Origin of the sequence: Pseudomonas brassicacearum (genome assembly GCF_000585995.1) — a bacterium.
GTDB classification, from domain to species: domain Bacteria; phylum Pseudomonadota; class Gammaproteobacteria; order Pseudomonadales; family Pseudomonadaceae; genus Aquipseudomonas; species Aquipseudomonas brassicacearum_A.
Genome location: NZ_CP007410.1, coordinates 3081544 through 3139214 on the forward strand (window position 1 = coordinate 3081544; position 57671 = coordinate 3139214).

A 57671-nucleotide genomic window follows, 5' to 3' on the forward strand; every position below is an offset into this window, starting at 1 on the left:
GCCGCTTCGCGACCCAGCGGGAGCAAGCTCCCTCGCCACAAAAGCTTTCACATCGCCACATGTCGGTGTAGCCGTACTGGCCCCTTGCTCATTTGAATGTCGTCAAACTTCTTTTATTTCAGAAAGTTGAGCGACAAACCTATGCGAATTTCTATGTGGGTCGTAGCGACGTTTCTCCTGGCCGCCGTCTCGCTTGAGGCCCAGGCCAAAGCACTGACGCAAAACCAGCAGTCGGTGTGCCGCTGGGGCGCGGACATCGCGGCGGGAGCACAGGCCGCGAAGCTCTCCGGGATGACCCTGTACGGCGCCCGCAAGCGATTGCAAGTTCGCAAGTTCCCCCGGCCCTGGATGCGCATGACCGCCATGGGCATCACCGAGCAAACCTACAACAGCGCCTCGCGCCTCAAGCCCGCAGCCGTCAAGCAGACCTACTACGAGCAATGCGTGCGTCACGAGTTGGCGCGCAGATAGCGCTCAACGTCACGCCGGGCGCCGGCCCGGCATCTCGATGCCATGCTGGTGCACCCGTCGATACAGGGTCGCCCGGGAAATACCCAGGGCCCGGGCCGCGGCGGTGGGCTTCCAGCGATGGCGCACCAGGGCGTCGAGCAGTGCCTGGCGCTCCGGGCTGGCGCTCGGTTCCGGCGAGTGAGCAGCGTCGGTGCTGTGCAATGACTCGGGCAGATGGCTGAGCTGGATCACGCTTGCCTCACACACCGCGCAGGCGTAGCGCAGCACATGACGCAATTGACGGACATTGCCTGGCCAGTGATAGCCGAGCAGGCATTCCAGGGCCACGCTGCTCAGCTGCACCACATCCCCGCACAGTGTCGACTCCTCGGCGAGAATACCGTTGATCAGCGCCAACCGGTCAGTGCGCTCACGCAGCGGCGGCAACTGGAAGCGGGCGCCGCCCAGGCGAAAATACAAATCCTCGCGAAACTCGCCAGCGCTCACCAGGGTCTCCAGGTCGCGGTGGGTGGCGCAGATCACCTGGATGTCCACGGCCTTGCGGCGCGATGCACCCAAGGGCGCCACTTCACCTTCGGCTAATACCCTCAGCAAGCGAGTCTGCAAGGCCAACGGCATGTCACCGATTTCATCCAAAAACAATGTCCCGCCATCGGCCTGCTGCAACAGGCCCTGCATGCCCTTGGCCGAGGCGCCGGTGAAGGCCCCGGCGACGTAGCCGAACAGTTCGCTTTCGATCAGGCTTTCAGGGATTGCCGCGCAGTTCAACGCCACAAAAGGCCGCTCACGACGCTGGCTGGCCTGGTGCAGTTGACGGGCGAAGACTTCCTTGCCGGAGCCGGTTTCACCCTGGATCAGCACCGGCAGGTTACGGTCCTTGACCCGCACCGCCAGGCGCAGGCTGTCGGCCAGGCGCGGATCGATGTCGGACGGGCTCATTGCAGCCCGGGCGCGCGGAGTGGCCCGATGGCGAGGCGCGCTCAAGCGGCCATGCAAGGCGTGATCGAGCGGGTAGAGGCTTTCGTCACGGGCGCGGTGCAGTTGTTGCTGGTCGAAGACCTGGCTGATGTGTTGCGGTAGCTGCCCGTAATGCTGCAGCAGGTATTGGCGAGCGGCGGGGTTCAGGGCTTGTAGGCAGCCATCGTCGTCCCAGGCGAACAGGAAGTCGGGCTGGCTGTCGACGTAGCCGGCGTTGCGGTGAGCCCGCAGGACCCAGTAGCCCTGGGCGCTGCTCATGAAGAACGCCTGTTCGATTTCCCGGGCGCTCTGCACCACCATTTGCCGGATCAGGTGCTGCGAGCGCCGATCATCCGGCGAGCGCACCGCCGACACATCCAGCACGCCGAGCAATTCACCTTGCGGGTCGAAGACCGGCGCGGCGGAGCAGGTCAGGCCGATGAAGGCGGCCCGGAAGTGATCACGCTTGTGCACCGTCACCGGGGCCTTGGCCGTGAGCACCGCCGCCACGCCGCACGTGCCTTCTTCGCCCTCCGACCAACAGGTGCCCAGATACAGCCCGGCCTTGCGGCAGTCATTACGGATCGCGGTTTCCACCCGGTAGTCGATGGTCTGGCCCTGGGCGTCGGTCAGCAGCACACAGTAATCGGCGTCGCGCACCCGGCCATGCAGGCGTGCCACTTCTTCGCTGGCGATATTGAGGAACAGCTCGGAGCGCTCGCGGCATTGCTTGAGCACGTCCTCGGAGAGGATGCGCGGGCCCTGCAATGAGCCGGGGTCCAGGTGATGTTGCTCCATGGAGCGACGCCAGGAGTCGAGGATCAGGTCCGGGACGGGCAGTTGTGGCAGTCGGCCCGCGTTTTTCACCACGCGGCTGACGCAATCCACGTGCGCCCGGGAGTGTGCGGAAAGCATAGGGCCTCCGGTTCAGCTTCTTATCGTTGTGCGCACATTAAGCGCCGTTCGCCGAGCGCAGACAAGCTTGGCGGTGTGGATGGCCGGCGTGAGACGCCACGTCTCAATGTCTCGCGTCCACCTCGTGCAGGTTGACATGCCACGTCTCACAGCGGTCCGGTCCGCGTCGTCGAATAGGGCGCTGCGAACGCTCTGGACCGGGCATTTCGTGGGGTTTTTCGACAACTGGCACCGGCCTTGCTCTATCCCATGAAGCCGCCTGGCGGTTCATCCAATAATAAAAACGAGGTACCTATGTCTTTTTGCCGAGGGTCTTGCCGCCCAAGTTATAGGCCTGTCTCGCCCCCGGTGGCGCCATGAGCCGCCGACCATTGACCGTGGGCATCATCGCCAACCCCGCGTCGGGCCGTGACGTGCGGCGCCTGACCGCCAATGCCGGGTTGTTTTCCAGCACCGACAAGGTCTCGGTGATCCAACGGCTGCTGGCCGCCTTCGGTGCCACCGGCATCGAACAGGTGCTGATGCCCACGGACATGATTGGCATGGCCGCCGCCGTGTTGAAGAACAGCCACAGTCGCCAGGCCCGCAGCAGCCACTGGCCGGCCCTGGAGTTTCTCGACCTGACCCTGCGCCAGACCGTCGAAGACACCCGCCGGGCCGCCCGGCTGATGGCCGAGCGCGAGGTGGCGTTGATCGCCGTGCTCGGCGGCGATGGCACGCACAAGGCCGTGGCCGCGGAAGTGGGCGACATCCCGTTGCTGACCCTGTCCACCGGCACCAACAACGCCTTCCCCGAACTGCGCGAGGCCACCAGTGCCGGGCTGGCCGGCGGGTTGTACGCCAGCGGCCGGATACCGGCGCAGATCGGCCTGCGTCGCAACAAGCGTTTGTTGGTCTGCGATGCTGCGCGTGGCCTGCGGGAGGTTGCCCTGGTGGATGTCGCCGTGTCACCACTGCGCTTTGTCGGCGCCCGGGCCATCAGTCGAGCGGCGGACCTGGCCGAAGTCTTCGTGACCTTCGCCGAACCGCAATCCATTGGCCTGTCGGCGCTATGCGGCCTGTGGTTCCCGGTGTCACGCCAGGCGCCCGGCGGGGCCTGGATGCGCCTGGACCCACAATCGCCCGAAGCGCTGCTGGTGCCGCTGGCCCCCGGTCTGCTGCAAGGCTGCGGCGTGCTTGCCGCCGGGCCGCTGGAGCCGGGCATCGCCCATAGCCTGTCGCTGTCCAGCGGCACCCTGGCCCTGGATGGCGAACGGGAAATCGAATTCAACCCGCAGGACCGGCCCACGGTCACCCTCGATGCCAACGGCCCGCTGACCATCGATGTCAACGCGGTGCTGGCCTACACCGCGCAACACCGTTTGCTGGCCATCGGCCGCGAACATCCGCAACACCCCCTGAACCTTCAAGACAGCCTTCAAGACACCCCTGGAGAATAAAAATGTCGACACCGCTCACCCACGATCAACTGCTGCACGCCTACCAGGTGATGCGCACCATCCGCGCCTTCGAAGAGCGCCTGCACGTGGAATTCGCCACCGGCGAGATTCCCGGTTTCGTCCACCTGTATGCCGGCGAAGAAGCCTCGGCCGCCGGGGTCATGGCTCACTTGGGCGATAACGACTGCATCGCCTCCAACCACCGTGGCCATGGCCATTGCATCGCCAAGGGCGTGGATGTCTACGGGATGATGGCCGAGATCTACGGCAAGAAAACCGGCGTCTGCCAAGGCAAGGGCGGCTCGATGCACATCGCCGACTTCGAGAAAGGTATGCTCGGCGCCAACGGCATCGTCGGTGCCGGCGCCCCCCTGGTGGTGGGGGCCGCGCTGGCGGCCCGAATGAAAGGCACCGACAGCGTCGCCGTGGTGTTCTTCGGCGACGGTGGCTCCAACGAAGGGGCGGTCTTCGAAGCCATGAACATGGCCTCGGTGTGGAACCTGCCGTGTCTGTTCGTCGCTGAAAACAATGGCTACGCCGAAGCCACCGCGTCCAATTGGTCGGTGGCCTGCGATCACATCGCCGACCGCGCCGCCGGGTTCGGCATGCCGGGGGTGACGGTGGATGGCTTTGACTTCTTTGCCGTCCATGAAGCGGCCGGGGCCGCCGTCGAGCGCGCCCGGGCCGGGGAGGGGCCGTCGCTGATCGAGGTCAAGCTGACCCGCTATTACGGCCACTTCGAGGGCGACGCCCAAACCTACCGGGCGCCGGACGAGGTCAAGCACTTTCGCGAGAACCAGGACTGCCTGATGCAGTTCCGCGAACGCACCACCCGGGCCGGGCTGCTGTCGGCCGAGCAGCTGGACCAGATCGACAAGGAAGTGGAGCTGCTGATTGACAACGCCGTGTTCAAGGCCAAGTCCGATCCCAAGCCCACGGCGGCGGACCTGCTCACCGACGTCTACGTCTCCTACCCCTGAACGCCGCTTGCTCGAACAAGCCTCTAAAACAAAAACAGAGAATCCCATCATGGCGAGAAAAATCAGCTATCAGCAGGCAATCAACGAGGCGTTGGCCCAGGAAATGCGCCGCGACTCCAGCGTCTTCATCATGGGCGAGGACGTGGCCGGCGGTGCCGGCGCCCCCGGTGAGAACGACGCCTGGGGCGGTGTGCTCGGCGTCACCAAAGGGCTTTACGACCAATTCCCGGGGCGCGTGCTGGATACGCCGCTGTCGGAGATCGGTTACGTCGGCGCCGCCGTCGGGGCCGCCACCTGCGGCGTGCGCCCGGTGTGCGAACTGATGTTCGTCGATTTCGCCGGTTGCTGCCTGGACCAGATCCTCAACCAGGCGGCGAAGTTTCGCTACATGTTCGGCGGCAAGGCCGCCACGCCCTTGGTGATCCGCACCATGGTCGGCGCCGGCCTGCGTGCCGCCGCCCAGCATTCACAGATGCTCACCTCCCTGTGGACCCACATTCCGGGGCTGAAGGTGGTGTGCCCGTCATCGCCCTATGACGCCAAGGGCCTGCTGATCCAGGCGATCCGCGACAACGACCCGGTGATCTTCTGTGAGCACAAGTTGCTCTACAGCATGCAAGGCGAAGTGCCGGAAGAGCTCTATACCATCCCCTTCGGCGAGGCCAACTTCCTGCGCGACGGCAAGGACGTGACCCTGGTGTCGTACGGGCGCATGGTCAACACCGCGATGGACGCCGCGCGCAGCCTGGCCGGGCGCGGTATCGACTGCGAAGTCATCGACCTGCGCACCACCAGCCCGATGGACGAGGACAGCATCCTCGAAAGCGTGGAGAAGACCGGGCGCCTGGTGGTCATCGACGAGGCCAACCCACGCTGTTCCATGGCCACCGACATTTCCGCGCTGGTGGCGCAAAAGGCCTTCGGCGCGCTCAAGGCGCCGATTGAAATGGTCACCGCGCCGCACACCCCGGTGCCGTTCTCCGATGCCCTGGAAGACCTGTACATCCCTGACGCGGCGAAAATCGAGCAAGCCGTGCTCAACGTGATCGAGTGGAGCAAGCGCTGATGAGCCAGATTCATACCCTGACCATGCCCAAGTGGGGCCTGTCGATGACCGAGGGGCGAGTCGATGCCTGGCTCAAGGAGGAGGGCCAGGCCATCACCAAGGGCGATGAAGTGATGGACGTGGAGACCGACAAAATCTCCAGCAGCGTCGAGGCACCGTTCTCCGGGATCTTGCGTCGGCAGATCGCACGCCAGGACGAAACCCTGGCGGTCGGTGCCTTGCTGGGCATCGTCGTGGAGGGCGAGGCCAGCGACGCCGAGATCGAGGCGGTGATCGAGCAGTTCCAGGCCAGCTTCGTGCCGGGCGATGCTGCGACCGAAGACAGCGGGCCGAAACCGCAGAAAGTCGAGTTGGACGGCCGGGTGATCCGCTATTTCGAGCGCGGCGAGGGCGATACGCCGCTGTTGCTGGTGCACGGTTTCGGTGGCGACTTGAACAACTGGCTGTTCAACCACGAGGCACTGGCGGCCGGGCGCCGGGTGGTTGCCCTGGATCTGCCGGGCCATGGTGAGTCCGGCAAGGTCTTGCAACGGGGCGATTTGGATGAGTTGAGCGGCGTGGTGCTGGCCTTGCTCGATCACCTGGACATCAACGCTGTGCACCTCGTCGGGCATTCCATGGGCGGCGCCGTGTCGCTGAACACGGCACGGCTGGCGCCCCAGCGGGTGCGTTCCCTGACCTTGATCGGCAGCGCCGGCCTGGGCCCGGAGATCAACGGCAGCTACTTGCAGGGCTTCGTCGAAGCGGCCAATCGCAACGCCCTCAAGCCGCAGTTGGTGCAGCTGTTTTCCAATGCCGAGTTGGTCAACAGGCAAATGCTCGACGACATGCTCAAGTACAAGCGCCTGGAGGGCGTGGACGCCGCGTTGCAACAGCTGTCTGCGAGCTTGTTCGCCGATGGCCGCCAGCAAACCGACCTGCGCGAAGTGGTACAGGCCGGCCATGTGCCGACCCTGGTGGTCTGGGGCAGCGACGACGCCATCATTCCAGTGACCCACAGCGAAGGATTGAGCGCACAGGTCGAAGTGCTGCCCGGTCAAGGCCACATGGTGCAGATGGAAGCGGCCGAACAGGTCAACCGACTGATCCTCGGGTTCATTCAGCAGCACTGACCAAGCGGGCGGCGAGGTGATTCGTCGCCCCTACAAAATTCTGGAGGTAACGTCATGAACGTTTCAATCAAGCCTACCCGCAGCATGCGCGCCGCCGTCTGGCATGGCCGCAACGACATCCGCGTCGAAGACGTGCCACTGCCCATATCGCCGCCGGCCGGTTGGGTGCAGATTCGCGTGCAATGGTGCGGTATTTGCGGTTCCGACCTGCATGAGTACGTGGCCGGGCCGGTGTTCATCCCGGTGGACGCACCGCACCCGCTGACCGGGATCAAGGGCCAGTGCATCCTCGGCCATGAGTTCTGCGGCGAGATCGTCGAACTGGGCGCCGGCGTGGAGGGCTTCAGCGTCGGCGAGCCGGTGGCGGCCGATGCCTGCCAGCACTGCGGCACCTGCTATTACTGCACCCACGGGTTGTACAACATCTGCGAAAACCTGGCGTTCACCGGGCTAATGAACAACGGTGCGTTCGCCGAGCTGGTCAACGTACCGGCCAATCTTCTCTACAAATTGCCCGCCGATTTCCCTGCCGAGGCCGGCGCCTTGATCGAGCCGTTGGCGGTGGGCATGCATGCGGTGAAAAAGGCCGGCAGTCTGTTGGGCCAGAACGTCGTGGTAGTGGGGGCCGGGACGATCGGCCTGTGCACAATCATGTGCGCCAAGGCCGCTGGCGCGGCCCAGGTGATCGCCCTGGAAATGTCTGGCGCACGCAAGACCAAGGCCCTGGAAGTTGGCGCCAACCATGTGATCGATCCGAACGAATGCGACGCCCTGGCCGAAGTACGGCGCCTGACCGGCGGCCTGGGCGCCGATGTCAGCTTCGAGTGCATCGGCAACAAACACACCGCCAAGCTGGCCATCGACCTGATCCGCAAGGCCGGCAAGTGCGTGTTGGTGGGGATCTTCGAGGAGCCGAGTTCATTCAACTTCTTTGAACTGGTCTCCACCGAAAAGCAGGTGCTCGGGGCGCTGGCCTACAACGGCGAGTTCGCCGACGTGATCGCCTTTATCGCCGATGGTCGTTTGGACATCTCGCCACTGGTGACCGGGCGCATCCAGCTTGAGCAGATCGTTGGGCAGGGCTTCGAGGAACTGGTCAACAACAAGGAGCACAACGTGAAAATCATCGTGTCACCCGCACGGATCTGAGGGCGCCTGAGGTGGGCGATTGGCGATGGCCGGCAGCGGCCATCGCATTTTTTGGCAGTGGGTGTTCAATCCGGCCGATAGTCTCGCCAGACAGTCCCTTCGTTGAGTTGCAGTTGTTGCTCCTCTTTTTGCCGGAACGTACGGTCGCAATCGAGGAAGAACTCATCGAGTTGCGGTGGCTGGATACCGGTGCCACTGAGCATCGAATGCACCTGGCCGCGGTGGTGGATCTGATGTTCGAACAGGTGCAGTAACAACCGGTCGATTCGTTCATGCACCACACCGTCGACCCGCACCAGTTCTACGCAGCGGGCGAGGTCTTTATCTCGCAGTGATTCGCAGAAGGCCACAAGACGCTGGTCGGTTTTGGCCTGGTTTTGCGTGAGTTGGGCAAAGGGCAGGATTTCGGAAAAATCCTTTATCTGGCCGTCACGATCGCCTTCGAGGGCGGTGAGGTAGTAACGATCCACTTCCAGGATATGACAGAGCGTGCTTTGTATGGACGGAAAGAAACCCGTGCGTTGAGCCTCATATTCGGTCTCGCTCAGTTGCGCGCAGGCGTTGAGCAACCTGTGATTGGCCCATTGGTTGTTCAGGGCCTGGGCCAGGAAATAATTCATGGGAAGCCTCCCTGTCATGGCCGCCACAAATCCTGTGGGAGCGGGCTTGCTCGCGAAGACGGCGGCACATACAGCATAGTCCTACCAGACAGACCGCTTTCGCGAGCAAGCCCGCTCCCACATAGGCCTTCTTACTTTCCTGGGGGAGGGCCTAAAGCCCCACATCCGGCAACGCCGGCCGATTCGCCATGGCCTTGGCCATGATCTGTTCCACATACACCCGGTCCTCTTCCGGCAGGGCCAGGCGCGGTGGGCGGGTGAGGGCGCTGCCGCGGCCGGCGATGGCTTCGCACAGCTTGATGCATTGCACCAGGTCGGCGCGGGCGTCCAGGTGCAGGATCGGCATCAGCCATTCGTAGATCGGCATCGCCTCGGCAAAGCGTCCGGCACGGGCCAGGCGGAAAATGGTCTCGCCTTCTTTCGGGAACACGTTGGACATGCCCGAGACCCAGCCTTCGGCACCCACGGCGAGGCTTTCCAGCACCACGTCGTCGAGACCGGCGAACAGCACGAAACGGTCGCCGACTTCATTGCGCACGTCGATGAACCGCCGGGTGTCGCCAGAGGAATCCTTGAAGCACACCACGTTGTCGCAATCGGCCAGGGAAATCAGGATGTCCGGGGTCACATCATTCTTGTAGATCGGCGGGTTGTTGTAGACCATCAATGGCACGTCGGCATGGCGGGCCACATAGCGGAAATGCTCGGCGGTCTCGAATGGCTTGGAGCCGTAGACCAGCGCCGGCATCAACATCACCCCGTCGACGCCGACCTTGCGCACCGCGTTGGCAACCTTGGCGGCTTGCACGCTGGTGAATTCGGCGACGCCGCAAATCACCGGCACGCGGCCGCGAGAAGCGTCCACCGCGACTTCGGTCACGGCGATTTTCTCTTCGGCGCTCAGGGAGGTGTTTTCCCCCACCGAACCGCAGACCACCAGGCCGGAAACGCCGTCACGGATGACGTTGGAAATCACTTGGTGGGTTTTTTCCAGGTTGATGGAAAAGTCGTCGTTGAATTGCGTGGTGACGGCGGGGAAAACGCCGCTCCAGTTGATGCGTTTGCTCATGGGTTGTCTCCGGTGGTGAATGGTTTGTGGCGAGGGGATTTATCCCCGTTGGAGCGCGAAGCGGTCCTGATACAGGCAACTTGGTGTGTCAGTGGAGTCCAGGGGGCTGCTTCGCAGCCCAGCGGGGATGAATCCCCTCGCCACAGGGGGACTTGCACAATCGAAAATTCATGCGCCAGGCCAGGTATCTGAAAGCCGATAGCCCTGCGGCCACGGGTCGGCCGGGTCGAGCAACAGTTGATGGGTTCCGGTGATCCACGCCCGTCCGGCAATGCACGGATAAATCGCCGGGCGTCCGGCCACGTCGGTCAGCGAGTCAATACGACAGTGGAACTCGGAACCGATGATCGACCGTCCGATGAACCGCTCGCCCACCTGCATCAGGCCCTTGGCGTGCAATACCGCCATGCGCGCGGAACAACCGGTGCCGGTGGGGGAGCGGTCGATCTTGCCGGGCTGGATCACCACGGCGTTGGCGCCAGTGGCAATGCCGTTCTCCTGGACGATGGGCGCGGCGATCTGGCAGAACGAGATGTGCGACCAATCAGGATTCAACGGGTGTACGAAGCCCAGTTGTTCGTTGGCGGCCCGGGTGATTTTCAAGCCCACCGCCACCAACTCGGCGGCTTCGTCCGGGCGGATGGCAAAGCCCAGGCGCTGGGCGTCGACGATGACAAAACTGTCGCCGCCGTAGGCGGTGTCCACCTGCAACGAGCCCAGGCCCTCGACTTCGATCCAGGCATCGAGGCGGTCGGCGAAGGAGGGTACGTTCTTGATCTCGACCCGTTGTACCTTGCCGTCGCGGCAGTCGGCCACGGCCTCGATCAGGCCGCCCGGTGCTTCCAGCACCAGTCGGGTCTGGGGTTCAGTCATCGGCAGGATGCCGCTGTCCAGCAACACGGTGGCCACGCACAGGGAGTTTGAGCCGGACATCGGCGGTGTGTCGGCCGGTTCCATGATGATCCAGGCCATGTGCGCCCGAGGGTCCTTGGCCGGCACCAGCAGGTTGACGTGACGGAACACACCGCCACGGGGTTCGTTGAGGACGAAGTTGCGCAGGGTCTGGTCCTGGGCGATCCAGCGCGATTGCTCCCACACCGTGGCGCCAGGTGGAGGGGCGACGCCGCCGACGATCACATCGCCGACTTCGCCTTCGGCGTGGCAACTGACTACATGGATGATTTTAGATGAGCGCATTGGCTGCTCCTTGTGTTGTCTTGGCGGGCCTCATCGCGAGCAAGCTCGCTCCCACACTGTTTGGTGTGCACCACAGAATCTGTGGAGTGACCAGCGGATTGGTGTGCACCACCGAACCCTGTGGGAGCGAGCTTGCTCGCGAAGGGGCCATCCGCTACTTCACCGACTTGAGAAACGCCGCCGTCTCCGGCTGCATCGGGTTGCCAATCACCTGGTCCGGCGGCCCGATCTCATGGACCCGCCCGTTGCAAAAGAACGCCACCCGATCGGATACATCCCGGGCAAAGCGAATCTCGTGAGTCACCAGCACCATGGTCATGCCGTCTTCGGCGAGCATGCGCATGGTGTCCAATACTTCGCCCACCAGCTGCGGGTCCAGGGCCGAGGTGGCTTCGTCGAACAACATGTAGTCCGGTGACATCGCCAGGGCCCGGGCGATGGCCATGCGCTGTTGCTGGCCGCCGGACAACTTGCCGGGGAAGGCCTTGAGCTTGTCCCCCAGGCCTACGTGTTCCAGCTGCGTCACCGCCAGGGCCTCGGCGTCCTGCTGGCTCTTGCCCAGTACCTTGCGTGGCGCCAGCATCACGTTTTCCAGCACCGTCAGGTGGGGAAAGGCATTCCATTGCTGGAACACGATGCCAATCTTTTGCCGCAAGCGATTGAGGTCGGTGGCGCGGTCATGAACCTCGACGCCGTCCACGCGAATGCTGCCTTTCTGGATCGGTTCCAGGCCGTTGATGCACATCAGCAGGGTCGACTTGCCAGATCCCGAACCGCCGATGATCGACACCACCTCACCCTTGTCCACGGTCAGGCTCACGCCCTTGACCACTTCCAGGGCGCCGAAGGATTTGTGCACGTTTTCGATCTCAATCATTTTCCTGCCACCTTCTTTCCAGGCGTGCGCCGAGGCGGGCGACCACCAGGCTCATGACGTAGTAAATGAGGCCCGCGATGCACAGCACCAGCAGGGGTTCCTGAATGCGCGTGACGATGGTTTGCGATGCACGCAGCAATTCGACGATGCCGATCCACATCACCAGCGCGGTGTCTTTCATCACGCCCAGCACCAGGTTCAGCCAGCCGGGAAACGCTACCCGGGTGGCAATCGGCAGGACGATGAAGCGCAAGTCCTGCAGGTAGCTCAAGCCCAGGGAACGGCTGGCCCGCCGGGTGCTCAATGGCACTGCGAGCACGCCGCCACGGACGATTTCAGTGAAGTACGCCGCGGCGTAGACCCCGAGCACGATGCAGCCGACCGCGAAGGCGCTGAGGTTCAGGCCGACAATGCTCTTGAGGGAGTTGAACAGCACGAACTGGATCAGCAGCGGCACGCTGCGAAACACGTCCAACACCCAGGCCAGTGGCAGGCTGGCGCGCGGCATCAACGCCCGCAACAGGCCGAACAGCAAGCCGGCCAGGGTCCCCAGCAGGATCGACCACACGGTCAGTTGCAGCGTGACCCAGGCCCCGTCGAGCAAGAACAACAGGTCGTTAACGGTGAGGCTGGTTTCGAACATGACAGGCCCTCAGTAACGGAACACTCAGTAACGGAACAAGCGCCAAGACAACAACCGGGCGAGCCCGACGATCAACTTGGCGATGAGGTAATACAGCACCGCCGCGAGGGCGAAGTATTCGAAGGTGCGGAACGTCTTGACGTTGTATTCCTGGGTGACGCCGGTGAGGTCGTTGTTCAGGCCGACCACCACCCCCAGAGACGTCATCAATACCGCCCAGACCATCTGGTTGGTCAACGGGTAGAACACGATGCGCAACAGCTGCGGGACGATGATCATCCGGTAGGCCTGGAAGGCGCTCATCCCCAGGGAGCGAGCGGCGCGCATCTGCGTATTCGGCACGGCCTTGAGGCCGCCGCGAAAGTTTTCCGCCAGGTAGCCGGCATTGTTGAACGTGATCCCAGCCAACAAGGCCAGCCAGGAGCTGACGTGCAGCCCGAGGGAGCCGAGGCCGAAGTAGAGGATGTAGATCTGGAACAACGACGGCGTGTTGCGGGCGATGGAAACCCAACCATTGCCCACGCCGCGCAGCAATGGATGGCGCGCCTGGCGCATCACCGTCAGCACCAGGGCGATCAACACACCGAAGATCATCGACAGCGCGGCGGTCTCGAAGGTGACCCAGGCCCCGGCGAGCATGTCGGGCAGGGCACGCAGGGCCGGGCGCCATTGGAACGTGTAGTCAAACATGGGTGGGGCTCCCCGTGCGGGCGGTGGATTGCAGCCACATTGGCGGCTGGCCGCTGGCCGTGGCGCTACACGCGGCCTCGACGCATTCGGCGAGGCTGGCAAAGTGCACGCCGCGGCCGACCAGGCCCGGTGCGTAATGGGCGTACTTGCCGGAGTTGGTCATCAAGGTGCTGGCGTGCGGCGGGATTACCGGCTCGCCCAACATGCACCAGCAAGTGTCGGTCACCAGCACCGCGCCGAAGGCCTCGATGGCGCTCAAGTGGCCGGCCTCGCGGGCTTGTTCCAGCACCGCACGGCCGCAGGTGATCGCCAATACCACGTCCGGGTGTTTGATCCGGCCTGCGCAAAGGCTTGCCAGGGCGGCGAATTCGCTGAGGGAAAAGTGCGGGTTACCCAGGGAAACCAGATCCACGTGGTTGTCCCGGGCGTTGTTCAGTTCGCGCCAACTGGCGAGCAGGCCCGTGGTGTCGACGGTTTCCTTCGGTAGGCTGACACCGGCCTCCACGACATCCTCCGGATCGAGGGCTTCCGGCGTCACCCCGGCGATGTGGAACAACGGCGCAGCGCTGGTGGTGGCGAACGCGGCGCCGAAGGCCTTGAGGTCGTCCAGGGTCGGGGCGGCGTGTTCCAGGCCGCGTATCAGTGGGATCCGGCGGCCTGCCAGGCCGCCGATGTGGTAGCCCAGCAGCGGATAGAAACTGTCGTCCACCCGACCCAGCCCCGGCACATCGATGATCAACCCGGCCTTGCGCTGGTCGTCGAGATGACAGCCGGCTAACGGCGCCCGCCCGCACAGCGCAATGCAGATATCCAGGAAGTCCGGGTACTTCTGGGTGCGAGCGCCGAGGACACTGTTGGCGTAGACCACCGCGTTGGATTCGGCCCAGACGATTTGCTCGCCGGCCTTGGGCGCGGTATCCAGCAGGTAGGGCGCGCAGGTGTAACTCAGCTGCGCGCCCATCGCCATATAAGCCTCGCCCAAGGCGCTGGCCGGTTTACCCAGGGCTGGATCGACGCCCAGTTCCCGCCAGCGGCGCTGGTCCACGGAAATGGAATTGAGGGTGGTGGGCACGCGCACCTTGGCGCCCCACTGCACCAGTCGTTCGGCAAAGCGCAGACTGGCCGGGCCGGTATAGATGCAGCCGTCGATGTGGGCCTGGGTCACGTCCAGCAGCTGCGTAGCGCCCTGGAGATCGGCCATGCGCAGGACGATCTGCATCGCGATTTGCGCAGCCTTGCCGTGGCTGCCGTCGAGCAGCGCCCGGTCCTGTTCGGTGAGGCGGATCGTGGATGGCGGGGACGGTTGTAAGGGAACGTTCGCTTCATGCCAGTGATCGTTGGGACGCCGGCCCGACAAGGTCAGACTGTCGCCTTCGAGCCGTACAAAGCCTTGGCCGCGCAGCCTGTCGAACGCCTCGTGCCCCACGCACAACACCGGCAGGGACCGTTGGAAAATCACCTGCGCCACCAGCACGCCCAGGGTCAGGATTTCATCGGCTTCGGCCAGCACCAGGGCGGCGGGCGAGTGACCGTTGCTGATCAGCTCCATCAATACGCTGCTGCCGGTGCAGGAGCCGCGTCCGCTGGGAATCGCCAGCACGCGTCCGGCCAGGCGTTCGCCGCTCAACGGGTGGTGCCGGTCGATGACCTCGCCGCTGGCCGGGTCGACCCCGCCCCAGAAACTCAGGCCCACGTCGGCGAACAACAGGGTGCCCTGGGCGGCACCCTCCACCAGGCTGCGGCCTTTCACACGGACAGGCGTGCTTGGCATTCCCCGATCCTCAGTAATAAACCTGCGGCACGGTCAGGTTGGCGGGTGGGATGTCGGTGCCGACCCATTTGACGAACAGTTCCTTGTACCGGCCTGTACGCACCTGTTGGTTGACGAACAGATTGAGGTAGTTGATCAGGCCATACTCGCTGCGCTTGGCACCGAGGGACACATAGTCGATGACGTAGGGCGCATCACCGGCGATCTTCAGGCCCTTGTACTTGCCCGACTTGATGGTTGCGGCCGCCACGGTGTTGGTCACCACCGTCGCATCGATGTGCCCCTGGGCGACGGCCAGCAGGGTGTCGTTCTGCGACTGGTAGGCGCGGAAGCTGCCGCTGCCCCAACTCTTCTGGTCTTTTTCCAGGGCGATGGCTTCGTAGGTGCTACTGGTGTTACCCAGGGCCTTGCCCTTGAGGTCGGCGTAGCTGTTGATGCCGGTGTTGTCGCGGGTCAGCACGACCATCTGGAAGGCGAAGTAGGGCACGGTCAGGCCGACGGTCTTGGCTCGCTCCAAAGTGTCGGACGTGGAGGCGACGATGACGTCGGCGCGGCTGGACATCAGCGCGGGGATCCGGTCGGAGAAAGGCGTTTCCACCACTTCGGCCTCCACGCCGAGAACCTTCGCCAGGTCGTGGCAGTAGTCCACGTCGAAGCCTACCGGTTTATTGCTTTCGTCACGAAAGCCCATGGGTGGGAAGTCCAGGGTCACGGCACAACGCAGTTTGCCGGAGCTGATGATGTCGTCGAGCTTATCGGCGTGGGCGGTCGCGATGAATAAGGGGGTAAGGACAATGCTGAGGGCTACGGCCAGTGCTGGGTTTTTCATATATGCCTCGCTGTCGAATAAATGCGGTGAAATATCGTATTGAGGATTTCGTATACGATATTAGATAAGCAATCGGCGTGCCTGTTTGATGTTCATTTGAGGAACGGCGGTAGATGGCTGATATAGAGGCTTCTATTCAAGACCGTGACAGGCAGGTCAGCGGGGATACCGGTTCAGGGTGTTACAGATGGGAGCAGCCTCAGGCGCCAACGCCCCATTAGGGAACAAGCGTCAGCGCTGATTCTCGCGATACTGACTGGGGGACAGACTGGTCAAGGCGCGAAACTGACGGCTAAAAGCGCTGTGATCGGTGTAACCGCACCGCAAAGCGATTTCTGTGATGGGCAGCTCCGTGTCCAGTAACAATCGCGAGGCTTCTTCCAGCCGCGCCTTGTGAATCATCTGCCGGGGCGTGAGCTGGAAGATGCGTTTGCAGTGCCGCTCCAACTGGGCCACCGACAACCCGGCGATGGCGGTCAGTTCAGCCAGGCTGATGGGGCGGGCGAAGTGGCTCTTTATATGGGCATCCACCGCCGCCAGTTTTTGAAAGGCCGGGTGGCTGGATTGGGGCAATTGCAAATCGCGGGAAATGCCGGCCAGGCCGACGATCTGGCCGCTCGGTTCGTACAGGGCAAGTTTGTGGGTCAGGCACCACACCGGCTGGTTGCCGTAATACAGGTGCAGCTCGAGTTGGTCGGCCAGTTCCCTGCCGCTGGCCAGCACCCGTCGATCCTGTTCGGTGTACAGCGGGCCAAAGCGCTCGGGGAATACTTGTTCAGCCGTGAGGCCCAGCAGCTCGGCACTGTGCTTGAAGCCACAGCGCCGGGCCAGGGTCTGGTTGACGAAGGCGTAGCGGGCTTGATTGTCCTTGATGAAAAACACCACGTCCGAAAGGGTGTCGAGCAGCGGTGCGATGGGTTGCAGGCTGCACAGCAGGGTGTCCAGGTCGCAGGGGGCGAAGGAGGTGAGCGTGGGGTACATGGTCCAGCATCGCCTTTTTATGGGTGCGAGGGTGTTCGCGATAGTGGAGTGTCAATCGAAGATGAGGTGTCTGTCACGCCGTCATCGCGAGCAAGCTCGCTCCCACAAGTATTCGCGGTGGATGTCGGTTGAGTAGACACCGGAGAAAACAATGTGGGAGCGAGCTTGCTCGCGATGGCGTGGGCACATTCAAAATCGGTGCAAGCTGAGCCACCGCTTTCGCGAGCAAGCCCGCTCCCACAGTAGAGTCTCGGTGCGGTTCAGGTGGGCGGTGTCTCTTCCAGATCCAGCAAGGTCTCGATCCGTGCCGGGCTGAAGGGCGGGCGTGGTGTGGGCGTGGTCCAGCCGAACAGATGTTCCAGCGCGGCACCGCACACTCGGCCCTGGCAGGCGCCCATGCCGCAACGGCTCGCCAGTTTCGCTTCGCGCCAGTTTTCATGGCCGGCTAGTTCGCCATACGGCACGTCTTCGCAGCGGCAGACCAGTGTGTCGGCGCGGGCCAGGGTCTTGAGTCGCGCGTCGAGGGCGAACGCGGTGTTCAAAGCCTGGGCGAAACCTTGCCAGCGTGCGCGGCGGGGCCATAGGCGTTGAGCGGCGGCGGTATGGCCGACCGCGGCGTGGCCGGCGATGGCGCCTTCCACCAGGGCCAGTTCGCTGCCGCCGAAACCGGTGCATTCACCGGCGGCGTAATGTTCACGGCGACTGGTCGCTTGCCAGGCATCAACCGCCAGTGCTCGACCTTCGAGCGCGCAGCCCAAGACCTGGCCGAGCTGGGTATTGGGAATCAACCCGAAGCCACAGGCCAAGCGGTCGCAGGCCAGTTCAATCGTCTTGCCTTGGTGCAGCAAGCGCACGCCCTCGAGGCGCTCCCGGCCCAGGGCCTCCAGCACATGGGTGTCGGCGCGGTAATGGTGGTCGAACAAACTGAACGATTGAAAGAATTTGCCAGGCCAGCGTGGCAATTGCGTGGCGAAACCCATCACGTTGGCCCGACTGGCTTGTTCGGCGATCCGCAATACCTGCGCACCATGATGCTTCGCCGTGGCGGCACTGGCCAGCAACAAGGGCCCGCTACCGGCGATCACCAGCCGTTCGCCGCGTACCGGCAAGCCGCCCTTGATCAGCGCCTGCAAGCCGCCCGCACCGGTCACCCCGGGCAGTGTCCAGCCGGGGAAGGGCAGCAGCAATTCACGGGCACCGGTGCAGAGAATCAAACGGTCATAGGTGATCTGCCAGCCGCGCTCGGCATCTTCCACCAACAGGGTTTTGTCTGTGGCGCAGGCGATAATCCGGGTGCCAGCATGGCAGCGTACGTTGGCGCAGGCATGCAGTCGATCCCGCAGGCGTCGAGCTTCGCCGGGCAGGTTGGCCTGGGGGCCGTCGCGCCAGATTTGTCCGCCGGGCAGCGGGTTGTCGTCCAGCAGCACGATACGCGCGCCGCTGGGTGCCGCAGCCAAGGCGGCGGCCATGCCAGCAGGGCCGGCGCCAATGATCAGCAGGTCGGTGATTTCGTTCATGGTCGGGTTTGCACCTGCATACCGTCGCGGCACACCGTCTGGCAGGCCAGGCGCCGATGGCCGTCGATCATCACTCGACATTCCTGGCAGATGCCCATGCCGCATACGGGCGCGCGGCGCTGGCCGCTGACCGACGTGCGGCTGCTACCGTCCGCGCCCAAGGCCAATGCCGCCGCAACGCTGGTGCCGTTGGCCACTGACAGGGGATGGCCGTCCAAAAAAACTTCAGGCATAGACCGGTTCTCCGAGGAAACGCTGCGGCAGGTAAGCCTGAGGGGCCAGCGGTGAGGTTTCGTTGAACAGTTGCGCGACCAGCAGGTCAGCCGTTGCGGGCGCCGTTGTGACCCCAGGCCCTCGTGACCCACTGCCAGCCACAGGCCCTGGCGTTGCGGGTGCTGCCCCACCAGTGGCAGGCCATCCGGACTGGCGGCGCGAAAGCCGGTCCAGGCGCGGATGCCGTTGAGTTGCGCCAGGCCGGGCATATAGTCCACGGCGCGCTTGAGCATCTTGGCCAGCATCCAGCCTTCCACCTGCGGGTCGAGGGTGCCGAACTGCCGTGAGGCGCCGATGAACAATTGCCCGGTCGGGCGTGGCTGGATATTGCAGGCCACCGACGGGCCGCTGGCGTTGTGGGCGCTGGTGACATAACCCAGCTCCACCAGGGTATGGGTGACCGTGGCGGGGTAGCGATCGGTGATCAACAGGTGACCTTTTTTCGGTTCGATGGGCAGTTCCGGGCACAGCTCGGTGGCCTGGATACCATTGGCGAGCACCACCGCTTCGGCGCTCAACCAGCGACCGTCGTCAAGGCGCACGCGGTGACCATCCACCTCGCTGGCCCGGGCGCGTTGCTGGCGAATGTTGGCCGCGTCCAGCATCCAGCGAGCGGCGGCCGGGGCATACAGGATGCCGTCGCCCTTGATCAGCAACCCGCCTTCCAGGCCTTCGCGCAGTTCGGGTTCACGCTGGCGCAGGGTGGCGTGGCCGATCAGTTCACAGGCTTCGCCATGGGCCAGCAGGTTCAGGTACTTACTGTGGGCCACTGCCATTTCCTCGGCATTGGCCGCCAGCCACAGGGTGCCGTTGTTGCGCCAGGCACAGCTCTCGGGCAGGGCCGGGGCCAGTTCCCGCCAGCGCTGCAAGGAGTATTGACTGAGGGCCAGTTCCGCCGGGTTGTCATCCAGCACCAGCAGATGGCCCATGCCGGCCGCCGTGGCACCATGCCAGCCGGCGTCCAGCACCAATACCTTCAAGCCCCGTTGGGCCAACGCGTGGGCACAGGCCGCGCCAATGATGCCCGCACCAATGACGATCACGTCGGCGACAGGGCCTTGGCTCACGGACGAATGCCCCAGGCGAACGGGTCATCCGCGTCGATGATCAGCGTGGTTTCGGCGCTGATGTAGGCGCGGCCACGGATGGTTGGCACGATGCGCTCGCCCGCGCGTTCATAGGAGCCTTCGAATTCGCTGCCGATGACACTGGCCTGGCGCCAGATCTGCCCGGGTTGCAGTTTGCCGTCGGCGGCCAGGCACGCGAGTTTGGCGCTGGTGCCGGTGCCGCAAGGGGAGCGGTCATAGGCCTTGCCGGGGCAGAGCACGAAGTTGCGGCTGTCGGCGTGAGGGTCATCGGCGAACAGCTCGATGTGGTCGATCAGGCCGCCGTCCTCGCCGCGAAACCCTTGCTGTTCCAGGGCTTGCTGCACGGCATAGGTGTAGGCGGTCAGCGCGTCTAGGTTATCGCCCGCCACGCGCTGGCCATGCTTGGCCATCAGGAAAAACCAATTGCCCCCCCAGGCCACGTCGCCCACCACCGGGCCGATGCCGGGCACCTCCAGGCGCAGCGCCTGGCGATAACGGTAGGCCGGTACGTTGCGCACGCTGACGGAGTGATCGTCATGCAAGGTCGCCTGTACCGTGCCCACCGGGGTTTCGATGCTGTGCACGCCAGGGCCGATCCTGCCCAGGTGGGCCAGTGACGCCACCAGGCCGATGGTGCCGTGGCCGCACATGCCCAAGTAGCCGCTGTTGTTGAAAAAGATCACCCCGGCACAGGCACTCGGGTCGACCGGTTCACAGAGCAATGCCCCCACCAGCACATCGCTGCCCCGAGGTTCCAGCACGCAGGCGGTGCGCCAGGCATCGTGTTGCTCGGCCAGACGCTGCCTGCGCTCGGCCATGCTGCCCTGGCCCAGGTCAGGAAAACCGTCGGTAACCAGACGGGTCGGTTCGCCGCCGGTATGGGAATCGATCACGGTGATGCGTTTCATGGAGGGCCACGTCCGTTCAGGTGAATGACGGTAAGCGTGGCCCGCGCCAGGGGTTGGCGGCTTGATGGATTTATCTGTCGCTCATGACGAAATCGGCACAGGGCCGTTTCAATGGCTGGAAGGCAGGAACTCGAACAGCGTCTTGCAGACCCCGGCGATATGTTCGTCCAGCAGGCCTACCGCGCGCTCGACATCCCCGGCGCGGCAGGCCTTGATGATTTCCCGGTGCTCGTGATCAGCGCGTTCCTTGCCCGCCGAAAGACTCATCTGCATGCGCAGATAACGCTCCAGTTTGTCGTGGACCGAACGGATCAAGCTCACCAGGAAGGGCCGTTGTGCCGGCTCGTACAGACAGGCATGCAGTTGCCAATTGAGTTCAGCCCAGCGACCGACGTCATCTTCGCCGATGAACTCCTGGCAGATGCCTTCGGCCCGGGCGAACGTCTCTTCGGTCATGTTCGGAATTGCCAGGCGCAGGACTTTGTCTTCCAGCAGCATGCGCACTTCGAACATCTGCGCCAGCTCCACCTCGGAAATCCGCGTGACCATCGCCCCACGATTGCGCTGGAACATCACCAGGCCCTCGGCTTCCAGGCGCTTGAGGGCTTCGCGCACGGGAATCTTGCTGACGTTGAACTGCCGGGCAATGTCATCCTGGCGAATCGGCTCATCCTCGGCAAAATGCCCGGCGACGATGGCATCGCGCAGATGGCGGGTGATGATTTCCGAAGTGGAGGGGGTGTTGCCCAGGTCAGGCAGGTTGAACTTGGATAGAGTCACGGCGGCGGGTCGTTCGGCTGAGATGGGGATATGGTATACGACTTTGCCTGGATGGTCGTTGCGGCTATGAGTTGTCAAGTCGACCGCACTTGTGGCGAGGGAGCTTGCTCCCGCTGGGTTGCGCAGCAGCCCCCGGATTGGCCTGACACACCGCGTTGTCAGGTCGTTATCGGGGCCGCTTCGCGCCCCAGCGGGAGCAAGCTCCCTCGCCACGGGGGCGGTGTTGGCCATAGGTTCTGTGTTCAGCCGTGGGACAGATGGGCCGCATAGGCCTGCGTCCGTACGATGATAAACCCGGTGACACACGCCCCGGCAGCCAGCGCCACGCCAAACAATATCAACGCCACATCCGCGCCGAAATAATCGGCCAATAACCCGGTCACCACCACCGGGATGCTGAACCCGACATAGGCGAACAGGAAGAATCCCGCGCTGACCCGGGCCTTTTCCACACCCGCCATGGCCGTGACGGCTGACAATCCGCCCAGGTACAGAAAGCCATAGCACGCACTGCTGGCGCCCAGCGCGCCAAGCAGTACGGCGAGCAGGGAGCCGACACTTGCGCCCCAGGCCAGCAACGCGTAGCTCACCGGCAGGATCAACAGCCCCAAGCCAGTGGCCCGGGCCGGTTGCAGGCGACGAGCCCAGGGTTGAAAGACCAACCCGCAGCTGATCACGGTGAAGCTCGACAGCCCGGACCATTGCTGCAGGTCATGGGTCGCCAGCACCGAAGGCAGTATGGCGATGACCAGGCCCGAGGTCGCCCAGGCCAGCAGCATGGAAAAACTGTAGGGCAGGCTACCGGCGGGGAACAAAGGCAAGCGCAACAACGGTGCGGTTTTGATTTTCAGCGCCGGGTCCGGTAGCCGCCAGACCACGATGATCGCCGTGGTGGCCAACATCAGCTGCAACCAGAAACTTCCAGGCGTGACGCTGTGGTGAGCGGCCAGAAAAAGGCTGGTCAAGGCCGCGCCCAGGCCAAAACCCAAGGAGGTGCTGGCAGTGACGCGGTTGGCTGGCGAGCGGGCGTCGCCGGTTGCCATGAGTTCGGCCATGTAGGCGGTCGACGTGGCCGAAGCCAGCCCCGTACCGACCCCCATCATCAGCCGCGCCATGCCCAGTGCCACCAGGCTCGGCCAGAGCAACGTCACCACCGTGGCCAGCATCGACAGGCCCAGGGCGATCAGGATCAACGGCTTGCGTCCCACCCGGTCGCCCAGCCCGCCGAAGGCCAGCAGCACCGGCAACACCCCCAGCACATAACCGGAAAACGCCACCGCCGTGGCCCCGGCGCCGTAGCCGGACAACTGCGCGTAGGTGGTGTACAGCGGCGCCTGCAGGTTGACCGCCAGGGTGATCAGGCACAGGCCGAAAGCCAGTCCCCAGGAATGTCGATGTTGTGGGTTCAAGGGTGTTCCTTAGCTGGGGTGCTTGAGTGAAGTCCTGGAGGACTATCAGGTGCGGGCCCCGCGCAAACAAGGAACAGACCGAGGCCATTTGTGCTTAACTGTTCGCTCGAAATTCGAGAACACTTAGCCGAGAGTGCGTGCCGTGGACCTGAACATTGATCGCAACGCTGCCGAGCCCGTGATCCGGCAGTTGGTGACGCACGTCATGGGCTGGATACACTCCCATGGCATCCGCCCCGGCGCGCGCATGCCCTCGATCCGTCAATTGGCCCAGGAAAATGGCCTGAGCCTGTCGAGCGTAATCAAGGCCTATGACCAACTGGTGGCCAGCGGAGTCCTGGAGTCCCGCCACGGATCGGGCTTTTTCGTGGCGCAGCCGTTATCCCAGCCGCAGGCGCCGAATATTGAAACGGATACTGCAAGGTGGTCCCTGTTCGACAATGAATCGGCGCAACTCAAGCTGGGCTGCGGCTGGCTGCCGGACGCCTGGCGTGACGACACCGACCTGGGCCAGGCCATCCGCCAGGTCGTACGCAGCGATAACCACGCGTTGTTCAACTACAGCACCCCGTTGGGTTCCCCTCACTTGCGCCTGCACATCCAAAAGCGCCTGGGCCTGATCGACATTCATGCCGACCCGGGGCAAATCATCACCACCCAAGGCGCCAGCCACGGCCTTGATCTGCTGGTGCGAACGCTCCTCAAACCCGGTGACCTGGTGTTGGTGGAAAGCCCCGGTTACTACAACCTGTTCAATCTACTGAAACTGCACGGGGTCAAGACCCTGGCGGTACCCCGAACCGCCCAAGGCCCGGATATCGCCAGCCTGGAACGACTGCTAGGCGAGCACAAACCCGCGTATTTCTTCATCAACAGCATGTACCAGAACCCCACCGGCACCAGCCTGGCGCCGAGCGTGGCTTACCGCTTGCTGCAACTGGCCACGGCCCATGACTTTCGCATCATCGAGGACGACATCTACGCCGACTTTCAGAATGGCCCGACGTCACGCCTGGCGACTCTGGATGCCCTGGACCGGGTGATCTACCTGGCGAGTTTTTCCAAAACGTTGTCCAGTTCGTTGCGCGTCGGTTATGTGGTCGCCCAGCCCGAGATCATCAACCGCCTGGCCGAGGTCAAGATGGTGACTGGCATCGGTTGCTCGCTGCTGGCCGAAAACGTGGTGGCGACGTTGTTGGCCAACGGGTCGTATCGCAAGTTGATCCAACGCTTGCGCCAGCGCCTGAACAAGCAGATGGCGAGTACGCTTCGCCAGTTGGACCCGGCGCATTGGGAGGTATTTGCCGAGCCGACGGGAGGGCTGTTCATCTGGGCCAGGCCTCGACGGCTCGATGCGCTGCGGGTGCAGCAGATTGCCCGGGAACTGCACGTCCAACTGTCCCAGGGCTCGACGTTCCTGCCGCAGGGGGATGTGTGCGATTGGCTGCGGTTGAACGTGGCGTATACCCAGGATGTTCGGGCGCAGAGGTTTTTCCAGCGGGTTGCACAGGAGTCGATTGGGGCGGTATCAGTGTTGTAGCGATGGGCAATTTTTAACTTCGTTTCAACAGCAACAGCAGGAAACCTCCAGTATCCATGTGGCTGAACCATCGCTATCGCGAGCAAGCTCGCTCCCACAGGGGAAACGCGATCCCTATCAAGAACCAGGTCGGCTATCAGGCCGCCTCGCACACACCAATCCACCCAAAAAAACAAGCAAAAACCAGTGTTAATGGGAATCTATGTCAAACGTTAATGAGTTGCTGTATCTTTCACGACACATTCTGTCAGCCTCCAATGTGGAGGCTTTTTTTCATTAGGATTGTGCATCGATGCGTCGGATTCTCGTTTCACTGTGTATGCTCCAGGCTTATTCCGCTTCCACCTGGGCCGAAGAGCCAATCCCTGCCAAGCCGGCATCCCTCGAGCTGCAAGCCACGGATATCGTCGGCACTTCAGACTACGAATCAGCACAGGGACCGGTGAAGGGCTACCACGCCACCCGATCAGCCAGCGCCACCCGTACCGACACGGCGATCCATGAAACCCCACAATCCATTTCCGTGGTATCGCGCGATGTGGTGGAAGACCTCGGCGCCACGCGCCTGCAAGACGCGCTCGATTACGCCGGCGGGGTAGGCCGGGCCAATAACTTCGGTGGCCAGGGCCTGACGACGTTCACCGTGCGCGGCTTCACCACCGGGGAGTTTTACCGCAACGGTTTCCCGATCAACCGTGGCTACCCGAACATGCCCGACGCCAACACCATCGAGCGATTGGAAGTGCTGCGCGGCCCGGCGACCATGCTGTACGGCCGTGGCGACCCGGGCGGTACCTTCAACGTCGTGTCCAAGCAACCATTGACCGAGCGCACGGTGACCCTGGGCAGCCAGGTCAGTGACCAGGGGATGCGTCGCGGTACGCTGGACGCGTCCGGACCACTGGACGAAGAAGGGCGCTTGGCTTATCGCCTGAACGTGATCGGCGAGGGCGGCGACACCTTCCGTGACCACGTCGAGACCGAGCGCTATGGCGTCGCGCCGGTGGTGAGCTGGCAGGTCAACGACACCACGCGCCTGACCTTCGAAGGCGATTTCATGCGCAACAATGCACCGCTGGACCGTGGCTTGACCCATTACGCCGGCCAGCGCGGCACCGCTTCACGCGATACCTTCTTCGGCGAAAAAGACGCCGGCAAGCTGCACAACGACAACAACATGCTGCAGGTGCGTTTCGAACACATGCTCAACGAGGACTGGACTCTGGCCGGCGGCACGCAGTGGCTCGATGGCACGTTGCAGGGCAATGCGGTGGAAGGCAACGGCATCGCTGCCGATGGCCGCACCTTGGGCCGCAATTTCAACTATCGCAAACTGGAATGGACCGACCGCGATACCCAGTTGAACCTCACCGGGCATTTCTCCACCGCAGGATTCGAGCACACGTTGCTGACGGGCATTGAGTATGAAGACTACGACTACCAATCCATCATCCAGCGTTCGGCGGCGGGGGCCGGCGCCTATCCGATTGACATCTTCGATCCGGTGCATGGCCAGCCACGTCCGGCGCTGACCCGTACTCCCACCCACGACCAGGAAAATCTCAAGACGTTTGGTGTGTTCATCCAGGATCAGGTGGCGCTTACCGAGCGGTTGAAGGTGTTGGCGGGAGCGCGCTTCGAGCGGTTTGAGCATAAGTACGAGAATTTCGCTACCCAAAATGGAGACTGGGATGCCAGCCACAACGCAGTCACTCCGCGCCTTGGAGTGATTTACGACCTGACCGACACGGTGGCTGTCTATGCAAACACTGCTCGTTCTTTCAAACCCAACACCGGTCGCAGTAGCCAGGGGGGCGGATTCAAGCCGGAAGAGGGCAAATCTTATGAAATGGGTATCAAGTGGGAAGCGCTGGATCGTCAGTTGAGCGTGGATGCGGCGGTGTACCAGATCGAAAAACGTAACGTACTGACCCCCGATCCCTTGGACCAGGACTTCAAAGTGGCCGCCGGCGAAGTGCGCAGCCGCGGTTTCGACTTGAACGTGGCGGGAAACCTGACGCCGGAATGGCGCATGATCGGTGGATACGCCTATGTGGATGCCGAAGTGACCAAGGACAACAGCATCCCGTCCGGCACCCGCTTGCTCAACGTGCCCAGGAACTCCTTCAGCCTGTTGAACGTCTACGAGTTCCAAGACGGTGGCCTCAAGGGCCTCGGCCTTGGCGTAGGTGCCAAGTACGTCGACGATCGGGCAGGCAATACCGCGGCCAGCACGTTCACCATGGACAGCTACACCACCGTCGACCTGCTCGGTTACTACAAGGTCAACGAGCGGATTCGCCTCAACCTGGACCTGAAAAACCTGTTCGACGCCGATTATGAGGAAGGCGCGTTTGGCGGCGTCTACGCCTACCCAGGTGCACCGCGAACCGTGCAGGCCGGTATTTCCTACACGCTCTGAGCCCAATGCCTCATGAAAACCCCGAAGGATCTGCCTCCGGGGTTTTTCTGTGGGAGCGAGCTTGCTCGCGATAGCGGCATGTCAGCCAACTCAAATTGACTGATGCATCGCGATCGCGAGCAAGCTCGCTCCCACAGGTTACCGGTTGACTGATATAAAAAACCCAGTCAGTCGGACCGGGCTCGCAAGGGCAAAACGTTATTCCTTGGGAAGACTTCGATACTCCGTGGTCGTCATCCCCGCATACCCCCAGTTATCCGTGTCGACTTCCTCGATCACGATATGAGTCAAGTGCGGGTCCTTGCCCAGTACGCGCTGGAGGGTTTCGGTGATTTCTGAAATCACCTGGGCTTTCTGCTCGCGGGTAACGCCGTCGCGGGTAATACGCACATTGACGAAAGGCATGTTGCACTCCTGCTGCTGGGAAATGGGCGCAGGAAGATTCCCACGCTACCGAGGACCATTGTATTTATACGGTACAGACTGCTAAACAGGCATCTGGAATCTTCAGTTGATACGCGGTGTAACGAATCATGAAACGTCATTTCGAAGACCTGCAGCTGGGCAGCATAGAACTGTTTTGCCTGGCGGCAGAGGCGGGCAGTTTCACCGCCGCGGCGCAGTTGGCGGGTGTCACTCCGGCGGCGGTGAGCCGCTCGATATTTCGCCTGGAGGAGCGTCTGGGTGCGCGACTTTTTGTACGGACCACTCGCAGCATCCGCCTGACCGAAGCCGGCAAGACTTATTTCGAGCAATGTCGGCAGGCGTTGACGCAACTGGTCGAGGCGCAACAGGAAATGATGGGGGCCCAATCGGTGCCGTCCGGGCAACTGCGCATCAGCCTGCCCACCACGTATGGTCATCATCGAATCTTGCCATTGCTGCCGGCTTTTCGGGCTTTGTATCCGCAAGTCAGCGTCGACCTCCACTTGAGCAATCGAAACATTGATTTCGTTGCCGAAGGTTATGACTTGGCTATCCGGGTGCGAGCGCAGCCGGACTCTTCGATGATTGCCAGGTTGCTGGAAGACGCGAATCTGGCCGTGGTCGCCTCACCGGACTACCTGCGCAGGGTCGGCACGCCGCAGACCCTTGAAGATCTGGACGATCACGAGTGCATCCAGTTCGAGTTGCCCAGCAGCGGACGGCGGATTTCCTGGTTGTTCAAGGTGGATGGCAAGGAGAAGGAGGTGTTCGGCCAGGGCAGCTATTGCTGTTCGGATGATGTGCTGGGCGGGGTGACGCTGGCCAAGCACGGTGCGGGGTTGTTCCAGACCTATCGATTCATCGTCGAACAGGAACTCGCGGATGGGCGGCTGGTGGAGGTGTTGCAGCCGTTCGGGGGCCGGTCACGGCCTTTCACACTGCTGTATCCCCATGGCCGGTATGTGCCGCAACGGGTGCGTGCCTTCGTGGATTTCCTGCTGCAGCACCGGGAGCAATGGGCGTTGGCCTGACACAAGGTGCCAGGGCTGAAAAGGCATCCCTGTGGCGAGGGAGCTTGCTCCCGCTGGACTGCGCAGCAGTCCCCTGGATGGACCTGACACACCGAGTTGTCAGGTCGTTGTCGGGGCCGCTGCGCGCCCCAGCGGGAGCAAGCTCCCTCGCCACAGAGATTTCCAAGCATCAGATCGCGATCAGAACCGAAACGCCTGGCGACCAATCAGTAACCACTTGCCATTCTTCTGCTTCTGCCAGATCTGGAAGTTCTCGATTTCCGTCGGAACCACTTCGGTGCCCTTGAGCGCCTGGGCCGAGAAGTGGTTACGCACCAGCGCCACATCACCCGACAAGGTGATTTTCTGGTTCTTCATTTCCAGGGTCTTGAACGCGCTCTTGCCCGTTTCGATGTCGGCGATGAAGGCCTTCTTGTCCTGGATGTTCCCGCTGGAATGCCCGTAGGTCAGGTTCTCGGCGGCCAGTGCCTGGAGTTGAGGGATGTCCTTGTGCAGCATGGCTTGAGTCAGGTGGTCGACGGCCTGGGCCACGTCCTGCTCGGCCGATGACGTGGCTGCCGCTGCGTAACCGCTGAACAGGCACAAGAAGCTGACAATCAATGTCGCTTTTTTCATGGAGATTTCCTTGTTGTTGTAGGTATCCGGCATGCATGAACGCTTTGGTTGCGCTCATCGGTCATCGTACAACCTAAGGGCGGTAACGGGAATAGGGTGGGCGTCTGATGACAGGCTTGATGGCCTTTTTAGCCGTGGTGACGCATTCACAACCCCTCGCGCACCGCCCCTCGGATTCCTTCCAGCAACATGGTGAACGCCGGATTGTCGTTGTCCTGGCGCCACACCAGGTGCAACTCGCTCTGCACGCCTTCGCCCAGGTCGATCTCACGAAATACCACCTGCTTGAACACCACGCTGGTGGCACACCGCGGTACCAGCGCCAAACCCATGCCGGCGTTGACCAGTGCCAGGATCGTCAGCGACGACCCCAGCCATTGCACGAATTGCGGTGCGACCCGGGCCGAGCGGAGCATGCCGGTGAGCAGTTCGTTGAAGGGCGGGTAGGCGGAATGGGAGTACATGAGGAACGGTTGGCCATCCAGGTCCTGCACGCCCACGGACTCCGCACTGGCCAGCGGATGCCCGGCCGGGACCGCCAGGACGAAGGGCTCACGCACCAGGCATTCGGTGGCGTAGCCGGTTTCCAGCAGTGGCGAGCGGACGATGCCGAGGTCGATGCGCCGGGCGCGCAAGGCCTCGTGTTGCTGGTAAGTGTTCATCTCCGCCAGGACGATTTTGACCTGGGGTTGTTTCAGTCGCGCTTCGGCAATGACCTTGGGCAAGAACTCGTACACCGCGCTGCCGACGAAACTGATGGTCACCGAACCAATGTCGCCCTGGGCGAAACGCCGGGCGGCGACGGCGGCTTGTTGCGCCTGTTCCAGCAGGTTCTGCGCTTCGATGAAAAACGCCCGGCCGGCGGCGGTGAGCGCCACGCTGCGCGTGCTGCGGGTGAACAACTCGACGCCCAGATGATGTTCCAGCAGTTGGATCTGCCGACTCAATGGCGGTTGGGTCATGTTCAGACGTTCGGCGGCGCGACGGAAATTGAGTTCGGTCGCCACCGTGGTGAAGCAGCGCAGCTGGGCCAGTTCAAACATTGATTCAATCCAGGTATCAATCAAGTGCCAAGTTAGATTAGACGGGAACAATCCCCGGCGTCCATCATCGTCCCGTTCCCCACAAAAACAAGATGATCGGGAGGCACCCCTTGAATAACGTACTGGACTCCACGCCGGCGAGCACCCTCGCGCTTGCGGCGGCCAAGGTCAAACGTCATGTACTGCCGCTGGTGGTGGTGATGTTCATCGTCAACTACATCGACCGGGTCAACATCGGTTTCGTGCGCAGTCACCTGGAAACCGACCTGGGCATCGGCGCGGCTGCCTACGGGCTTGGCGCCGGGCTGTTCTTCGTCGGCTACGCGCTGTTCGAAGTGCCGTCCAACATGCTGCTGCAACGCTACGGCGCCCGGGCCTGGCTGACGCGCATCATGTTCACCTGGGGCGCAGCGGCGATGGCCATGGCCTTTGTGCAAGGTGAAACCAGCTTCTATGTGCTGCGCTTCATTCTCGGCGCGGCGGAGGCGGGCTTCTTCCCCGGCATCATCTACTACTTCACCCAATGGCTGCCCGCCAACGAGCGCGGCAAGGCGATGGCGATCTTCCTGAGCGGTTCGGCCATCGCCTCGGTGATCTCGGGACCGGTGTCTGGTGCATTGCTGCACATCAGTGGAATGGGCCTGCATGGCTGGCAGTGGATGTTCCTGATCGAGGGTTTCGCCTCCATCGTGTTGTGCGGATTTGTCTGGTTCTGGCTGCAATCGCACCCGAGCCAGGCCAAATGGCTGACCGCTGAAGAGAAGACCGTGCTGATCGCCGCCATTGCCGAAGAGCAGCGGGCCCGGGAAGCCGCCCAGGTGGTCAAGCCGTCGATGTTCAAATTGCTCGCCGACCGACAGATCGCGTTGTTCTGCTTCATCTACTTCTCCATCGCCCTGACCATCTACGGCGCCACGTTCTGGCTACCGAGCATGATCAAGAAAATGGGCAGCCTGGGGGACTTCCAGGTTGGCATGCTCAACTCGATTCCGTGGATTATCTCCATCGTCGCGATGTACGGTTTCGCCGCCCTGGCCGGCAAATGGAAATTCCAGCAGGCGTGGGTTGCCGTGACACTGGTGATCGCCGCGTTCGGCATGTTCATGTCCACCACTGGCGGGCCGATCTTTGCCTTTGTCGCGATCTGTTTTGCGGCCATTGGCTTCAAGGCCGCGTCGGCGTTGTTCTGGCCGATTCCCCAGAGTTACCTGGATGCCCGTGTCGCGGCGGCGGTGATCGCCTTGATCAACTCCATCGGCAACCTCGGCGGCTTCGTCGCGCCTACGGCTTTCGGTTTCCTGGAACAGACCACGGGCTCCATCGAGGGCGGCCTGTATGGGTTGGCCGCGACCTCGCTCGTCGCCGCCGTGGTGATCTTTTTCGCCCGCACCGCGCCGAAGCGCGATACCCCGAACTCACTGTCCGGCCGGCCCGAAACCGTTGCCGAAGCCAATCAGCCGGAAAAATCGCAAGCCTTGAAACCTGGCCCATCGGGAGCCGCTGTATGAAGATCAAACGCGTTACCGTCACACCCATCGCTTTTCGCGATCCACCCTTGCTCAACGCCAGCGGCATCCATGAGCCGTTCGCGCTGCGCTCGATCATCGAGATCGAGAGCGACAACGGTTACATCGGCCTGGGCGAGAGCTACGGCGATGCGCCGGCCCTGGCGCTCCAACAGCAACTGCAGAGCCAGTTGATCGGCCTGGACCCGTTCAACCTCAACCAGCTGCGGGCCATCGTCCAGGCCACCGTGGCCGCGCATAAACCGGCCAGTGTTGCCGGTGCCGAACTGGCCCCGGGCTCCCACGCGAGCAAGGCGGTGAGCAATGCCTACTCCGCGTTTGAAGTGGCCTGCCTGGACCTGCAAGCCCATTACCTGAACGTGCCGCTGGTGGACCTTCTGGGTGGCGCGATTCGCGAGGAGATTCCGTTCAGTGCCTACCTGTTTTTCAAGTACGCCGAGCACATCGATTCGCCGTACCCGGCCGACAGTTGGGGCGAGGCGCTCAACGAACAGCAAATCGTCGCCCAAGCCCGGCGGATGATCCAGGACTACGGTTTCAAGAGCATCAAGCTCAAGGCCGGCGCCCTCGATCCGGAACATGAAGTGGCCTGCATCAAGGCACTGAAACAGGCGTTTCCCGGTTATCCGTTGCGCATTGACCCCAACGCCAACTGGTCGCTGGAAACCTCCATTCGCATGGCCGAATTGCTGGGCGACGACCTGCAGTATTACGAAGACCCGACGCCGGGTCTCGAGGGGATGGCTGAGCTGCACAAACGCACCGGCCTGCCGCTGGCGACCAACATGGTGGTCACCGATTTCGATGAGTTCCGTCGCAGTGTGGCGTTGAACAGCGTGCAGATTGTGTTGGCGGACCATCATTATTGGGGCGGCCTGCGGGACACCCAGGCGTTGGCGAAAATGTGCAGCACCTTTGGCCTGGGCGTGTCGATGCACTCCAACTCACACCTGGGCATCAGCCTCATGGCCATGGCCCACGTGGCGGCGGCGGTGCCGAACCTGGATTACGCCTGCGACACCCATTACCCGTGGCAGGAACCGGATGAAGAAGTGATCAAGGGCGGCAAGCTGCCGATTGTCGATGGCTGCGTGAAAATCACCCGGGCGCCTGGTCTTGGCCTGGAGCTGGACCGGGATCAACTGGGCAAGCTGCATGACCAGTTTCTCTCGTGCGGTATTCGCCAGCGCGACGATGTGCGGCAGATGCAGCGTTACCGGCCGGACTGGAAAACCGTCAAGCCGAGGTTTTGAGCTGACGGCCAGGGGCCTGCCGCGCCGGCCAGCGGGAGCAAGCTCTCCATAAAGCGCCTTACCGCTCAAGCACCTTGTGGGAGCGAGTTTGCTCGCGATAGCGATATGTCAGCCAACATCGCCGTTGAATGATCCGCCGCCATCGCGAGCAAGCTCGCTCCCACAGGTATTGGTTAACTGGCAGGACAACCGGCCCACACCCAAAGTACCACGCCCCTCGGCATCGCCGTCTTACACCCAAACTGCCGCGCCGTGCCGGCGCTTCCAAAGCATCCGTCAATCGCCTCCAAGGCAGCGTATGACGTGGCCTGGCGCCTTTCGATAATCGCCTCCGACATCCTGTCTCATGTTGCGGAGCGCGCCATGCACAACAATAAAAATACCTGCCTGCGTTTTTTGCCTGCGGTCATCGCCGGTCTTTCGACCTTGGGCCTGACATCTTGGGCCCAAGCCGAAATCATGTTGTACGACAAGGACCAGACCACCTTTTCCACTGACGGCTACATCAACGCCTTTTACGTCAACAGTGATGTGGACCGGGCAGGGGAGCAGTACGACCGTCGGCAGGCGCGGGTGAAGATGGGTTTTTTACCCAACTACCTGGGCTTCAACATGGGCAAGCAGGTCGATGACCTCAAGCTCGGCGCCCGTGCTTCGTTCTGGGTGACCATCAACGACAGCGAAACCAACGGCACCGACACCGCCATCGATGTGCGACAGTTCTACGGCACCGTCGCCAACCCGGAGTGGGGCGAGGTGCTGATCGGCAAGGACTTCGGTCTGTTCGCCCGTTCCAACATCCTGCTCGATGAACTGCTGGCCGGTTACGGGCAGGTCAGCGACACCCTCGGGCTGGTGGACGGCGGCGGCGTGTCGTTCGGCAACATCGGCAGCGGCTATCCGTATCCGTTCCCAACCTCGCAGATCACCTACCGCACACCGGTGATGGACGGTTTGCGCGTGGCGGTGGGGATCATGGATCCGGTGGACACCAACGACAACAGCGCCACCGGCAAGGCCTATCAGGAAAACCCGCGCACCGAGAGCGAGATCACCTACCAGTTCGACCTGGGCGGGGCAAAGATCTACAGCTGGCTCAACGGCAGCTACCAGACCTCGGACAACACCGACTCAACGGTCGAGTCGGTAACCTCCAAAGGCTTGGGTTATGGCGTGCAGGCGAAGATGGGCGGGCTGTCGCTCACCGGTTCGGGGTTCCAGGCCAAGGGCATCAACCCGTTCTTCACCAACAACGCCGGCGAAGCCACGTTGCGCAATGTCGACAGCAAGGGCTACCTGCTGCAGGGCTCCTACAAGCTGGGCAAGAACCGCCTCGCGCTGTCCTATGGCAAGACCGACGACGACGGCAATGGCGTGGTAGGCAGCGGCGCCGATTACGAAACCCGCGGTATTGCGCTGTTCCATGACATCAACGACAACCTCAAGCTCGTGGCCGAATACAACCAGTTCGAAATCAACGGCCACGACACCAGCGCGCAAAACGAAGACACCGATACCTTCGCGGTGGGGGCTGTATTGACCTGGTAACACAATCCGTCGGATGAAAAGCATATCCCTGTGGCGAGGGGATTTATCCCCGCTGGGCTGCGAAGCAGCCCCCTGGATCTGTCAGGCAGACCGAGTTGTCAGGTTTTAGGGCCGCTTCGCGCCCCAGCGGGGATAAATCCCCTCGCCACAAGGGCATTCCAAACAAAGCCCGATTGTTTTTGTGGTAGCCCCAGCCGTGCGCATCGCGGCCGGGGCCGCCACTGTTCTCCTCCCATGGAAGCGCCCACCCGCTACCCAAGTAGCATTCGTGGACCGGACGTTGCTTCGTACACTCAAGGCTCCTATCACGCACCCGTCGGAGGCGAAGATGCAGCAGGCCCAGAGCGAAGGTGTGGTGAGCGCCATGTCCCAGGCAACAGACGTCCAGCAAGTGGCCCAGGAGCTGGCGCGGCAGTTGTTGCACCCGCACCTGGGGTTCGTGCTGTTTTTTTGTTCCGCCGAATACAACTTGCCGGCCCTTGGCCAAGCGCTTTCCCAAAGTTTCGGCGGGATTCGCCTGGTGGGCTGCACCAGCGCAGGGGAAATCACCGCCCAGGGTTATGGCCGCAACTGCGTGACGGCGGTGGGTTTCGATCACCGGCATTTTTCCATTGCCGCCGAGCTGATCGGTGAAATGGAGCACTTCAGCCTGATCGACGCCCAGCAAATGGTCGAGCGCCTGGCCAGCGGTTGCCGTAGTAATGCCCTGGCGCCGATCAAGGGCCACAGCTTCGCGTTGACCTTGCTCGACGGCCTGTCCAGCCGCGAGGAAATGGTGCTGGCAGCCTTGAGCGCCGCACTCGGCGACATCCCGCATTTCGGCGGTTCGGCTGGCGACGACAACTACCTGACCCACACCCATGTGTACTTCGAAGGCCAGTTCCACAGCGGCGCGGCCGTGGTGCTGCTGATCAACACCTGGCTGGAATTCGAAGTGTTCACCACACACCACATCCTGCCTCGGCAAGAAAAACTGGTGGTCACCGGCGCCGACAGCGCTTCACGACGGGTCTTTGAGCTCAACGCCGAACCCGCCGCCGAAGAATATGCCCGGCATATCGGCGTGCCCGTGAGCGCGCTCGACTACCGGGTCTTCGCCGCCCATCCGCTGGCGGTGCGCATCAATGACCAGTACTACGTGCGGGCCATCCAGCAGGTGCACCCGGACCTGAGCCTGAGTTTCTACTGCGCGGTGGAGAACGGCATCGTCCTCACCGCGATGACCCCCGGTCCCTTGCTGGACAATCTGCAAAGCCTGTTCGACGGCTTGCAGGCACGTCTCGGCGACTTGTTGCTGACCATCGGCTGTGACTGCTTCCTCAGGCGCCTGGAACTGGAGGACCGTGGTGGCCTGGAACAGATCGGCCAGTTCCTGCGCGAGCAACGGGTGATGGGGTTCAACACCTATGGAGAACAGTTCAATGGCATGCACATCAACCAGACCTTCACCGGAGTTGCCATTGCCCGCCATCGCGTCCCTGGCCATCGCTGAGCTGCAAGCGCAGATCGACAGCCTGCAGCACGAAAACCATAAGCTGCGGCGCATCAACGCCGCGCTGATCGAACGGGTGGAGTCCGGCGTCACCCGCGGCAACGACCCGTACGCGGCGTTCCAGCATTCGGTGGTGTTGGCCGAGCAGGTGCGTGAGCGTACCGACGCCCTGAATCAGGCGATGGCCGAACTCAAGGCCGGCAATCACTTGCTGGGTGAGGCGCGGTTGCGGGCGGAAACGGCCCACCGGCACTTGATCGATGCCATTGAGAGCATCTCCGATGCGTTTGTGCTGTTCGACGAACAACAACGCATCGTCCTGTTCAACAGTCGCTTCAAGGCGTTCTGGGCCCACAGTCGGGTGCGCATCATCGCCGGGATGCGTCTTTCACAGGTCAAGCGCTTGATGACCGCCAACGGCTTGTTTAGCGAAGAACCCCGGGGGCAGGCCGACGAGCATGTGTTGTACCGTTTGCAGAACGGTCGCTGGCTGCAAGTCAGCGAGCGGCCGACCCAGGAAGGCGGGCGGGTGATCCTGTTTACCGACATCACCGACGTCAAGCTCAGTGAAACCGTGCGCCGCGAGCAGGCCATCGCGCAGAAATCACACTTGTTGCAGCGCGCGGTGGACAACCTGTCCCAGGGCGTGGCGATGGTCAACGCCCAAGGTGTCCTGGAGCTTTGGAACCGGCGCTTCCTGGAACTCAGCGGCTTGGCGCCAGTGGCCGCTCATCGGTTGTTCAACGAGGTCATCGCCGACAGCGAACTGCACCTGCTGACGCCCGCCAGCCGCGACAGCAACGGTCGGCTGATTCACGAATGCGAGCAGCGCCTGTCGGATGGCCGGGTCTTGGAGATTCGGACCCATCCGCTGCCTACCGGCGGCTACGTCAACACCTTCACCGATATCACCGAACGCTACCAGCACGCCGAGGCCCTGAGCGAAAGCGAGCGCTGGATCCGCCTGATCACCGACCATGTACCGGCGCTGATCGCCTACCTCAATGCCGACCTGGTCTACGAGTTCACCAACAAGGTCTACGAGCAATGGTATTGCTGGCCCCGTGGGGTGATGCTCGGCCAGAGCCTGCGCGAGGCCCACAGCGAGCAGCATTACCAGCGCCTGGAGGCCTACGTGGCCCGGGCGTTGGCGGGCGAGAGCGTGACGTTCGAGTTCGCCGAAACCAACATCAACAATCAGGAGCGCTACATGTTGCGCTCCTATGTGCCCAACCGCTTGGCCAACGGCGAGGTGGTGGGGATCTTCGTGCTGATCCGCGACATCACCGAGCGCCGGCGCACCGCCGAGGCGTTGCACCAGGCCTACCAGAACCTGGAACAACGGGTCCAGGAACGCACCGCCGAGCTGACCACCCTCAACGATCAGTTACTGCGCGAGATCGACGAGCGCAGCCGGGTGGAGTTGCGCCTGCGCGAGGCCAAGCGCGAGGCCGAGCAGGCCAACCTGTCCAAGACCAAATTCCTCGCCGCGGTCAGCCATGACCTGCTGCAACCGCTCAATGCCGCGCGGCTGTTCACCAGCGCTTTGCTCGAGCGTCGTGAGCCGGTGGCGAACGCGCAACTGGTGCGCAATGTCAGTCACTCCTTGGAGGACGTGGAAAACCTGCTGGGCACCCTGGTGGACATCTCCAAGCTCGATGCCGGGGTGATCAAGGCCGATATCGCCCCGTTCGCCCTGAGCGAATTGCTCGAGAACCTGGCCGCCGAATACGCCCAGGTGGCCAGCAGTGAAGGCTTGGCGCTGCACTTTGTGCCGTGTTCAGCCCTGGTACGCAGCGATATCCAGCTGCTGGCGCGGATCCTGCGCAACCTGCTCAGCAATGCCATTCGCTATACCCCCAGTGGACGGGTGGTGCTGGGCTGCCGGCGACATCGTCAGCGACTGACCATCGAAGTCTGGGACAGCGGCATCGGCATTGCCGAAAACCGCCTGGAGGAAATTTTCCAGGAGTTCAAGCGCGGCGACGTGCAGCGTCCGGACCAGGACCGCGGGTTGGGCCTGGGGCTGGCGATCGTCGAGAAGATCGCCGGAATCCTCGGGCACCGGATCCAGGTGCGTTCATGGCCGGGCAAGGGCTCGGTGTTTTCCGTCGAAGTACCCCTGAGCGCCACGGCGCCCAAGCCGTTGCCGTGCCTGGACATGAGCGAGCCGATGCTCGAGCGCCTGCGTGGCGCACGGATCTGGGTGCTGGATAACGACGCGGCGATCTGCGCCGGCATGCGGACCTTGCTGGAGGGCTGGGGGTGTGTGGTGGTCACGGCGCTGTCGGAGCAGGACCTGGCACGGCAGGTGGACAACTACCACGCCGAGGCCGACCTGCTGATTGCCGATTATCACCTGGACAACGAGCAGAACGGCGTCGACGCGGTGGCTCGGATCAACGCCCGCCGGGCCTCACCGATCCCGGCCATGATGATCACCGCCAACTACAGCAACGAACTCAAGCAGCAGATCCGCGAGCGCGGCCACACCCTGATGCACAAACCGGTGCGGCCGATGAAGCTCAAGATTGCGATGAGTCATTTGTTGGGCCAACCCCCGAATCATTGAGTCGGACACCAATGTGGCGAGGGAGCTTGCTCCCGCTGGGTTGCGCAGCAACCCCAAAGAGGCTGAATGCATTCAACCTGACACACCAGGGTGAATGGTTTTGGGGCTACTTCGTAGCCCAGCGGGAGCAAGCTCCCTCGCCACAGGGGCCCCATGGCCTCGGGCCCAGCAGGTAGTTGTGTGGCCTGTTCACCGCCGCAGATAAGCCCCGAAATCAATATCCCCGGCACTGAGAATCGCCTGCACCCGGTTGTGCACATTGAGTTTGCGCAGGATCGCCGAAACGTGGGCCTTGACCGTGGTTTCGGCGATCTCCAGCGTATAGGCGATCTGCTTGTTCGACTCACCTTTGGTCATGCGTTCGAGCACCAGCAGTTGTTTGCGGGTCAGGGCCTGGAGCAGTTCCGGTGGGAAGCTCGGATTTTCGTTCATGCGCCGGCCCATCGGGCTTTTTTGCGTGCGGATGATGTCGGGCGGCAGGTACACGTTGCCATTGAGGATCTGTTCGATGGCGTCGGTCATCTGCGAGCGTGGCGAGGATTTGGTGATGAACCCCACCGCGCCATAAGTGATGGCTTGCAGCACAACCTGCTTGTCCTGCTCGGCGGAGACAATCACCACGGGGATGGTGGGTGCTTCGTTGCGCAGGTTGATCAGGCCGTTGAGCCCGTGCATGCCGGGCATGTTCAGGTCGAGCAGGATCAGGTCGAGGTCGTCGTGCTCGCGGGTCAGCGCCAGGGCGCTGTCCAGGTCGGCGGTTTCCATCACCTCGCTGCCAGGAAACCCGTCGCTGATGACGTTGTGGATGGCTTCGCGAAACAGTGGGTGATCGTCGGCTATCAGGATTTTATACATGGCCATTCACCTCGTTATTGTCATAGGGGCAGGGCAGTTGTGCGCACTTGTAAGGTCAGGGAAAGGGTTCGGGGCGGGCCGCTTGCAAGGGCAGGTTGGCCGCCTCCCAGGCATCGAGGCCATCGCGATACCAATACACATGCTTATAGCCCATGGCAGCGGCGCGTTTTACCGCGTTCCAGCTCAACCAGCAATCAGAGCGGCAATAAAAGACCAGCGGTTGATCCACCCGCCCGGCGGTGGCCTTGCGCAGGTGATAGGTCAAGTAATCCTGCCAAGTGGCGTCCAGGTCACCGTCACCGGTATTGGCCAGCCACAGGCTGCCGGGAAGGTTGGCGTGGGGCTCATTTTCGATGAACTGCCCCTGGACCCAGGGCCGACGGTAGACGTCGATCAGGACCGGAGGCGGCGCTTGCCCGAGCAGGCGTTGCAAGGCCAGGGTGTCCAGGGTCTGCGCGCCGTCAACGGAAGCTGGCGTCGGGCTGCGGTACTGGGCGACACGGTAGCCCTGCGGGGAAAACAGCTGTGTATCGGCCTGGGCGACATTCAGCGCCAGGCCCAGCAAGAGCATCGCCAGTAAACGGGGCATAGGATTGATCCTTTTTGTTATGCGCCCATTACATGCCAGGGTTGAGGTCTTGTGAATGCGACCATAGACAGGAAAACCGGTACTAAAGTAGTAATTTCGGGTAGCGCTGTGCATATGCAGGGGGCATACAAACCCTGTGGGAGCGGGCTTGCTCGCGAAAGCGGTGAGTCAGCTTGCATCCATGTTGAATGTGCCGCCGTCTTCGCGAGCAAGCCCGCTCCCACAAGGGGATTGGCGCTGGCTGGCTCAACCCGCCTTGCGCAACGCCGCATGCTGCGGATTGAACGTCCACACCGCCAGCAGCGCAAACACCAGCGTCAAGCCCACGCACACCGCCATCGCCAACAGGTTGAACTGCTCATACAGCGCAAAACGCACCAGCTCCACGCCATGGGTGAAGGGGCTGAGCGCGCAGAGCCAATACAGCCAGGGACTGGCCTCGAGCATCTTCCACAGCGGGTACAACGCCGAAGACAGGAAGAACATCGGAAAGATCACGAAATTCATCACCCCGGCAAAGTTCTCCAGTTGCCGGATGGCATTGGACAGCAGCAACCCCAGGGCGCTGAGCATCAGGGCCACCAGCAGCAGGGCCGGTAAGGCGAGCAGCAAGCCCATGGTCGGTGGCTGGATGCCGTACAGCCAGGCAATGGCGAGGAAGGCGTAGACCTGCAGCAGCGAAATCAGCGAGGTCGCGAGTAACTTGCTGGCCAGCAGGAAAGCCCGGGGCAGGGGGCTGGTCAGCAGCACGCGCATGCTGCCCATTTCCCGGTCGTAGACCATCGACAACGAACCTTGCATGCCGTTGAACAGCAGGATCATGCAGGCCAACCCGGGCACGATGTACACCTCGTAGGGAATGTAGGTGTCGTAGGGCGCGATGATCGCGATGCCCAGTGCCGCGCGAAAACCGGCGGCGAACACCAGCAGCCACAGCAGCGGCCGCACCAGGGCGCTGAGCAACCGCGTGCGTTGCAGCACGAAGCGCAGCCATTCGCGCATGACGATGCCGCTGAAACAATGCCAGTACGCGTTCATGGCTGGACTCCCGAGGTGGTCAAGTGCGTGAAGGCTGAACCGAGGGTGCCGCCGTGTTCCAGGCTCACGGCGTCGGCACGCCCACTGGCGACCAGGCGGCCTTGATGCACAATCAACAGGTTGTCGCTGGGCCGCACTTCGTCCAGCAGGTGGGTGGTCCAGAGCACGCTGATACCCTGTTCCTCGCACAGTTGCCGAACGTGCAGCCCCAGGGCCAGGCGGCTGGCCGGATCCAGGCCGACGCTGGGTTCGTCCAGCAGTAACAGGCGCGGTTCGTGCAACAGGGTCCGGGCGATTTCCACCCGGCGCCGATGGCCGCCGTTAAGGTCGCGCACGCGCTCGTGGCGTCGCTCTGTCAGTTGCTGGCGGGCCAGTTCGGCATCGATCCGGACGCTGCCCTGACGCCGCGACAAACCATGCAGCGCGATGTGATAACGCAGGTTTTGCTCGACGCTCAGGTCCAGGTCCAGGGTGCTCTGCTGAAACACCACGCCCAACTGGCGCAGGGCCGCTCGCGGTGAGTCCTGCAACGAATGACCGCCGACCAGAATGTCGCCGCGTTGCACGTCGTACAGGCGCGTGAGCAGGGCAATCAGCGTCGACTTGCCGGCCCCGTTGGGCCCCAGCAGCGCTGCGAAGCCGCCGACGGGCAAGTTGAAGCTCACCTGTTTGAGGGCTTCGCGCGAGCCATAGGCAAAGCTCAGCTCACTGACCTGCAGCGCGTTCATGGCGTCACCACCACGCCCCAGGGGTAGCGCCCGACCTTGATCGACTTGAGCACTTTGCGGCTCTCTACATCGATTACCGAGACATCGCCGCTCACACCGTTGGTGGCCAGGAGTTGGCGCTGGTCGGGGGTGAACGCCAGTTGCCAGACCCGGCGACCCACCAACAGGTAATCCAGCACTTCGAAGGTCTTTGCGTCGATCACCGCCACATGATTGGCCGGACCCAGGGCCACGAACGCGAGCTTGCCATCGGCGCTGAGCTTGATGCCCACCGGTTGCACTTTGTCGGGGTGCACGCCTTTGATCTGGAACGTCAGGGTCTTGAGGATTTTGCGCGTGGCCACGTCGAGAATCGTCAGGGTGCCGCCAATTTCCGCCGAGGCCCAGAGCTGCGAACCGTCGCGGTTGAACTCGACGAAACGGGGTCGCTGATCCACCAGGGTGTTGTCGGCCAAGGTCTGGGTGCTGGTATCGATCCAGTGCAGCATGTTCGTGGTTTCACTGGTGTTGACCGCCCACTTGCCATCGGGGCTGACGGCCATGCCTTCGGGTTCGACGCCCACGCCGATCTGGCCCAGCACTTCAGACGTCTGGGTATCGATCACCGTGACCAGGGCATCGTCCTCGTTGGACACATAGAGCCAACGGTCGTTGGGGTGCAGGGCGAATTGCTCCGGATCCTTGCCGGAGGGCAGTTCCTTGATGATCTTGCGGGTGGCGACGTCCATCACCTGGACCCGGTCCGAATCGCTGGCGCAGATGTACAGCAAACTATTGTCATGGGACAGCAACAGGCCTCGGGGGCGTTGGCCCACCGGCAGGGTCTCGATGACTGCCAGGCTCTGCATGTCGATCAGGCTCAGGCTGTTGTCTTTCTCGTTGGAAACCCAGGCAATGCTGGCAGCGGCGGGGCCGGCGACGAGCAGCGCAGCGCCCAGGGCGAAGGCTTTGCACAACAGGGCCTTTTGGCAGAACAGGGCCGGGTGGAGCAGGGGGCGGCGCATGGCGGTTTCCTTATTGTTGTTATCGATCAGGGGTAACGGCAGCTCACTTCAGGCTGGTCGTAGCCCAGGCTGTCCATTTCATTGGTGGGGTGCAGAAAACCTTCCTGGGGTGAGGTGCTGACCAGTGCGCGCGGCTGGACCAGGGGAATCGGTTGGCGCAGTTGGCCGTTCCAGGGCCGGTAGCTGAGCTTGCGGCCCTTGAAACCGTCCAGTGGCAATTGGTCGCTGAGGGCCAGTTGGCGGATGGCGAACGGATCGTCCTGGCGCAGCTTGCTTACCGCGCTGGCGATGCTGCGCACGGCGATCCAGGCGGCGAAGTCGCGGTCGTTCATCCAGCGTCCGGCCAGGGCTTCGAAGCGTTTTTGCAGCTGCGCCGCGCCGTAGGTTTCCACAGTCTTGTGCCAGGCGGTGGGGGTCAGGCCTTGGGTGCCGGCCACCGGGCGTGGGTACCAGGTCTGGTAAGGCACGTATTCGCCGAAGTCGCCGCGCTCGTCGGCGACCAGCACTACGTCGTATTCGGCGGTCTGGGTGAACAACGGCATGTCGGCCTGGGCGCTGCGGCGCTGGTCGTTGTCGAACTGCCAGGCTTTTTCCGCGACGATCTTCATGCCAAAGCGCTTCATGGCTCGGCGCAGGGCGGCGGCATAGGCCTGGTCCTCGGGTGTCTGGCCGACGATCAGCAAGGCCCGTTGCCATTTGCGCACCACGCTGAACTGCACCAGGGCATCGGCGAGCATGGCCCGGTCGGGCAAGCTGTGCAGTACGTTGCCCAGGCAATCGGTGGTGCGCAGGCTGTCGTCGGGGCTGCCGGCGTTGAACAGCAGGCTGTCGGGCAGGGCGGCGCTGAGCTGGCGCAGGCTCGCGGCTGGCGCATTGACCACGAACAGCCGCAGGCCTTGGTCATGTTGGCTGCGGGCGGCCTGGAGCAGTGCTTCGGGGCTGTCGACGTTGGCGCCTTCCAGGCGGTAATCGTGCTTGAGAAAACGCCCGGTGCTGTTGCTGTCGATGATCGCCAGCTCGGCACCACGCAACCCGGCATCGGCAGGTTCGGCAATCACGTTGGACAGCAGCGGCCCCGGGTCGGGACGATAGCCCAGGTAGCCGATGCGCACTTGCAACGGCGCCGCATCGCCCGCCTGGACCATGGCCGGCAGCCAGCCACTGGCCGCAGCCAGCAGAGGGATCAAGGCGTAACTGAGAAGCCTGCGCATACCACCTCCATTGCCGGTAGCGCCAGCATAGGAAGCCTGTGGCCAAGGGGAAATATGCAGAAAGTACCGCCGGGGCAGTACCAAGGTAGTAAACCGCCGCCGGGGTTGGGGTTTTACGATGCAGGCAATCGTCATTCACCAGGAGCGGACAGATGGTGCGGATTCTCAAAGCCCTGCTTCTGCCGGCGTTGTTGGTCCTGAGCCTGATCGGGGTCGATCGGTTGTCTGGCAAGCAAGGGATGTGTGATGGACACAGAACCTGCAAACAACCTGGGCGTCCTGTGGGAGCGGGCTTGCTCGCGAAGACGGCAGTACAGTCGACACCGATGCAAGCTGATCCACCGCTTTCGCGAGCAAGCCCGCTCCCACAGGGGATCTGTGTCCGGCGTTGGGGGTGTGACTTCATCCCGGCCATGGGCCGCTAACCATGTCGGCCCTCTGGCGAATCAACCTCTGGGTAACGGCGTTTTTCGCCCTGGTCACCCTGGCCTGCGCAGCCTTGCTGTTGCATCAGGCCATGGCCGATGTGAAGCGCGAACTGCAATCGGCCGAGTCCGTGGTGCATTACCTGCGCGAAACCGCCGAGCGTGACCCAGCCAGTCTCCAGCCGCGGCTGACCGGCAGCCTGCGGCATGTGCGTGTCCGTTGGTTGGCCCCTGGGGAGTTGCTCCCTGTGGATGCCGACGAGGGGGTGAAAGCCTGGCTCGGTCGTCGGTTACTGGCTGACGGCCCGGCGGCCCAAGTGGTGGATTTGCGTGACGGTCGGCGGGCCTGGATGGCGGTGGATCCTCGAGACGAAATCGAGGAAATCCTCGATTCATTGGTGCAGTTGCTGGGTGTCTGCGCCCTGGCGCTGCTGCTCAGTTTGCTGGTGATTCGTTGGGCGGTGCGCCGGGGCATGCGTTTGCTGGATGAATTGCTGCACGCGCTGCGTCAGGTGTCCGCCGGCAATCTCCAGGTGCGCCTGCCGGCGGAAGGCGTCCCGGAGGCGCAGCAACTGGCAGGGCATTTCAACCGGATGACCGCCGCCCTGGCCCAGTCGCGGATCGATAACACCCGGCTGACCCAAGCGCTGCTGGCCGTGCAGGAACAGGAGCGCACCCAGTTGGCCCAGACCCTGCACGACGACCTCGGCCAATACGTGGCGGGTATTCGCGCCCGGGCCTGTCTGTTGCGCCTGGTGATGGATCAGCCGCAGACGTTGGCGCACACCGTCAGCCAGCTCGAGGATCATTGCGAACATCTGCAGCAGGGTTTCCGCGCGCTGGTGCATGACCTGTATCCGGTGGTGCTACAGCACCTGCCGTTGGGCGAGGCCATCGGCTTGTTGGCCGGACAATGGCAGGCAACCCAGGGCATTGCCTGTCAGCTGCGGATCGACGAAGCGCTGCCGTCGTTGTCGGGGCCGGACAAGACCCATCTGTATCGCTTGTTGCAGGAAGCCCTGACCAACATTGCCCGCCATGCGAGCGCCACTGAGGTGCGGATCCGCCTGCAACACCGCGCCGGGCGCTTGCGCTTGCTGGTGCGTGACAATGGCCGCGGTGCGGCGCAGCCCGCCCGTGCAGGCGTTGGTTTGCACTCGATGTCCGAACGGGCCCGCAGCCTGGGCGGCGAGCTGCGCATCATCAGCCAGCCTGGCGCCGGTTGGGCGCTGGCCTTGAATATTCCCCTGGAGGCGCGATGAACATCTTGTTGGTGGACGACCATGCGGTGGTTCGGCAGGGCTATGCCAGCCTTTTGCGGGCGCTGATGCCGGACTTGCAGGTACGGGAGGCGGCAACGGGCGAAGAGGCGTTGAACCAGGTGCAGGAACAGGTGCCGCACCTGGTGATCATGGACTTCGGCCTACCCGGTATCAGCGGATTGGAAACCACCCGACGGCTGCGCCAGCGCCTGCCGCAACTGCGGGTGTTGTTTTTCAGCATGCACGATGAGCTGCCGTTGGTCCGCCAGGCGCTGGACGCCGGTGCCGCCGGGTACCTGACCAAGAACTCGGCCCCCCAAGTGCTGGTGGAAGCGGTACGGCGAGTGCTGGCCGGGCATGCCTACATCGAGCAGTCCCTGGCCACGCAACTGGCTTGCACCAGCTCCCGGCACAACACCGATCCACGCCTGCAATGCATGACCCAACGTGAGCTGGAGATCTTCGTCATGCTCGCCAAGGGCACCCCCGCGCGCACCATTGCCGAACAGCTGTGCATCAGCGCCAAGACCGTGTCCAACCACCTGACGCTGCTCAAGAGCAAGCTGCAGGTCAGTTCCCATGCCGAGCTGGTGCATTTGGGGATTGATATGGGGGTGGTGCGGGTGGCGGGGTGAAGGGAATGGCGATCCCCTGTGGCGAGGGAGCTTGCTCCCGCTGGGCGGCGAAGCAGCCCCTCCTTACCCGGCCAACTCAATCAAACTGTCCTACGGAGGTGCCTGGTTTTGGGGCTGCTGCGCAGCCCAGCGGGAGCAAGCTCCCTCGCCACGGCGTTGTGTGGCAATCCTTACTGATCCCAAGACATCGGGCACCCCGTGCAGCCTTCCATATTCGCATCCTGGAAGTTCCCATAATGCTGACGTGAGCCGCTCAGGTTGGCCTGTTCCAGGTTGCTTTCGCCGAACTTGGCTTCTTGCAGGTTGGCGTCGCGCAGGTCGGCGCCCTTGAGGTCGGCCTTGCTCAACCAGGCCATTTCCAGGTCGGCGGCCTGCAGGTTGGCATCGTGTAAGCGAGCCCCGGACAGGCGAGCGAACTGAAGGTACGCAGCGCTCAGGTCGGCACGTTGGAACTGCGCACCCTGGGCGAACAGGCCCCAACCCTGGATCGCCTTGAGCGAGGCGCCCGTGAAGTCAGCCAGGCGCAGGTTGCTTTGTTGCAGACTGGCACGGTTCAGGTTGGCGCCCTGCAACCGGGCTCGTTCCAGATTCGCCAGGTCCAGCCGCGCGTGCCGCAGGTCGGCATCGCGCAGATCGGCACCGCTGAGGTTCATTTTGCGCAAATCCTGGTTGGCCAGCCGGGCCCCCCGCAGGTCGGCGCCGGGGCATTGGCTGGATTCGGCGATGATGCAGCCGTTGATGGTCAGCGGTGTTTCGGTCTCGTCGGCGTTGGCATGGACGCCGATGAACAGAAGCAGCAGAGGCAGAAGTCTCATGACAGTAAACTCGGTTGGCTGTGGGAGCCTGCTCGCGATAGCGGTGGGACATTCAACATCACCGCTAACTGGTCCATCGCTTTCGCGAGCAAGCCCGCTCCCACATTTGATCTCGTTGGACACAGATGCTGTGCACGCCATACAACCCCTGTGGGAGCGGGCTTGCTCGCGAAGCCGTCGGCACATTCAACATCACTGCCAACTGAACCACCGCCATCGCGAGCAGGCTCGTTCCCACAAGGTTTATTGGCGGGCCACCTTGTTATCCCAACTCGGAATCTTGAACACCCAGAACGACCCGCCCTGGGCCACCGGCTTGGTCAGCTCAGCCATATCGCCGCCCCACAACGGCACGGCACCGCCATAGCCGACGGTCACGCCGATGTACTGCTCGCCGTCCTGCTCCCAAGTGATGGGCGGGGAGACGATGCCGCTGCCGGTCTGGAATTTCCACAGTTCCTGGCCGGTCTTGGCGTCGAAAGCCTTGAAGAAGCCGTCGCCGGTGCCGGTGAACACCAGGTTGCCCTTGGTCGCCAGCACTCCGGCCCACAGCGGCAATGGCTCCTTGTGCTCCCAGACGACTTTGCCGGTGGTGGGGTTCATCGCCCGCAGGCTGCCGACGTGATCGTCGTACATGCGCTTGATGCGAAAGCCCATGCCCAGGTAGGCCGAGCCTTTCTTGTAGTTCACTTCCTCAGTCCAGTATTCCTCTTTCCACTGGTTGCCTGGGACGTAGAACAGCCCAGTGTCCTGGCTGTAGGCCATGGGGTTCCAGTTTTTGCCGCCGAGGAACGGCGGCGAGACTTCCACCGGTTTGCCCTTGGTTTCACCGGGCAGTGGCTTGGCCGGACGCTGGCCGGGGTTTTCAACCGGACGACCGGTCTTCAGGTCGATGTGGCTGGCCCAGGTGATGTTGTCGACGAAGGGAAAGGCGTTCTGCAGCTTGCCGTTGTTGCGGTCCACCACGTAGAAAAAACCATTGCGGTCAGCGTGGGCGGTGGCCTTGACCACTTTCCCGTCCTTGTCCTTGTAGTCGAACAGCACCAGCTCGTTGTTGCCGGAGAAATCCCAGGCGTCGTTGGGCGTGTGCTGGTAGAACCACTTCACTTCGCCCGTGCTCGGGTCGACGCCGACCTGGCCGGAGGTGTAGAGGCTGTCGTAGTCGTGGGGGTTGCCGTCCTTGGCCGTGCGGGCCCAGGTGTTCCACGGCCCGGGGTTGCCCGCGCCGACGATGATGGTGTTGGTCTCGGGATCGAAACTGGCGCTCTGCCAAGGCGCGCCGCCGCCGTGGCTCCAGGCCTCGACCTTGCCGGTTTCGGTGGTTTTGTCGTCGGGCCAGGACGGTGCCTTGACGTCGCCGGTCGGGGTGCTGTCCTTGCCGTTGAGGCGGCCCATGTGGCCTTCGACGAAGGGCCGCATCCAGACTTCTTCACCGGTGTCCGGGTCGCGGGCGAACAACTGCCCGACCACGCCGAACTCATCGCCGGAACTGCCGTGGATCAACAACACCTTGCCGCTGGTCTTGTCCTTGATCAGCACCGGAGCCCCAGTCATGGTGTAACCGCCGGCGTGGTCGCCGAACTTTTTGTTCCACACCACCTTGCCGGTGTTTTTATCCAGGGCGACCACGCGCGCGTCCAGCGTGCCGAAGTAGATCTTGTCGCCATAAATGGCTGCGCCGCGATTGACCACGTCGCAGCACGGACGAATGTTGTCCGGCAGCCGGTGGTTGTAGGTCCACAGGCGCTTGCCGGTCTTGGCGTCAAGAGCGAACACCCGCGAATAGGAGCCGGTGACGTACACCACGCCGTCGCTGACGATGGCCTGGGATTCCTGGCCGCGCTGTTTTTCATCGCCGAACGAGTAGGACCAGGCCGGCGTGAGCTTGAACACGTTCTTGTCATTGACCTGGGCCAGCGGGCTCCAGCGCTGGGCATTGGTGCCCATGCCATATTGCAGCACGTCCTTGGTGCTCAGGTGGTCGTTGGCGATGTCTTCCCAGGTGACCCCTGGAGTTGTGGCGGCGTTGGCGAGTGGGCTCAACGACAGGCTGCCGGCCAATAGCAAAGCGTGCACGGCAACGGTCAAGGACGAGAGGGCAGGTTGCGTTTTTATTGTCATGGTGCAGTTCCCAGTGAAGGTTTTGGCCTGACTAGGTTGGTTCGCGACGGTCCCGGCCGATACGGAAAAAGTCCCGCCCTTGCCGGGAAGACTTCCCGAACCGCCTGTCTTTGCGACCCGCGTCGGATGACCCGCTACCAAGGGAGTAGAGCGCGGCCACCAAAGCAGCATTCGGCTGGGGCAGGGGGCTTCCTAAGATGACGGCACGGCTTCTTCACAGAGGTCTTGCGTGCAATCCAGAGGGCATAACAATGACAACAAAACGCAACGCCATCATCGCTACCGCATTGCTGATGGGGCTGACCGGCGCAGGCTCCGTATGGGCCCATGGCAACGTAGTGCCCCAGGCAGTGGAAACCAAGGGATTGACCCCGATCAAAGACACCGGAGTGGCCGTGGACGGCGACGGCTGGGCTACGGTAAACCCCTATCGCACTTCGTCCGAGCGTGATCGGGCCCTGGAAATCGGCTCATCGGCCTATAACCAGAACTGCGCCGCGTGCCATGGCCTGGAAGCCAAGTCCGGCGGCATTGCCCCAGACCTGCGGATGCTGGACGCCGCCGAAGCCGGGGACGAATGGTTCGTCGAACGCGTACGTCACGGTGCGGTGCGCGACGGCCGGGTCTACATGCCGAAAATGGCCGACTACCTGAGCCAGGAAGCCCTGTGGGCGGTGCGCACCTATCTCGACAGCGTGCACGTCGAGGAGTGATCGCCATGCGCCTGTTCGCATGGGTAATCTGCAGCCTGCTGCTGTTCAGTCAGGCGGTACAGGCGCAGGTGCGCAGCTACGACGAGATGATCGCCGCCGGTGAGTTGAAGGTGGCGGTCTACAAGGATTTCGCACCTTACAGTTTTGAAGACAACGGCCAACCCAGAGGCGTGGACGTGGAGCTGGCCCAGGCGCTGGCCAAAGCGCTTGGCGTGCGCCTGCAATTGATCTGGGCGCCGCCGGGAGAAAAACTCGATGACGACCTGCGCGATTACATCTGGCGCAGCAGCCCGTTGCACGACCGGCAATTGGCCGACCTGATGATGCGCGTGCCCTATGACCACGACTACGTGCAAAGGCGCAACGACGTCGGCGAGTTGGCCAATGCCCAGGTGGTGATGTTCGGGCCTTATCAGCAGGAATGCTGGCAGGTGGCATACGACCGCCGTCGACTGGACTCGGTGGGCAGCGTCGCGGTGTTCCAACAGCACCCGATTGGCGTGGAAGTCGACAGCGTGCCGTCGTTCTACCTGACGTCGGTGTTCAACGGCATGCTCAGCGGCAAGACACGTCATTACCCCGGTGTCAGCCAGGCCTTCAGCGCCATGCAGGCCGGGGAGATTGATGCCGTCATGGCCATGCGCGGGGAAATCGACTGGCAGGTCCACGAGGCTGCCGATCCGCAACTGGCGCTGGCGGAAAATGCTTACCCGAACATGGGCAAGCAACGTTGGGAAATTGGCATGGCGGTGCATGAAAGCAACCGACAGCTGGCCTATGCGGTGGAAGAAGCGCTGGAAGGTTTGATCCGCGATGGCAGCGTCAAGAGCGTCTATGCCCATTACGGCCTGCGTTACGACGTGCCCGAGATGTATCAATAGGAGCGCAGGGATGAAATGGGTCGTGTGGTGCCTGCTGTGGTGCGGCCTGCCGTTGATCGCGTTGGCGGCGGCCGAACCGGGCAAGGATCCGGTGCCCTCGGTGATGTGGGCCTTCTATCACAAGCAACTGCTCGGCGACGCGCCGTTCGTGTTCGACGACCGGGTCCGATTGCTGGCGCCACCCTTTGCCGAAGATGCGCGCCAGGTGCCCCTGGAAATCGATGCCCGGGCTTTCACCGGTGACGTGGTCCGAGTGCTGGCCTGGGCCGAGTTGAACCCGTTGCCGAAAATCGTCGACTTCCAACCGGGAGAGCGGGTACTGCCCTGGTTGTCGATCCGGATTCGTATCGAACAAGCCACGCCACTGCGCGCCGCGGTACAGACCCGTGATGGTCTGTGGCACGTCGGCTCGACCCTGATCGACGCGGCCGGTGGCGGCTGCACTGCGCCCAGCGTGGTGCGCACCCAACCGGGGTGGGAAGAACACCTGGGCGAAGTGCTCGGAGCCCGTTATCCCCGCGGTGAAACCAGTCGCCTGCGCCTGCAGGTGACCCATCCGATGGATAACGGCCTGGTCAGCGGCATTCCTGAGTTCTTCCTCAACCAGGCCCAACTGCTGGACGCCGACGGCCAGGTGCTCGCGCGCCTTGAGCTGTTCCCGGCGGTCAGCGAAAACCCCAACCTGGGCTTCGACATCCAAGGCCCAGGAAAAACCCGCCTGGTGCTGCGCGACAACGGCGGCAACACGTTCGAGGCGGCGATCCCCTGAACCACAAGGAGCGCGCCATGCGCTGGTTGTTGCTGATTTTCTTGAGCCTGTGCGGGCCAGCCTGGGCCAATACCGACTATGCACTTAAGCCCCGGCAGATCGCCGAGGGCACCTGGCTGCTGGAAGGCAGCACCGAGAACTTTGCCAAGGCCAACGGCGGCAATATCGTCAACACTGCTTTCATCGTCACCGATGCCGGTGTGGTGGTGATCGATACCGGCCCATCGAAGCGCTACGGCGAAGCCCTGCGCCAGGCCATCGCGGCGACCACGGATAAGCCGGTGGTCCAGGTGCTGCTGACCCATCATCATCCCGACCATGTGCTGGGCAACCAGGCCTTCAGCGCCGTGCCCATCGGCGCGTTGGCCGGGACCACCGACCTGCTGCGTCAGCAAGGCGACGCTATGGCAGAGAACATGTACCGGCTGGTGGGCGATTGGATGCGCGGTACCGAGGTGGTGTTGCCAACCCAGGTACTGGAGCCCGGCGTGCTGAAGGTGGGCAATCACTCGTTGCGACTGCTGCAACTGGCCGGGCACACGGGGGCCGACCTGGCGATCCTCGACGAAACCACTGGCGTGCTGTTCGCCGGCGACCTGGTGTTCTACGAGCGCGCCTTGACCACCCCCAACAGCCCGGGGCTGGATGTCTGGCTCAACGACCTCGATACCCTGCAAGCCTTGCCCTGGAAGCAGATCGTGCCCGGCCACGGCCCGGTGGCGACTGACGCCAAGCCCTTTGCGCAGATGCGCGATTACCTGGGCTGGCTCGACCAACTGATGCGCGACGGCGCGGTCCGCGGCGACGACATGGCCGAGATGATCCGCAGCCCTATCCCCGAACGCTTCGCCGGGATCAGCCTGAGCCGTTATGAACTGATTCGCAGTGTCAGCCATCTCTATCCGCGCTACGAGCGAGCGGGGATGAAGCGGGTGGATGCCCCAGCGCAATAGTCCTGGCTGTATGAAGTCCTGTGGCGAGGGAGCTTGCTCCCGCTGGGGCGCGCAGCGGCCCTAAAAATCTGCAACAACACCGATAGTCAGGCGCGCGAAGGGGGCCGCTTCGCAGCCCAGCGGGAGCAAGCTCCCTCGCCACGGGGCTGTGTGCAACGGCCTCACATGTACCAAGGAACTAGAAAACTCAACACAGCGGGCAATTGTTGCCAGCGGCCCTGGGGCCAAGAATCTGCGACAGACCGGGAAAATTTCCCGGGTATAACAATAACCGCAGAGGTAGCCGTCATGAGTCATCCCGCACGTCGCCAACCGTTCGCCGTGAGCCTGCTGCTCAGTGCCATGCTGCTGTCCGGTTCGGCCCTGGCCGCCGTGACCGATCAGGAAATTCTCCAGGACCCGAAGAACCCCGAGCAGATCGTGACCAATGGCCTGGGCGTCCAGGGCCAGCGCTATAGCCCGCTCGATACCCTCAACACCGACAACGTCAAGGACCTGCGTCCGGTCTGGGCGTTTTCCTTCGGTGGCGAAAAGCAGCGCGGTCAGCAAGCCCAGCCGATGATCAAGGACGGGGTGATGTACCTCACTGGCTCTTATTCGCGGGTGTTTGCCGTGGATGCGCGTACCGGCAAGAAACTGTGGCAGTACGATGCGCGCCTGCCCGATGACATCCGCCCTTGCTGCGACGTGATCAACCGTGGCGTAGCGTTGTACGGCGACCTGGTGTTCTTCGGCACCCTCGACGCCAAGTTGGTGGCCCTGAACAAGGACACCGGCAAAGTGGTGTGGAGCAAGAAGGTCGCCGACCACAAGGAAGGTTATTCCATCAGCGCCGCACCGCTGATCGTCAATGGCAAGCTGATCACGGGCGTGGCCGGTGGCGAATTCGGTGTGGTGGGGCAGATCAGCGCCTATGACCCGAAGAACGGCGAACTGCTGTGGACCCGCCCAACCGTGGAAGGCCATATGGGCTACGTCTACAAGGACGGCAAGGCCGTTGAAAATGGCATTTCCGGCGGCGAGGCTGGCAAGACCTGGCCGGGCGACCTCTGGAAAACCGGCGGTGCCGCCCCTTGGCTTGGCGGTTACTACGACCCGGAAACCAACCTGCTGCTGTTCGGCACCGGCAACCCGGCGCCGTGGAACTCCCACCTGCGCCCTGGCGACAACCTCTATTCCTCATCACGTCTGGCCTTGAACCCGGACGACGGCACCATCAAATGGCACTTCCAGAGCACGCCGCACGACGGCTGGGATTATGACGGCGTCAACGAGCTGATCTCGTTCAACTACAAGGAAGGCGGCAAGGAGATCAAAGCGGCAGCGACCGCCGACCGTAACGGCTTCTTCTACGTGCTCGATCGCACCAACGGCAAGTTCATCCGTGGCTTCCCGTTTGTCGACAAAATCACCTGGGCCACAGGCCTGGACAAGGACGGCCGACCGATCTACAACGAGGCCAGCCGTCCGGGCGCGCCGGGCAGTGAAGCCAAGGGCAGCTCGGTGTTCGTCGCACCGGCGTTCCTCGGCGCGAAAAACTGGATGCCGATGGCCTACAACCAGGACACCGGGCTGTTCTACGTGCCGTCCAATGAATGGGGCATGGACATCTGGAACGAAGGCATCGCCTACAAGAAAGGCGCGGCGTTCCTCGGGGCCGGCTTCACCATCAAGCCGCTGAACGAGGATTACATCGGCGTGCTGCGGGCCATCGATCCGAAGACCGGCAAGGAAGTCTGGCGCCACAAGAACTACGCGCCACTGTGGGGTGGGGTGCTGACCACCAAGGGCAACCTGGTGTTCACCGGCACGCCTGAAGGTTTCCTGCAGGCCTTCAACGCCAAGACCGGGGAAAAAGTCTGGGAATTCCAGACCGGCTCCGGCGTGCTCGGTTCGCCTATCACCTGGGAAATGGACGGCGAGCAATACGTCTCCGTGGTCTCTGGCTGGGGCGGCGCCGTGCCGCTGTGGGGCGGCGAGGTGGCCAAGCGCGTGAAAGACTTCAACCAGGGCGGGATGCTCTGGACCTTCAAGTTGCCGAAAGCGCTGGTGGCCAAACGCTGATATCTGCACTGAAGCGTGGCGAGGGAGCTTGCTCCCGCTCGGCTGCGAAGCAGTCGCCAACCCGGCGGGCCAGGTTTTTCGGCCATGAACCGAGGTAAGGGGAGCGCTTCGCACTCCAGCGGGAGCAAGCTCCCTCGCCACAAAGGTATCTGCGATGGGTTCAAGTTCGCGGATGCCTTGCTCTGAATCTACGACCAAATAACGAGAGCCCCCCTGCCAACGACGCATTCGTCCGCCGCGCGGGGCTCTCTACCATCGGTCTATCGCCTGTCCCGCGACAGGCATCGACCAGGCAGAGGCCCATCATGATCTACGCACAACCCGGAACTCCAGGCGCCGTCGTTTCCTTCAAACCGCGCTATGGCAATTTCATTGGCGGCGAATTCGTCGCACCGGTCAATGGCGAGTACTTCACCAACACGTCGCCGGTCAACGGTGAAGTCATCGCCGAATTCCCGCGCTCCGGCGCCGCTGACATCGATAAGGCCCTGGATGCCGCCCATGCCGCCGCCGACGCCTGGGGCAAGACCTCGGTGCAGGACCGTTCCCTGGTGCTGTTGAAAATCGCCGACCGTATCGAGCAGTACCTGGAAGTCCTCGCCGTCGCTGAAACCTGGGACAACGGCAAGGCCGTGCGCGAAACCCTCAATGCCGACGTGCCGCTGTCGGCCGACCATTTCCGTTATTTCGCTGGCTGCATCCGCGCCCAAGAGGGTGGGGCTGCCGAGATCAACGAACTGACCGCGGCCTATCATTTCCACGAGCCGCTGGGCGTGGTCGGGCAGATCATCCCGTGGAACTTCCCGCTGCTGATGGCCGCCTGGAAACTCGCCCCGGCCCTGGCCGCCGGTAACTGCATCGTGCTCAAGCCGGCGGAACAGACGCCGCTGTCGATTACTGTGTTCATCGAGCTGATCGCTGATCTGCTGCCGGCCGGTGTGTTGAACATCGTCCATGGTTTCGGTCGCGAAGCCGGTGAAGCCCTGGCCACCAGCAAGCGCATCGCCAAGATCGCCTTCACCGGTTCCACCCCGATCGGCTCGCATATCATGAAATGCGCCGCCGAGAACATTATCCCGTCCACCGTGGAACTGGGCGGCAAGTCGCCGAACATCTTCTTCGAAGACATCATGCAGGCTGAGCCGGCGTTCATCGAAAAAGCCGCTGAAGGCCTGGTGCTGGCGTTCTTCAACCAGGGCGAAGTCTGCACCTGTCCATCCCGCGCGCTGGTGCAGGAGTCGATCTACGTGCCGTTCATGGCCGAGGTCATGAAGAAAATCGCCAAGATCAAGCGCGGCAATCCACTGGACACCGACACCATGGTCGGCGCCCAAGCTTCCCAGCAGCAGTACGACAAGATTCTTTCGTACCTGGAGATCGCTCGGGAAGAGGGTGCCGAACTGCTGACCGGCGGTGCGGCCGAGCACCTGGAAGGGGACTTGTCGAGCGGCTACTACATCCAGCCGACCCTGCTCAAGGGCCACAACAAGATGCGCGTGTTCCAGGAAGAAATCTTCGGCCCGGTGGTGGGCGTCACCACCTTCAAGGACGAAGCCGAAGCCTTGGCCATCGCTAACGACACCGAATTTGGCTTGGGTGCCGGCCTGTGGACCCGTGACATCAACCGCGCCTACCGCATGGGCCGGGCGATCAAGGCCGGTCGCGTGTGGACTAACTGCTACCACCTGTACCCGGCGCACGCCGCGTTCGGTGGCTACAAGAAGTCCGGTGTCGGCCGTGAAACCCACAAGATGATGCTCGATCATTACCAGCAGACCAAGAACCTGCTGGTGAGCTACGACATCAATCCGTTGGGGTTCTTCTAATCCTCGAAACATCGATTGAGTGAACACTGTGGCGAGGGAGCTTGCTCCCGCTGGGCCGCGAAGCGGCCCCTCTTTGAACCCTCACATCTCTTGTGTCTGGATGATAGGGGGGCTGCTGCGCAGCCCAGCGGGAGCAAGCTCCCTCGCCACAGATGCTCGCTCTCCAGTAGTACCAACGCACCCCATCCACCGCTTCGAAAGTAGCATTCGAGCCTTGGACGGGGCATGCATTAATGACCTTGCCGGAATCGCCCGGTACAAGAAGAGGAAAGACCCATGTGGACTAAACCCGCGTTTACCGACCTGCGTATTGGTTTTGAAGTGACGATGTACTTCGCCAACCGATGAGTGCTAGCCCGGCCTGAGGCGCTCAGGCCGGGCTACCCCATTGGTCTGATTGCAATCACGGTAGGATGCTTTAGGCTCAGGGTATCCCAAGACAATAACAACAGGCTTACCGATGAGCCACGCACCTGAAAAGATGAGCCTCAGTCCACTGCGCAAGTTCGTTTCCCCCGAAATCATGTTTGGTGCCGGCTGCCGGCACAATGTCGGCAATTACGCCAAGACGTTTGGCGCACGCAAGGTGCTGATCGTCACCGATCCCGGCGTGATCGCTGCCGGATGGGTGGCCGATGTCGAGGCCAGCCTCCAGGCCCAGGCCATCGATTACTGTCTCTACAGTGCCGTTTCGCCCAATCCCCGGGTCGAAGAAGTCATGCTCGGTGCCGAGGTGTACCGGGAGAACCATTGCGATGTCATCGTTGCGGTCGGCGGGGGCAGTCCCATGGACTGCGGCAAGGCCATCGGCATCGTCGTCGCCCATGGTCGCAGCATCCTCGAGTTCGAGGGTGTCGACATGCTGTACATGCCCAGCCCACCGCTGATCCTGATTCCCACCACCGCCGGCACCTCGGCCGATGTGTCGCAGTTCGTGATCATCTCCAACCAGCAAGAACGCATGAAGTTTTCCATCGTCAGCAAGGCGGCGGTACCGGACGTGTCGCTGATCGACCCGGAAACCACCCTGAGCATGGACCCGTTCCTGTCGGCCTGTACCGGCATCGACGCGCTGGTGCATGCCATCGAGGCGTTCGTGTCCACCGGTCACGGCCCGTTGACCGACCCCCATGCCCTGGAGGCGATGCGCCTGATCAACGGCAACCTGGTGCAAATGATTGCCAATCCGGCGGACGTCGCGCTGCGGGAGAAAATCATGCTCGGCAGCATGCAGGCCGGGCTGGCGTTCTCCAATGCAATCCTCGGCGCAGTGCACGCGATGTCCCACAGCCTGGGTGGGTTCCTGGATTTGCCCCATGGTTTGTGCAACGCGGTGTTGGTGGAGCACGTGGTGGCCTTCAATTACAACTCGGCACCTGAGCGTTTCAAGGTGATTGCCGAGACGCTGGGTATCGATTGCCGAGGGCTCAATCATCGGCAGATTCGTACCCGCCTGGTGGAACACCTGATTGCCCTCAAGCACACCATCGGTTTCCACGAAACCCTGGGCCTGCACGGGGTGAGCACCTCGGATATTCCCTTCCTGTCGCAACATGCGATGCATGACCCGTGC

At 62.8% G+C, this 57671-nt stretch carries 50 protein-coding genes and 1 pseudogene (1 of these 51 running past the window's edge); 24 read left to right on the forward strand and 27 right to left on the reverse strand.

Going from position 1 to position 57671, the window contains the following annotated elements; translation table 11 throughout:
• Positions 1-141 precede the first annotated feature (141 nt).
• Complete coding sequence (locus tag CD58_RS13405; RefSeq protein WP_025213507.1) at positions 142-471, forward strand: hypothetical protein; 330 nt, start codon at positions 142-144, stop codon at positions 469-471.
• Between the two features lie 9 nt (positions 472-480).
• On the opposite strand, the gene CD58_RS13410 is transcribed toward CD58_RS13405, so the two are convergent.
• Entirely contained in the window at positions 481-2343 is a 1863-nt protein-coding gene (locus CD58_RS13410; protein WP_025213508.1) for a sigma-54-dependent Fis family transcriptional regulator, read from the reverse strand.
• 356 nt (positions 2344-2699) lie between these two features.
• On the opposite strand from CD58_RS13410, the gene CD58_RS13415 reads away from it, so the two are divergent.
• From CD58_RS13415 to CD58_RS13435, 5 genes are all read left to right on the forward strand, one after another.
• Complete coding sequence (locus tag CD58_RS13415; RefSeq protein ID WP_025213509.1) at positions 2700-3782, forward strand: ATP-NAD kinase family protein; 1083 nt, start codon at positions 2700-2702, stop codon at positions 3780-3782.
• A gap of 2 nt (positions 3783-3784) precedes the next feature.
• On the forward strand, positions 3785-4762 hold the full coding sequence (locus CD58_RS13420; RefSeq protein ID WP_025213510.1) for a thiamine pyrophosphate-dependent dehydrogenase E1 component subunit alpha: 978 nt from the start codon (positions 3785-3787) through the stop codon (positions 4760-4762).
• Positions 4763-4811: 49 nt separating this feature from the next.
• Positions 4812-5828 (forward strand): alpha-ketoacid dehydrogenase subunit beta, encoded by a 1017-nt coding sequence (locus CD58_RS13425; protein ID WP_025213511.1) that lies wholly within the window; start codon positions 4812-4814, stop codon positions 5826-5828.
• A complete protein-coding gene (locus CD58_RS13430) occupies positions 5828-6940 on the forward strand; it encodes an acetoin dehydrogenase dihydrolipoyllysine-residue acetyltransferase subunit (protein ID WP_025213512.1) in 1113 nt (370 codons plus the stop codon). Before CD58_RS13425 ends, CD58_RS13430 begins: the two co-directional genes overlap by 1 nt.
• Before the next feature lie 84 nt (positions 6941-7024).
• Positions 7025-8089: a 2,3-butanediol dehydrogenase gene (locus CD58_RS13435; protein ID WP_235195319.1), complete on the forward strand. Its 1065-nt coding sequence runs from the start codon at positions 7025-7027 to the stop codon at positions 8087-8089.
• Positions 8090-8154: 65 nt separating this feature from the next.
• Here CD58_RS13435 and CD58_RS13440 read toward each other — a convergent pair whose 3' ends face one another.
• The 15 genes and pseudogenes from CD58_RS13440 to CD58_RS13510 form a co-directional block, all read right to left on the reverse strand.
• Positions 8155-8709, reverse strand: coding sequence for a DinB family protein (locus CD58_RS13440; protein ID WP_025213514.1), 555 nt, complete (start codon positions 8707-8709; stop codon positions 8155-8157).
• 151 nt (positions 8710-8860) lie between these two features.
• Positions 8861-9778, reverse strand: a complete 918-nt coding sequence (locus CD58_RS13445) for a dihydrodipicolinate synthase family protein (RefSeq protein WP_025213515.1) — start codon at positions 9776-9778, stop codon at positions 8861-8863.
• Positions 9779-9946: 168 nt separating this feature from the next.
• On the reverse strand, positions 9947-10975 hold the full coding sequence (locus CD58_RS13450; RefSeq protein WP_025213516.1) for a trans-3-hydroxy-L-proline dehydratase: 1029 nt from the start codon (positions 10973-10975) through the stop codon (positions 9947-9949).
• Between the two features lie 154 nt (positions 10976-11129).
• A complete protein-coding gene (locus tag CD58_RS13455; protein WP_025213517.1) occupies positions 11130-11852 on the reverse strand; it encodes an amino acid ABC transporter ATP-binding protein in 723 nt (240 codons plus the stop codon).
• On the reverse strand, positions 11845-12495 hold the full coding sequence (locus CD58_RS13460; RefSeq protein ID WP_025213518.1) for an amino acid ABC transporter permease: 651 nt from the start codon (positions 12493-12495) through the stop codon (positions 11845-11847). Before CD58_RS13460 ends, CD58_RS13455 begins: the two co-directional genes overlap by 8 nt.
• Before the next feature lie 24 nt (positions 12496-12519).
• Positions 12520-13185, reverse strand: a complete 666-nt coding sequence (locus tag CD58_RS13465; protein WP_025213519.1) for an amino acid ABC transporter permease — start codon at positions 13183-13185, stop codon at positions 12520-12522.
• Entirely contained in the window at positions 13178-14956 is a 1779-nt protein-coding gene (locus CD58_RS13470; protein ID WP_025213520.1) for an aconitase X, read from the reverse strand. Before CD58_RS13470 ends, CD58_RS13465 begins: the two co-directional genes overlap by 8 nt.
• Before the next feature lie 10 nt (positions 14957-14966).
• Positions 14967-15785 carry a transporter substrate-binding domain-containing protein gene (locus CD58_RS13475; protein ID WP_025213521.1) on the reverse strand — a complete coding sequence of 273 codons (819 nt, stop codon included), beginning with the start codon at positions 15783-15785 and terminating at the stop codon, positions 14967-14969.
• 231 nt (positions 15786-16016) lie between these two features.
• On the reverse strand, positions 16017-16766 hold the full coding sequence (locus tag CD58_RS13480) for an AraC family transcriptional regulator (RefSeq protein WP_025213522.1): 750 nt from the start codon (positions 16764-16766) through the stop codon (positions 16017-16019).
• A 260-nt stretch (positions 16767-17026) separates the two neighbouring features.
• Complete coding sequence (locus CD58_RS13485) at positions 17027-18283, reverse strand: NAD(P)/FAD-dependent oxidoreductase (RefSeq protein WP_025213523.1); 1257 nt, start codon at positions 18281-18283, stop codon at positions 17027-17029.
• Positions 18280-18516, reverse strand: coding sequence for a 2Fe-2S iron-sulfur cluster-binding protein (locus CD58_RS13490; protein WP_025213524.1), 237 nt, complete (start codon positions 18514-18516; stop codon positions 18280-18282). Before CD58_RS13490 ends, CD58_RS13485 begins: the two co-directional genes overlap by 4 nt.
• Positions 18509-19623 (reverse strand): annotated as a pseudogene (locus CD58_RS13495) (NAD(P)/FAD-dependent oxidoreductase). The gene CD58_RS13490 and the pseudogene CD58_RS13495 overlap by 8 nt, the downstream one beginning before the upstream one ends.
• Complete coding sequence (locus tag CD58_RS13500) at positions 19620-20552, reverse strand: 4-hydroxyproline epimerase (RefSeq protein ID WP_025213525.1); 933 nt, start codon at positions 20550-20552, stop codon at positions 19620-19622. Before CD58_RS13500 ends, CD58_RS13495 begins: the two are co-directional and overlap by 4 nt.
• A gap of 108 nt (positions 20553-20660) precedes the next feature.
• Positions 20661-21332, reverse strand: coding sequence for a GntR family transcriptional regulator (locus CD58_RS13505; RefSeq protein ID WP_025213526.1), 672 nt, complete (start codon positions 21330-21332; stop codon positions 20661-20663).
• A 242-nt stretch (positions 21333-21574) separates the two neighbouring features.
• A complete protein-coding gene (locus CD58_RS13510) occupies positions 21575-22741 on the reverse strand; it encodes an MFS transporter (protein ID WP_025213527.1) in 1167 nt (388 codons plus the stop codon).
• Positions 22742-22883: 142 nt separating this feature from the next.
• Between CD58_RS13510 and CD58_RS13515 the strand changes: the two genes are divergently transcribed.
• Positions 22884-24281 (forward strand): PLP-dependent aminotransferase family protein, encoded by a 1398-nt coding sequence (locus tag CD58_RS13515; protein ID WP_025213528.1) that lies wholly within the window; start codon positions 22884-22886, stop codon positions 24279-24281.
• 292 nt (positions 24282-24573) lie between these two features.
• Positions 24574-26703: a TonB-dependent siderophore receptor gene (locus tag CD58_RS13520; RefSeq protein WP_025213529.1), complete on the forward strand. Its 2130-nt coding sequence runs from the start codon at positions 24574-24576 to the stop codon at positions 26701-26703.
• Between the two features lie 198 nt (positions 26704-26901).
• Here the strand turns inward: CD58_RS13520 and CD58_RS13525 are convergent, their stop codons facing one another.
• Positions 26902-27108 (reverse strand): tautomerase family protein, encoded by a 207-nt coding sequence (locus tag CD58_RS13525; RefSeq protein ID WP_025213530.1) that lies wholly within the window; start codon positions 27106-27108, stop codon positions 26902-26904.
• Between the two features lie 128 nt (positions 27109-27236).
• On the opposite strand from CD58_RS13525, the gene CD58_RS13530 reads away from it, so the two are divergent.
• Entirely contained in the window at positions 27237-28160 is a 924-nt protein-coding gene (locus CD58_RS13530; protein ID WP_025213531.1) for a LysR family transcriptional regulator, read from the forward strand.
• Between the two features lie 180 nt (positions 28161-28340).
• Here the strand turns inward: CD58_RS13530 and CD58_RS13535 are convergent, their stop codons facing one another.
• Together CD58_RS13535 and CD58_RS13540 are read right to left on the reverse strand one after the other, a co-directional pair.
• Positions 28341-28775, reverse strand: a complete 435-nt coding sequence (locus CD58_RS13535) for a nuclear transport factor 2 family protein (protein ID WP_025213532.1) — start codon at positions 28773-28775, stop codon at positions 28341-28343.
• A 146-nt stretch (positions 28776-28921) separates the two neighbouring features.
• On the reverse strand, positions 28922-29818 hold the full coding sequence (locus CD58_RS13540) for a LysR substrate-binding domain-containing protein (RefSeq protein ID WP_025213533.1): 897 nt from the start codon (positions 29816-29818) through the stop codon (positions 28922-28924).
• Positions 29819-29910: 92 nt separating this feature from the next.
• Between CD58_RS13540 and CD58_RS13545 the strand changes: the two genes are divergently transcribed.
• The 5 genes from CD58_RS13545 (at position 29911) to nahK (ending at position 38209) form a co-directional block, all read left to right on the forward strand.
• Complete coding sequence (locus tag CD58_RS13545; RefSeq protein WP_038436636.1) at positions 29911-31326, forward strand: MFS transporter; 1416 nt, start codon at positions 29911-29913, stop codon at positions 31324-31326.
• Positions 31323-32597: a glucarate dehydratase family protein gene (locus tag CD58_RS13550; RefSeq protein WP_025213535.1), complete on the forward strand. Its 1275-nt coding sequence runs from the start codon at positions 31323-31325 to the stop codon at positions 32595-32597. The genes CD58_RS13545 and CD58_RS13550 overlap by 4 nt, the downstream gene beginning before the upstream one ends.
• Before the next feature lie 363 nt (positions 32598-32960).
• Complete coding sequence (locus CD58_RS13555) at positions 32961-34145, forward strand: porin (RefSeq protein ID WP_025213536.1); 1185 nt, start codon at positions 32961-32963, stop codon at positions 34143-34145.
• Positions 34146-34473: 328 nt separating this feature from the next.
• Positions 34474-35637 carry a nitric oxide-sensing protein NosP gene (gene nosP, locus CD58_RS13560; protein WP_025213537.1) on the forward strand — a complete coding sequence of 388 codons (1164 nt, stop codon included), beginning with the start codon at positions 34474-34476 and terminating at the stop codon, positions 35635-35637.
• Complete coding sequence (gene nahK, locus CD58_RS13565; protein ID WP_235195301.1) at positions 35567-38209, forward strand: hybrid sensor histidine kinase/response regulator NahK/ErcS'; 2643 nt, start codon at positions 35567-35569, stop codon at positions 38207-38209. The genes nosP and nahK overlap by 71 nt, the downstream gene beginning before the upstream one ends.
• Before the next feature lie 189 nt (positions 38210-38398).
• Here the strand turns inward: nahK and CD58_RS13570 are convergent, their stop codons facing one another.
• The 6 genes from CD58_RS13570 to CD58_RS13595 form a co-directional block, all read right to left on the reverse strand.
• Positions 38399-39064, reverse strand: a complete 666-nt coding sequence (locus tag CD58_RS13570) for a response regulator transcription factor (RefSeq protein ID WP_025213539.1) — start codon at positions 39062-39064, stop codon at positions 38399-38401.
• Positions 39065-39119: 55 nt separating this feature from the next.
• Complete coding sequence (locus CD58_RS13575) at positions 39120-39653, reverse strand: PQQ-dependent catabolism-associated CXXCW motif protein (RefSeq protein WP_038436637.1); 534 nt, start codon at positions 39651-39653, stop codon at positions 39120-39122.
• A gap of 246 nt (positions 39654-39899) precedes the next feature.
• Positions 39900-40691 (reverse strand): ABC transporter permease, encoded by a 792-nt coding sequence (locus CD58_RS13580; RefSeq protein ID WP_025213541.1) that lies wholly within the window; start codon positions 40689-40691, stop codon positions 39900-39902.
• Entirely contained in the window at positions 40688-41419 is a 732-nt protein-coding gene (locus CD58_RS13585; protein ID WP_025213542.1) for an ABC transporter ATP-binding protein, read from the reverse strand. Before CD58_RS13585 ends, CD58_RS13580 begins: the two co-directional genes overlap by 4 nt.
• Positions 41416-42423 carry a YVTN family beta-propeller repeat protein gene (locus CD58_RS13590; RefSeq protein ID WP_049866951.1) on the reverse strand — a complete coding sequence of 336 codons (1008 nt, stop codon included), beginning with the start codon at positions 42421-42423 and terminating at the stop codon, positions 41416-41418. Before CD58_RS13590 ends, CD58_RS13585 begins: the two co-directional genes overlap by 4 nt.
• Before the next feature lie 26 nt (positions 42424-42449).
• Positions 42450-43634 carry an ABC transporter substrate-binding protein gene (locus tag CD58_RS13595; protein WP_025213544.1) on the reverse strand — a complete coding sequence of 395 codons (1185 nt, stop codon included), beginning with the start codon at positions 43632-43634 and terminating at the stop codon, positions 42450-42452.
• A 427-nt stretch (positions 43635-44061) separates the two neighbouring features.
• Here CD58_RS13595 and CD58_RS13605 point away from each other — a divergent pair, with 427 nt between their 5' ends.
• Both CD58_RS13605 and CD58_RS13610 read left to right on the forward strand, forming a co-directional pair.
• Positions 44062-45321 (forward strand): ATP-binding protein, encoded by a 1260-nt coding sequence (locus tag CD58_RS13605; RefSeq protein ID WP_025213546.1) that lies wholly within the window; start codon positions 44062-44064, stop codon positions 45319-45321.
• Positions 45318-45956 carry a response regulator transcription factor gene (locus tag CD58_RS13610; RefSeq protein ID WP_025213547.1) on the forward strand — a complete coding sequence of 213 codons (639 nt, stop codon included), beginning with the start codon at positions 45318-45320 and terminating at the stop codon, positions 45954-45956. The genes CD58_RS13605 and CD58_RS13610 overlap by 4 nt, the downstream gene beginning before the upstream one ends.
• A gap of 170 nt (positions 45957-46126) precedes the next feature.
• On the opposite strand, the gene CD58_RS13615 is transcribed toward CD58_RS13610, so the two are convergent.
• Positions 46127-46771 carry a pentapeptide repeat-containing protein gene (locus CD58_RS13615; RefSeq protein ID WP_025213548.1) on the reverse strand — a complete coding sequence of 215 codons (645 nt, stop codon included), beginning with the start codon at positions 46769-46771 and terminating at the stop codon, positions 46127-46129.
• Positions 46772-47014: 243 nt separating this feature from the next.
• Positions 47015-48892, reverse strand: coding sequence for a quinoprotein ethanol dehydrogenase (gene exaA, locus CD58_RS13620; protein WP_025213549.1), 1878 nt, complete (start codon positions 48890-48892; stop codon positions 47015-47017).
• A gap of 251 nt (positions 48893-49143) precedes the next feature.
• Here exaA and pedF point away from each other — a divergent pair, with 251 nt between their 5' ends.
• The 8 genes from pedF to ercA form a co-directional block, all read left to right on the forward strand.
• Positions 49144-49605 (forward strand): cytochrome c-550 PedF, encoded by a 462-nt coding sequence (gene pedF, locus CD58_RS13625; protein WP_025213550.1) that lies wholly within the window; start codon positions 49144-49146, stop codon positions 49603-49605.
• A gap of 5 nt (positions 49606-49610) precedes the next feature.
• Positions 49611-50486: a substrate-binding periplasmic protein gene (locus CD58_RS13630; protein WP_025213551.1), complete on the forward strand. Its 876-nt coding sequence runs from the start codon at positions 49611-49613 to the stop codon at positions 50484-50486.
• Between the two features lie 10 nt (positions 50487-50496).
• Positions 50497-51255, forward strand: coding sequence for a quinoprotein dehydrogenase-associated SoxYZ-like carrier (locus tag CD58_RS13635; RefSeq protein ID WP_025213552.1), 759 nt, complete (start codon positions 50497-50499; stop codon positions 51253-51255).
• 17 nt (positions 51256-51272) lie between these two features.
• Entirely contained in the window at positions 51273-52208 is a 936-nt protein-coding gene (locus CD58_RS13640; RefSeq protein ID WP_025213553.1) for a quinoprotein relay system zinc metallohydrolase 1, read from the forward strand.
• 288 nt (positions 52209-52496) lie between these two features.
• Positions 52497-54272: a PQQ-dependent methanol/ethanol family dehydrogenase gene (locus CD58_RS13645; RefSeq protein WP_025213554.1), complete on the forward strand. Its 1776-nt coding sequence runs from the start codon at positions 52497-52499 to the stop codon at positions 54270-54272.
• A gap of 305 nt (positions 54273-54577) precedes the next feature.
• Entirely contained in the window at positions 54578-56098 is a 1521-nt protein-coding gene (locus tag CD58_RS13650; protein ID WP_025213555.1) for an aldehyde dehydrogenase family protein, read from the forward strand.
• A gap of 276 nt (positions 56099-56374) precedes the next feature.
• The gene (pqqA, locus tag CD58_RS29260) at positions 56375-56446 is read left to right on the forward strand and encodes a pyrroloquinoline quinone precursor peptide PqqA (RefSeq protein WP_003253598.1); all 72 of its coding nucleotides are present in this window, start codon (positions 56375-56377) and stop codon (positions 56444-56446) included.
• 133 nt (positions 56447-56579) lie between these two features.
• On the forward strand, positions 56580-57671 hold the 5' portion of the coding sequence (gene ercA / locus CD58_RS13655; RefSeq protein WP_144238653.1) for an alcohol dehydrogenase-like regulatory protein ErcA. The gene runs 66 nt beyond the window's last position; 1092 of the gene's 1158 nt are visible here — the first part of the coding sequence; the start codon lies at positions 56580-56582; the stop codon falls past the right edge of the window.

Coding starts and splice junctions, on each gene's coding strand:
- CD58_RS13405 (WP_025213507.1), top strand. CDS start 142: ATGCGAATTTCTATGTGGGTCGTAGCGACGTTTCTCCTGGCCGCCGTC.
- CD58_RS13410 (WP_025213508.1), bottom strand. CDS start 2,343: ATGCTTTCCGCACACTCCCGGGCGCACGTGGATTGCGTCAGCCGCGTG.
- CD58_RS13415 (WP_025213509.1), top strand. CDS start 2,700: ATGAGCCGCCGACCATTGACCGTGGGCATCATCGCCAACCCCGCGTCG.
- CD58_RS13420 (WP_025213510.1), top strand. CDS start 3,785: ATGTCGACACCGCTCACCCACGATCAACTGCTGCACGCCTACCAGGTG.
- CD58_RS13425 (WP_025213511.1), top strand. CDS start 4,812: ATGGCGAGAAAAATCAGCTATCAGCAGGCAATCAACGAGGCGTTGGCC.
- CD58_RS13430 (WP_025213512.1), top strand. CDS start 5,828: ATGAGCCAGATTCATACCCTGACCATGCCCAAGTGGGGCCTGTCGATG.
- CD58_RS13435 (WP_235195319.1), top strand. CDS start 7,025: ATGCGCGCCGCCGTCTGGCATGGCCGCAACGACATCCGCGTCGAAGAC.
- CD58_RS13440 (WP_025213514.1), bottom strand. CDS start 8,709: ATGAATTATTTCCTGGCCCAGGCCCTGAACAACCAATGGGCCAATCAC.
- CD58_RS13445 (WP_025213515.1), bottom strand. CDS start 9,778: ATGAGCAAACGCATCAACTGGAGCGGCGTTTTCCCCGCCGTCACCACG.
- CD58_RS13450 (WP_025213516.1), bottom strand. CDS start 10,975: ATGCGCTCATCTAAAATCATCCATGTAGTCAGTTGCCACGCCGAAGGC.
- CD58_RS13455 (WP_025213517.1), bottom strand. CDS start 11,852: ATGATTGAGATCGAAAACGTGCACAAATCCTTCGGCGCCCTGGAAGTG.
- CD58_RS13460 (WP_025213518.1), bottom strand. CDS start 12,495: ATGTTCGAAACCAGCCTCACCGTTAACGACCTGTTGTTCTTGCTCGAC.
- CD58_RS13465 (WP_025213519.1), bottom strand. CDS start 13,185: ATGTTTGACTACACGTTCCAATGGCGCCCGGCCCTGCGTGCCCTGCCC.
- CD58_RS13470 (WP_025213520.1), bottom strand. CDS start 14,956: ATGCCAAGCACGCCTGTCCGTGTGAAAGGCCGCAGCCTGGTGGAGGGT.
- CD58_RS13475 (WP_025213521.1), bottom strand. CDS start 15,785: ATGAAAAACCCAGCACTGGCCGTAGCCCTCAGCATTGTCCTTACCCCC.
- CD58_RS13480 (WP_025213522.1), bottom strand. CDS start 16,766: ATGTACCCCACGCTCACCTCCTTCGCCCCCTGCGACCTGGACACCCTG.
- CD58_RS13485 (WP_025213523.1), bottom strand. CDS start 18,283: ATGAACGAAATCACCGACCTGCTGATCATTGGCGCCGGCCCTGCTGGC.
- CD58_RS13490 (WP_025213524.1), bottom strand. CDS start 18,516: ATGCCTGAAGTTTTTTTGGACGGCCATCCCCTGTCAGTGGCCAACGGC.
- CD58_RS13500 (WP_025213525.1), bottom strand. CDS start 20,552: ATGAAACGCATCACCGTGATCGATTCCCATACCGGCGGCGAACCGACC.
- CD58_RS13520 (WP_025213529.1), top strand. CDS start 24,574: ATGCGTCGGATTCTCGTTTCACTGTGTATGCTCCAGGCTTATTCCGCT.
- CD58_RS13525 (WP_025213530.1), bottom strand. CDS start 27,108: ATGCCTTTCGTCAATGTGCGTATTACCCGCGACGGCGTTACCCGCGAG.
- CD58_RS13530 (WP_025213531.1), top strand. CDS start 27,237: ATGAAACGTCATTTCGAAGACCTGCAGCTGGGCAGCATAGAACTGTTT.
- CD58_RS13535 (WP_025213532.1), bottom strand. CDS start 28,775: ATGAAAAAAGCGACATTGATTGTCAGCTTCTTGTGCCTGTTCAGCGGT.
- CD58_RS13540 (WP_025213533.1), bottom strand. CDS start 29,818: ATGTTTGAACTGGCCCAGCTGCGCTGCTTCACCACGGTGGCGACCGAA.
- CD58_RS13545 (WP_038436636.1), top strand. CDS start 29,911: ATGATCGGGAGGCACCCCTTGAATAACGTACTGGACTCCACGCCGGCG.
- CD58_RS13550 (WP_025213535.1), top strand. CDS start 31,323: ATGAAGATCAAACGCGTTACCGTCACACCCATCGCTTTTCGCGATCCA.
- CD58_RS13555 (WP_025213536.1), top strand. CDS start 32,961: ATGCACAACAATAAAAATACCTGCCTGCGTTTTTTGCCTGCGGTCATC.
- nosP (WP_025213537.1), top strand. CDS start 34,474: ATGCAGCAGGCCCAGAGCGAAGGTGTGGTGAGCGCCATGTCCCAGGCA.
- nahK (WP_235195301.1), top strand. CDS start 35,567: ATGGCATGCACATCAACCAGACCTTCACCGGAGTTGCCATTGCCCGCC.
- CD58_RS13570 (WP_025213539.1), bottom strand. CDS start 39,064: ATGTATAAAATCCTGATAGCCGACGATCACCCACTGTTTCGCGAAGCC.
- CD58_RS13575 (WP_038436637.1), bottom strand. CDS start 39,653: ATGCCCCGTTTACTGGCGATGCTCTTGCTGGGCCTGGCGCTGAATGTC.
- CD58_RS13580 (WP_025213541.1), bottom strand. CDS start 40,691: ATGAACGCGTACTGGCATTGTTTCAGCGGCATCGTCATGCGCGAATGG.
- CD58_RS13585 (WP_025213542.1), bottom strand. CDS start 41,419: ATGAACGCGCTGCAGGTCAGTGAGCTGAGCTTTGCCTATGGCTCGCGC.
- CD58_RS13590 (WP_049866951.1), bottom strand. CDS start 42,423: ATGCGCCGCCCCCTGCTCCACCCGGCCCTGTTCTGCCAAAAGGCCCTG.
- CD58_RS13595 (WP_025213544.1), bottom strand. CDS start 43,634: ATGCGCAGGCTTCTCAGTTACGCCTTGATCCCTCTGCTGGCTGCGGCC.
- CD58_RS13605 (WP_025213546.1), top strand. CDS start 44,062: ATGTCGGCCCTCTGGCGAATCAACCTCTGGGTAACGGCGTTTTTCGCC.
- CD58_RS13610 (WP_025213547.1), top strand. CDS start 45,318: ATGAACATCTTGTTGGTGGACGACCATGCGGTGGTTCGGCAGGGCTAT.
- CD58_RS13615 (WP_025213548.1), bottom strand. CDS start 46,771: ATGAGACTTCTGCCTCTGCTGCTTCTGTTCATCGGCGTCCATGCCAAC.
- exaA (WP_025213549.1), bottom strand. CDS start 48,892: ATGACAATAAAAACGCAACCTGCCCTCTCGTCCTTGACCGTTGCCGTG.
- pedF (WP_025213550.1), top strand. CDS start 49,144: ATGACAACAAAACGCAACGCCATCATCGCTACCGCATTGCTGATGGGG.
- CD58_RS13630 (WP_025213551.1), top strand. CDS start 49,611: ATGCGCCTGTTCGCATGGGTAATCTGCAGCCTGCTGCTGTTCAGTCAG.
- CD58_RS13635 (WP_025213552.1), top strand. CDS start 50,497: ATGAAATGGGTCGTGTGGTGCCTGCTGTGGTGCGGCCTGCCGTTGATC.
- CD58_RS13640 (WP_025213553.1), top strand. CDS start 51,273: ATGCGCTGGTTGTTGCTGATTTTCTTGAGCCTGTGCGGGCCAGCCTGG.
- CD58_RS13645 (WP_025213554.1), top strand. CDS start 52,497: ATGAGTCATCCCGCACGTCGCCAACCGTTCGCCGTGAGCCTGCTGCTC.
- CD58_RS13650 (WP_025213555.1), top strand. CDS start 54,578: ATGATCTACGCACAACCCGGAACTCCAGGCGCCGTCGTTTCCTTCAAA.